We start from the raw sequence: 57,671 nt of genomic DNA, 5'->3' as shown, positions 1-57,671 counted from the left end.
TAGCGACTTGGGAGCAGCCTGCAATGGCTCGACACCTCATCACCAGCGCCCTTCCGTACATCAACGGGATCAAGCACCTGGGCAACATGGTGGGGTCCATGCTCCCTGCGGACGTGTACGCCAGGTACCTCCGCCAGCGCGGCCAGGATGTGCTGTACATCTGCGCGACGGACGAGCACGGCACCCCCGCCGAGCTGGCCGCCAAGGAGGCGGGCCTGCCGGTCGACGCGTTCTGCGCCGAGCAGCACGACGCTCAGAAGGCCGTGTACGACGGCTTCGGGCTGCGCTTCGACTACTTCGGCCGCAGCTCGTCCCCGCAGAACGTCGAGCTGACCCAGCACTTCGCCCGCAAGCTGCACGAGAACGGCTTCATCGAGGAGCGGGCGATCCGCCAGGTCTACTCGAACGCCGACGCGCGCTTCCTGCCGGACCGCTACATCGTCGGTACGTGTCCGCACTGCGGCTACGACAAGGCCCGCGGCGACCAGTGCGAGAACTGCACCCGGGTCCTGGACCCGACCGACCTGATTGACGCCCGCTCGGCGATCAGCGGCAGCAGTGACCTGGAGGTCCGCGAGACCAAGCACCTCTTCCTCCTCCAGTCCAAGCTGCAGCACGAGGTCGAGGGCTTCATCGACGCCGTCGGCGAGGAGTGGCCGCACCTCGCGTCCTCGATCGCCCGCAAGTGGCTGACCGAGGGGCTGCACGACCGCGCGATCACCCGTGACCTGGACTGGGGCGTGCCGGTCCCGGCCGACGTATGGCCGGACCTGGCGGCCGATGGCAAGGTCTTCTACGTATGGTTCGACGCGCCGATCGAGTACATCGGCGCCACGAAGGAGTGGTCCGACCAGGACCCGGCCAGCCGCGACTGGAAGTCCTGGTGGGACGAGAGCGCGGGCGCGGCGGACGTCCGGTACACGGAGTTCATGGCCAAGGACAACGTCCCGTTCCACTCGGTGATGTTCCCGGCGACGCAGCTGGGCACCCGTGAGCCCTGGAAGAAGGTCGACTACCTCAAGGCCTTCAACTGGCTGACGTACTACGGCGGCAAGTTCTCCACGTCGCAGAAGCGCGGCGTCTTCACGGACGCGGCCCTGGAGCTGCTGCCCGCCGACTACTGGCGCTACTTCCTGGTGGCCAACGCCCCCGAGTCGGACGACTCGTCCTTCTCCTGGGAGCACTTCTCGGCCACGGTCAACAAGGACCTCGCCGACACCCTCGGCAACTTCGTCAACCGCGTCCTGTCCTTCTCCCGCAAGCGCTTCGGCGACGACGTACCGGCGGGCAAGGAAGCGGGCGAGGCGGAGCAGAAGCTGGGCACGGAGATCGCGACGCTGCTCGCCGAGTACGAGTCCCACATGGACGCCCTCCAGTTCCGCAAGGCCGCGGCGGCCCTGCGCGCGCTGTGGTCCGCGGGCAACTCGTACCTGGAGGAGAAGGCCCCCTGGCTGGAGATCAAGACCGACCCGGAGGCCGCGGCCCTCACCCTCCGCACGGCGATGAACCTCATCCACCTCTACGCGGTGGTCTCCGAGCCCTTCATCCCGGCCTCGGCCGCGGCGATGCGCTCGGCCTTCGCCCTGACCGACGACACGGCGACCTGGGTCACCCCGGCCGACGCGCGCGCCCTGTCCTCGGTCCCCGCGGGTACGGCCTTCACGGTCCCGCCGGTCCTCTTCGCGAAGATCACGGAAGAGGACCTGGAGTCGTACAAGGAGCGCTTCGGCGGCGAGGAGTAAGGGCGAGGAGTAAGCGCGTCCACCGGACTCCCATATCCGGACTCCCGTATAGGGGCGGTATGGCGGCTGGTTCGACACTCGTGTCGAGTCCGCTGCCTACGCCTACCCATAGGGAACGCACGATGCGCCTTGACCGTCGTACCGATGATCATCCCCATGTCGTGCTGCTGGTAGGTGAGTTCACTCCTGGCACGGTGGACGCGCTCGGGAGCGGTGCCGAGGTCCGGCACTGTGACGGCAGGGACCGTGGTGCGCTGCTGGCCGCGCTCGCCGACGCGGACGCCGTGCTGGTGGGCGACACACCGGTGCTCGACCGGCAGGCCATCGACGCCGCCCCGCGGCTGAAGGTCATCGCGCGGGCCGGTGCCGGTGTGGACCAGCTGGACACCCAAGCCGCGACCGAACGCGGAATCCAGGTGACCGATGCCCCCGAAGCGGAGGCCCTGAGCACCGCGGAGCTGACCGTGGGCATGCTCCTCGCCGTCGCCCGCAACATCCCACAGGCGAACGCGGCGCTGTCGGCGGGCGCCTGGCAGCGCAGCCGCTACTCCGGTGTGGAACTCTCCGGCAAGGTGCTCGGCGTCATCGGTCTCGGCCGGGTCGGCGCCCTGGTGGCGGAGCGCCTGGCGGCGTTCGGCCTGGACGTGGTGGCGTACGACCCGCATGCGGCGCCGGAGCGTGCTGCCGCCCTCGGGGTGCGACTCGTCCCGTGGGACCAGGTACTGGCCGAAGCCGACTTCCTCAGCGTTCATGTGCCCAGGACGGCCGAGACCGCGGGGCTGCTCGGCTTCGACGCCCTGAGCCGGGTCAAGCCCGGGGTACGCATCGTCAGTGTCTCGCACGAAGAGGTCGTCGACGCCGGTGAGCTGTACGCGGCCCTGAAGGAAGGGCGGGTGGCCGCGGCGGCCCTCGACCTCTCCGCGGCCGGGGCGTACGCGGACACTGCACTGACCGAGCTGGACAACGTGGTGGTCACTCCCGGCCTCGCGGCACGCAGTGAAGAGGCCGCGAACAGGGCTGGTGCGGTCGCCGCGGAGTCGGTACGGCTGGCGCTCGCGGGCGAGTACGGCCCGAATGTGGTGAACATGCATGGGCACGCGATCAGTGCCGAGGTCCAGCCGTGGCTGGCACTCGCGGAGCGCCTCGGTGCGGTCCTCACCGCCGCGGGGTCCGTGCCGAAGGTGCTGGAGGTTCAGCTCCGGGGCGATCTCGCTCAGGAGGAGGCCGCCGGGGTACTGGAGCTGGCCGCGCTGAAGGGAGTCCTCAGCGGCCCGTCGGGGCATCCGGTCGGTCTCGTCAACGCTCCGTCGCGGGCCCGTGAGCACGGTATGACGGTCCGGCTCACCCGCGCCGCTGATGCGGGGAGCTACCACAGTGTCCTCAGCCTGCGTGGCATCCACGCGGACGGTGCGGTGACGAGCCTCGCGGGCACTCTCTTGGGCAGGCGCCGACAGCACCGGCTCACCGAGGCGTTCGGGCACGATCTGGAGCTCGCCCTCGACGGCAACCTCGCGGTGTTCCGTTACCCCGACCGGCCGGGTGCGGTGGGTGAGATCGGGGGTGAACTCGCGGACGCCGATGTGGGGATCGAGTCCATGCGGGTGGCCCGCGACGACAGTACCGGCACCGCCGTCGCCGCGCTGGTCACCGAAGTCCCGGTACCGCCGCACACGCTGGCCGCGGCCGCGGCCAGCGTCGGCGCGTTCCACAGCTGCACGGTGCGGGCCGGCCGCGACTGAGCGATGCGCGGCTCCGCGCTCTGGCCGGAGCCGCGCATCGCATCCCGAGCAGTCCTCGCGTCCCGCCGGACGCCCCCTAGAGGCCGGGACGCGGTCTGCGTGGTGCTGGGGCCGTCCAGTCGGCGGGTGCCCGGTACCCGGACGGGTCGGGCCAGTAGGCGGGGCGGGGGGCGGTGCTGGTGGCAGTGGAGTCGGAAGCCGCGCGGGCGGCGCTGAAGTGGGCGAGTACCGCGGTCAGGGCCGCGATCTCGTCAGGTTCGGGGTTCCCGCGCACTACCCGCAGGGGTGCGGCGGTCTGCTCGGCCATGGCGTCTCCTCGGTTCGGTGGGAATGCCGTTACAGCGGGGGAATCCCGTGCTTGCGCTCGGGCAGCGGGGCCCGCTTGGCGCGCAGCATCGCCAGGGAGCGGATCAGTACGGACCTGGTCTCGGCCGGGTCGATGACGTCGTCGACCAGGCCGCGCTCGGCGGCGTAATAGGGGTGCATCAGCTCGGACTTGTACTCTTTGATGCGCTGCGCCCGGGCGGCCTCGGGATCGTCGGCGGCCGCGATCTCGCGGCGGAACACCACATTGGCGGCGCCCTCCGCTCCCATCACGGCGATCTCGTTGGCGGGCCAGGCGAAGGAGAGGTCCGCGCCGATGGAGCGGGAGTCCATCACGATGTACGCGCCGCCGTAGGCCTTGCGCAGGATCAGCTGAACGCGCGGGACCGTGGCGTTGCAGTAGGCGTACAGCAGCTTGGCGCCGTGCCGGATGATCCCACCGTGCTCCTGGTCGCGGCCCGGCAGAAAGCCCGGTACATCGAGCAGGGTGACCAGGGGGATGGAGAACGCGTCGCAGGTCTGCACGAATCGGGCCGCCTTCTCGGATGCGGCGATGTCCAGGACTCCGGCGAGCGCCGTCGGCTGGTTCGCGACGATGCCGACCACCTGTCCGTCAAGGCGGGCCAGGGCGCAGACGATGTTGGGCGCCCAGTCGGCGTGGACCTCCGTCCAGTCCCCGTCGTCGACGATCTCGGCGATGACCTGGGTGACGTCGTAGGCCCGGGTGGGGTCGGCCGGGACCAGGTCGAGAAGGGACGCGGTGCGCCGGTCCGCCGGGTCCGACGTGGGCTCGTGCGGGGGCAGTTCGCGGTTGTTGGACGGCAGCAGGGACAGCAGGTGGCGCACCTCGTCGAGGCAGCTCTCCTCGTCGTCGTGGACGAAGGCCGCGACGCCGGTGGTCGCGCCGTGTACATCCGCGCCGCCCAGTTCGTTCTGGGTGATGCTCTCGCCGGTCACCGCCTGGACCACGTCGGGGCCGGTGATGAACATCTGCGAGGTGCCGCGCACCATGAAGACGAAGTCGGTCAGGGCGGGGGAGTAGGCGGCGCCGCCCGCGCAGGGGCCGAGCATCACGGAGATCTGCGGGATCACCCCGGAGCAGCGGGTGTTGCGGCGGAAGATCCCGCCGTATCCGGCCAGCGCGGTGACCCCTTCCTGGATACGGGCGCCCGCTCCGTCGTTGAGGGAGACCAGGGGGGCGCCCGCCGACTCGGCGAGGTCCATCAGTTTGTGGATCTTCTCGGCGTGCGCTTCGCCCAGCGCGCCGCCGAAGATGCGGAAGTCATGGGCGTACGCGAAGACGGTGCGGCCCTCCACCGTTCCCCAGCCGGTGACGACCCCGTCGGTGTGGGGGCGGCGGTGCTCCAGGCCGAAGCCGGTGGCGCGATGTCTTCGCAGCGGCTCGACCTCGTTGAAGGAGCCGGGGTCGAAGAGCAGGGCGAGGCGTTCCCGGGCGGTCAGCTTTCCCTTGGCGTGCTGGCGCTCGGTGGCCTGCGGTCCTGGGCCCTCGCTGGCAGCTTCCTGCACGGCACGGAGTTCGTCGGTTCTGGAGCGTAGCGACGGCGGCGGAGCCGGGGGAGTGGCGGGCCGGGCGACTGGAGGATCCGAAAGCACGGTCATGGCGGAAAGGCTTAGTTCAGCGGCCTCTAGCGCTTCTACAGCGCCTTGTGAGGCGCCGAGTGACAGGGGAGCACTGTGCTGTCAGTTCCCTGCCAGCGCAGTTCCCTGACAATCCTGATCTGTGGTGAACAGGCTTGTGACCAGGCAGGATTCAGATCAGAAGGACGGCGGGGGAGCCGTCCGGCGGAATAGATCAATCCGCAGAGAATCAACTGCCGAAGGGTCAATTGTTCATGAAGAACAACGCACTGCGCTCCGCATTCGTCGGTCTCACGATGCTCGTCGCCGGTCTCACTGGCGCGGTCACGGCCAGCAGTGCGGTCACTGCGGGTGACGATGTCAACTCCGTTGCGGTGGACCCGATCTGGGATGCTCCGAGGCCGACCGGCAGCGAGCCCGACCCGATCGGGGACCCGATCTGGGACTAGCCGCACCTGGGCCAGGAGAGCTGACGGAACCCGCCCCGCATGAGGGGGGCGGGTTCTCGGCATGTGGACGGCCGATCCTGAATCTTGGCTGAAACCAGTCGTGTTACTTGCTGGTAAATCCGTAGGATCATCACTGCATCGGGCGGGGGGCGCTTTCGGTCAATTGGGGGGCGTGTGCTTGAACCATTGGGTATGGGATCTCAGGCCGCAGAGGTCTACCGAGTGATGTTCCATCACCCGGAATTCCGGGTCGAGGACCTGGCGGAGCACCTTGGCTGGTCACTGGAGCGCGTACATGCGGCACTCGACGAATGCGTCCGACTCGATCTGATCCGGCCAACATGGGACGACCCTGGGTGGATGCGCCCGGTGAACCCGGAAGTCGGCCTGCAGGCGCTGCTCGCCAAACAGGAGGCCGACCTGCTGGTGCGCCAGCAGCGCATCGCCGACAGCCGCGTCGAGGTGGCCAGGCTGGTCGACGAGTACACGACCGTCCGGCAGCGGCAGCGGCGCCTTGAGGTGGAGCGGCTCACCGGAATCGAGGAGATCCAGGCGCGGATCGAGGAACTGACCCAGGGCTGCGAGAGCGAGCTGCTCACCTTCGCCACCGGCGGCGGCCACTCGGAGGCCAGCCGCAAGGCCAGCAAGCCGCTGTGCGACATGCTCTACGAGCGCGGTGTCACGATGCGCAGCATCTACCTGGACAGCGTCTACAACGACCCGTCCACGGTGGAGCATCTGCGCTGGTTGTCCACCCATGGGGACCGGGTGCGCACCACCGCGTCGCTGCCCTCCCGGATGCTGCTCTTCGACCGCACGTACGCGGTGCTGCCGATGGACCCCGATGTCTCGGCCGCGGGGGCGCTGGTGCTGCGCGGACTGGGGGTCATCGCCACCCTCCGTGAACTCTTCGACCGGGTGTGGGAGGACGCCACACCTGTGGAGGACACCCGGCCGCAGCGCCGGGAGTCCGATGAACTCTCCAGCCAGGAGCGGGCGGTGCTGCGGCTGCTGGCGGAGGGGCTGACCGACGAGGTCGTCGCGCGCAAGCTGGGCATCTCCGTGCGCACCAGCCGCCGGATCACCGCGGACCTGATGCACAGCCTCGGCGCACGCAGCCGCTTCCAGGCCGGCACCCGTGCGGTGATGCTCGGTTGGCTGACCCTCGGCGCCCTGTAGGACCCGGCCGCCGGACAGGCCCTGGCCGCCGCGCGGCCCCAGGAGGCCCCGCGGTGCGGGGAGGAGCCGTATAGGGCTCGTATAGCAGGCGAATCCACGCTCGACCCATCGAACGGATGGCGGAGTCAGCAGGCTCCGACCCCGATCCCTCTTGGAGTCGAGATGACCAGCACCAACCTGACGGCCGGACTTGACGCTGCCCAGAAGCAGGAGATCAAGGAGGTCGTCTGCGACATTCTGGAGATCGACGAGGACGAGGTCACCGAGACCAGCCTCTTCAAGGAGGAGCACGACGCGGACTCGCTCCGCGCCATCGAGATCCTCGCCGCCCTGGAGCGCACCCAGAAGGTGACCATCGACCAGGCCGAGCTCAGCCGCATGGTCAACCTCGAGGGCGTCTACGTGGTGGTCGCCGAAGCCGCCCAGCGCTGATCCGGAGCTCCGACCGCCAGATGGGTGAGCTTTCGATGAACACAGACATGCGAGGACAGTCCGGGCGCCGTGTGGTCATCACCGGGCTCGGCGTAGTCACCAGTATCGGCATCGGTGTCGATGCGTTCGCCGCCGGCCTGCGTGCGGGCCGCAGCGGGGTCAAGCCGATCACCGCGTTCGACACGGAAGGGTTCGCCCACGCCAACGGCTGCGAGGTCACCGACTTCGACCCGGCGGACTGGATTCACCGGCAGGACCCGGAGGAGCTGGGCCGCGCCAGTCAGTTCTCGGTGGCCGCGGCCAGGATGGCGGTCTCGGACGCCGGATTCACCGCCGACGACGTACGCGCCCGTCGCTCCCTGGTGTCCGTGGGCACCACGGACGGCGAGTCCAGGGACCTCGACCAACTGGTCGCGGCGGGCCTTGAGCACGGCCCGGAGGAGTACGACCCGGTCGTCGCCCGTCGGGTGCCGGCCGGGCGGCTCTCGGCCGGCATCGTGCGCGAGCTGGAGCTCGAGGACGTGGAGGCGGTCACCATCCCGACCGCCTGCGCGGCGGGCAACTACGCCGTCGGCTACGGCTACGACGCCATCCGCAGCGGCGATGTCGACGTCGCCCTGTGCGGCGGTGCCGACGCCGCCTGCCGTAAGACCTTCACCGGCTTCTACCGCCTGGGCACCATCGCCCCCGAGGTCTGCCGTCCCTTCGACAAGGACCGTGAGGGCATCCTCACCGGCGAGGGCGCGGGCATCCTGTTGATGGAGAGCCTCGACTCGGCGCTCGCCCGGGGGGCCCGGATCTACGCCGAGGTGCTGGGGTACGGACTGGCCTGCGACGCGCTCCACCCGGTCGCCCCCGACCAGGGGAGCATCGCCCGGACGATCAGCATCGCGCACCGCAACTCCGGGGTGAGCCCGGACCAGATCGACTTCGTGTCGGCGCACGGCACCGGCACCAAGGCCAATGACATCACTGAGGCCGGCGCGATCCGCCAGGTCTTCGGCGAGCAGGGCATGCCGCCCACCGTCTCCATCAAGTCGATGATCGGCCACAGCATGGGCGCGGCCAGCGCCGTCTCGGCGGCCGCCTGCGCCCTCGCCCTCACCGAGGGCTTCATCCCACCGACCATCAACCACCGCGAGACCGACCCCGAGTGCGGGGTGGACTGCGTGCCCAACGAGGCGGTGGCGGCCGACCTGGACGTCGTCCAGAACAACGCCCTCGCCTTCGGCGGGAACAACGCCGTGCTCATCCTCGGCAAGGTCCGTGACCGGGTCCGCGAGCCCGCCTTGAGCGGGAGCGTGGCATGAGCTGGATCGTGACCGGTACGGGTGCCGTCGCCTCGGTGGGCGGCAGCGTCGAGGAGATCTTCACCTCCCTCTGCGAGGGCCGCAGCGGGCTGGCCGAACTGCGGGGCTACGACCGCGACAAGTTCCGCGCCCAGGTGGCGTACGAGATCGACGACCGCCCGGCACCCGGCCAGGACGAGCCGCTGCGGGCCACCCGCTGGCTGGAGCAGGCCGTCGCCGCCGCCGCGGCGGACGCCGGGCTCGGCGACGATCTGTCGCAGGTGCCGGTACTGGTCGGCACCACCCTGCGCGAGCTGCGCTCGGTCGAGCTGTCCTGGCGCGACGGTGTCCCGTTCGACCCGCGTGACCTGCACTTCGGCACCATGCTGCGGCGCAGGTTCGGCGCCACGGACACCCACACCGTCGCCAACGCCTGCTCCGCCTCGCTCTACGCCCTCGCACTCGGCACGGACCTGCTCGATCTCGGTGCCGCCGACACCGTCGTGGTGGCGGGCGTCGACACCATCACCGAGTCGACATACGGGCTGCTCGACCGCTGCTACCCCGAGGCGCCGGACCGGGTCCGGCCCTTCGACCGGGCCAGGCGGGGCATGCTGCAGGGCGAGGGCGCGGTAGCCCTCGTGCTGCGGCGCGCCGCGGACGGGCCGGGGGACGCGGCGCGGGTGCACGCCCGGGTGCGTTCCGTCGCCGTCAACTGCGACGCGTACCACCCGTCGGCGCCGGACGCCAAGAGCATCACCTCCGCCGTGCGCGAGGCGCACGACAGAGCCGGTGTGCGGCCCGCCGACATCGATCTGGTGATGCTCCACGGCACCGGCACGCCGCTCAATGACGAGGCGGAGTCGGCCGCGCTCAAGTCGGTGTTCACCGGGCTCGACCCGTCCCCGTACATGACCGCCATCAAGTCGATGACCGGCCATACGGCGGGCGCCTCCGGACTGCACAGCCTGGTCGTGGCCATCGACGCGCTGCGGACCGGGACCGTGCCGCCGACCGTGAACCTCGACGACCCCGTCGACGCGGTGGCCGGATTCCGGCTGGTGCGCGGCACCGCCGAGCGGCCGGCACAGCCGCTGCGGCTGGCCCAGATCGATTCGTTCGGCTTCGGCGGGCTCAACGCGGTCGCCGTGATCGAGCAGCCCGCCGAGGCGTCCACAGAGCCGCCACCGCCAGAAGGAAGGGGACCGGTCCAGTGACCGAACGTACCGTGATCACCGGCCTGGGTACCGCCGTGCGCGGCGTGGCCGGACCAGCGGACCTGCTCGCCCCGCTGCCCGAAGGCCACGAGGACGTCCCGCACCCCGTCACCCGGTTGACCGGCCGCGGCCTGCGCTACAAGGACCGGGCCACCAAGCTCGCCATGGTGGCGGCGCGGGACGCGCTGCACGCGGCCGGCCTGGTCGACGAGCAGGGGGAGCCGCTGCTGCCCGGCGAGTCCACCGGGGTCGTCGTCTCCACCAACTACGGGAATGTGGACACCGTCTGCGAGACCGTGCAGACCATCGCGGATGACACCTATCTGGGCACCAGCCCGATGCTGCTGCCCGCCACCTCCAGCAATGTCGTCGCCTCCTGGCTGGCCATCACCCACGGCCTGCGCGGCGCCAACCTGACGCTGTGCAACGGGCCGGCCTCCGGGATCGACGCCGTCGACTGGGCCAGACTGCTGGTCGCCGCCGGCCGCGTCGAGCGGGTGCTGGTGGTCGGCGTGGAACCCGACAACGCGGCGGTGCGCCATGTCGCCGAGTCGGAGACGCTCTTCGACGGGGCGGCGGCGCTGGTCGTCGAGTCGGCCCGGTCCGCCGCCGGACGCGGTGCGCCCATGCTGGCCGAACTCGGCCCGTACGCACGGCGGGGTGACCACACCGCGGCCGTCGCCTCGGTACGTGACCGCAGCGCCCAGGCCGTGGGCCTGTGGTGTGTGCCGGAGCATCCCGAGGGGATCGAGGCACCCGCCCCGGCGCTCGGAGTGTCGGTCGGTACCGCGCAGATCCAGGACCTCGCCGCCCGGTTCGGTCCGGCCTCCGGAGCTCTCGGAGTCCTGCAGACGGTCGCGGCCACGGCCTGGCTGGCGACGGCGGACGACGGGGCTGCCGCCCTGCTGAGTTCGGGCACCGGTGACGCGGGCGGCGACGACGCGGCCTCCGCCCTGATCCTGGCAGCGGCGTGAGCGCGGCCGCGGGACCCGGCGCCGCCAACACCCTGCGGCGCTTCGGCGAGACGCCGTTGCCCAGCAGAACCCCGCACTCGCCGGCCTCGGGAGCGGACTTCCGCCCGGGGGCGCCGGGCGGCGGGCCGGGGCAGCCGGGCGTCCAGACGGACGCGCCGCACCGCCCCGCCCTCGTCGACGTCACCTTGCGCCGCCCTGCCCGCCCGGGCGCCGCACCGGTCCGCGGGCTGGCCCTGCACGGACTGGCCGGGAGCGCCGCGGTCTGGCGCCCCTACGAGGAGCTCGCCCTGCCCGAAATGGAGTGGTGGGAGGCCGGGTTGCCCTGGGAGGCCGCTGGAGACCCGACCTGGAGCCACCGCCCCGACCCGGCGCGGTGGGTGGACGCGGCGCTGGACGCCATGCCCGGTGGCGTGGACGTCCTGTTCGCCCACTCCTTCGCCGCACCGCTCGCCCTGCAGGCGCTCGCCCGGCGCCCGGCCGCCACGCGCCCCCGTGCCGTGGTGGTGGTCGCGCCCTTCCACCGCAGGCGGCCCGAGCAGTTCTCCTGGGAAACCGCCACCCACTACCTGAACGGCTTCCACCGGATTCTCGAAGAGGGCCTGCGCATCGGGTCGCAGGGCAGGCTTGGCAAGGACCTGCGCCGCGACATGGCGCTGCGGGTCCGCGACCGGGTCGGCCCCTACGGCTGGCTGCGCTTCTTCGAGGCCTATCTGAACAGCCCCTTCCTGGATGTCGCCGCGCTCGGCCTCCCGGTGCTCGTGGTGGCCGGAGCGGACGACTTCTCCGCGCCGCCCGACGACGCCAGGGCGCTGGCCGCCGCGCTGCCCGACGCACGGCTGCGGATCTTCGAGGACTGCGGGCACTTCGCCATGGCGGAGCGCCCCCAGGACTTCGCGGACGCCGTGCACACGTTCGTGCACGCGTGCTTCCCGGCCATCCCTTCCCCCACCATCCCCTCAACACAACGGAGTTGACGTGACCACGAATACCGCTGCTGTCGAGGCCGCAGTCCTCGCCCTCCAGCAGCCGAGCTCCCTGGAGATACGCCCCCGCTACGAGGGCTCCAACATCTGCACCTGGATCGGCTTCAAGCACGTCAACTACCTCGTCGAGGAGGCCGTTCTCAACCATCTGCGCCAGGCGGGCATCGCCCCGGGCACGGTCTACGAGGTGTACGGCCTGTGCACCGACATCGTCGACATCGACACCCGCATCCTGCACGCCTTCCACATCGACGACACCGCGATCGCCGAGGTCAGGCCGCACCGCAAGGCCAAGGACGGCGAGCTGGTCTTCGCCGTCACCCTGCAGGTGCAGCGCGAGACCCTGCTCAAGGCCGTCACGTCGACCGTACGGGTCCAGCTGCGCCTGGACCCGCGCGGTGGCGGCGGGGAGCCGGTGCCGGCCGCGCTGGCGCCTTTCGCGGTGGACAAGCTGGCCGCCGTGCCCGGCTGGAAGCCGGAGCCGGTGGAGGCCGACCTGGCCGCGGACGACCTGCTCAAGGAGCTGACCGCGGGCCGCAACGCGTACGCCTGGAAGTTCCGTATCCCGTACTGGTACTGCCACTTCACCGAGCGCCAGCAGATGTCCGGCTATCTGCGCCTGATGGAGGAGGCCAAGGACCGGCTGGTCGCCGACCGCGGTGTCTCCATCAAGACCCTGCTGGACGAGCAGAACTGGATCCCGGTCGTTCCGCACTCCCGGATCACCGTCCTGGACGAGGCGAGGATGGAGGAGGACCTCTACATCGTCCTCACCGTCGAGAACGTCTTCAAGGGCTTCACCTACGACTCCCGGATGGACACCTATGTCGTACGGGACGGGGAGCTGGTGCAGACCGCGACCGGACGGATCACCCACGGCTACGCGGTGATCGAGAACCGACGCGACTGGAGCCTGGTCTCCTTCGACGACCGGATGAACGCGGCCCTGGAGGGCCGGGTGGCATGAGTTCCCAGGTCGTGGTCACCGGGGTCGGCGCCGTCACCTGCCACGGTGCGGGCGCGGACACACTGTGGCGGGCCATGTCGGCGGCCTCAGTCAGGCCGCCGGACCGGCCGGCGGACCCCGCCGCGAGGATGGAACTGCCGCTGATCAGCCTGGTGCCCGACCTGGAACCCGGTGCCGAGCGGGCGGTCGCCTTCGCCCGCTCGGCCGCCGTCGAGGCGCTCGCGGACGCGGGTCTCGCGGCCGCGTCACTGCCCGTGGGGCGTACGGCCGTGGTGGTCGGCAGCTGCATGGGCGAGCCGGGGCCCAACGAGCGCGGCCGCGGTGGTGCGCCGGGCGGAGCCGACGGCTGGGCGCCGCCGTTCCGGATCGCCGCCGAACTGGCCGGTGAGCTCGGGGTGTTCGGCGAGGCGCAGGACATCGGCAACGCCTGTGCCGCGGGCGGCTACGCACTGGGTCTTGGCGCCGATCTGGTGCGGTCCGGTGAGGCCGACGTGGTGCTGGCCGGCGGCTCGGACGCCTACTCGCGGGTCGCGCTCGGCTGCTTCAACCGGCTCGGCGCCGTCGATCCCGAGCGGTGCCGCCCCTTTGAACTCGACCGGGCCGGCACGGTGTTCTCCGAGGGGGCCGGGATGCTCGTCCTGGAGTCCGCGGAGCACGCGGCGGCCCGGGGCGCGGAGGACGGCGGACTGCGGCTGACCGGCTCCGGATGGAGCTGCGACGCGGGGCACCCGACGGCACCGGAGGAGAACGCCGAGCAGATCGTCCGGGCGATGCGTCGGGCCATCGGCGGGCGGCACGCCGCGCCCCTCGGCTGTGTCGTGCCGCACGGCACCGGCACCCGGATCAATGACGTACTGGAGAGCCGTGCCCTGCACCAGGTGCTCGGCGACGGCGCCGGGCAGGTTCCGCTCTACAGCCTGAAGGCCCTGGTCGGGCACGCGGGTGGAGCTTCCGCCGCGCTCGGTGCGGTGGCGGCGGCGCTGGTGCTGCGGCACGGCGAGATCCCGCCGAACGTGCCGCTCAAGGAGCAGGACCCCGAGTGCGCGGTGTGGCTGCCGCAGGACGCGTCCGTACCGCTTCCCGCCGACGCTCGGCGGGTGCTGGTCAACGCCTATGGATTCGGCGGCAACAACGCATCGATTCTGCTGGAGGCGGTGTGAACGGCGTGAGCGGCATGAACGGCTCGCTGGCGGTCACCGGTATCGGTGTCGTCACCCCCTGGGGAGACAGCCCTCAGGCCGGCGCGGCCGAGCGCGGACGGCCGCGGTCCGGTGCGTGGTTCGACCACCGGGAGCGGCTCGGGCGGCGCGGTTACAAGTACCTGCCGCCCGCGGCGCAGTACGCACTCGCCGCGGCGCGCACGGCGGCGGCCGACGGCGGCGGCAGTGCGCCCGGCGGTGTTCCCGACGACCGGCGCGGTCTGGTGTTCGCCACCAACGGCGGGCTGGCCGGGGTCCTCGACACGATGGACGAGACGGTCGTCGAAGGGCCCGGTGCCCATGGACTGTCTCCGGCTCTCGCCCCCTACTTCGCGGTGAACGTACTCGGCAACCGGGTGGCCGCCGAACTCGGCCTCAAGGGCCTCGCGTTGACGGTTGCCTCACCGGTCACCGCGTCCCTCGACGCGGTGACGACCGGTGCGCGGGCGCTGTCCGCCGACCGGGCGGGCAGCCTGCTGCTGACGGCGGCGGAGGAGCCGCTTCCGTCGGGCGCCGGAGAACAGGGCGCGGTGGCTCTGGCGCTGGAACCCGCCTCGGCCGCCCACGGGCGCGGCGCCCAGGTACATGGCACCCTCCGCTCCCGCTCGGGGTTCATCCCCCCGAAGGCCCTGACCACGGGGCCGGGCCGTGAACGGGCTGCCGCGCTGCTAGCGGGTCTGGTGGCGGAGCTGCTCCCGGAACCGGGCACGGGACCGGGCGCCGCGCCCGGCCCGCAGCCCGCGCCCCAGGTCCGCTTCGTCACTGACGGCTCGGCGGGTGCGCGGGCCGCGGCGGCGATGGTCGCCGATGTGCTCGGGACCGGACACCAGGAGCCCGGAGCGCCGCACGGCGGGACGCTCGCCGCGGCGCTTGAGGTCGCGCACGCCGTGACCGCGCGCCGGGGCCGCACCCTCGTCGTCGCCGCCGGGGCACACGGGCAGGTCGGCCTCGGCCTCGTCTCGTCGCCTGCCCCGCTTGTAGAGCTCGTATAGCTCACAGAACTACAGAAATAACAGAACTCGCAGAGCTCACAGAACTCACAGGAGTCACCGTGCTGAAGTCACTCGAGGGAAGCTGGTGCCTGGTACTCGGGGCGTCCAGTGGGATCGGGCGGGCCATCGCACTCGGACTGGCCCGCGAGGGCGTCAACGTCGTCGGTGTCCACTTCGACACCGCCGCCAGGTCCGAGGAGGTCGCCGGGCTCGTCGAGGAGATACGCGGCCTCGGGGTCGAGGCGCACTTCCACAACGCCAACGCCGCCGCCCGCGCCACCCGCGGCAGCCTGATACCCGAGATCGCCGAACTCACCGGCGCCACCGGCGGGATACGCATCCTGGTCCACTCGCTCGCCTTCGGCTCCCTGGTGCCGTTCCTGAGCCGCGAGGGCTGGGAGAAGCCCATCACCGGGCGGCAGCTGGAGATGACGCTCGACGTCATGGCCCACAGCCTCGTCTACTGGACCCAGGACCTTGTCGCCGCGGGCCTGCTGCGCAGCGGCTCCAAGGTGTACGCCATGACCAGCGCCGGCACGTCCCAGGCGCTGCCCAGCTATGGCGCGGTCTCGGCCGCCAAGAGCGCGCTGGAGTCCCACACCCGCCAGCTGGCCTGCGAGCTGGCGACCCGCGGCATCGCGGTGAACGCCCTGCGGGCCGGGACCACCGTCACCCCCGCGCTGCAGCGCATCCCCGAGCACGCGGGCTATATCGAGCGCGCCGCCGAGAACAACCCGCACGGCCGGCTCACCCGTCCCGACGACGTCGCCGAGGCCGTCGCTCTGCTCTCCCGCACCGACTCGTCGTGGATCAGCGGAAACACGATCGGCGTCGACGGAGCCGAACTGCACGCCGCCGCCGGAGCCTGGGGCCAGTGAGCCCGTACTCCGCTGACTTGGAGGAAGAGATGAATCTCGCCGCACCTTCCCGGGGCACCACGGCCCCTGGATCCCCGGCCGGAAACGAGCTGGTCGTCTCGGGCTGGTCGGTCACCTCGCCGTACGGACTGGGGGCCGGGGCCTTCGCCGACGGCGTACGGGGTGGCCGGGAGGCCGTGCACGTCGCCGAGGACGGGGCGGACCTCGGGCCCTATGAACGCGCGGGCCGTATCCCGGGGTTCGACATCCGTGCCGTGCTCGGCCGCAAGGGCACCCGGGCCATGGACCGGGCCACCGCGATCGCCGTCGCCACCGCCGGGATGCTCCTGGAGGAGGCCGGGCCCGGACTGTCCCAGGACAGCCCGGAGGACATCGGCATGGTGCTCGGCACCGGCCATGGCAGCGTCCAGTCGATCATGGACTTCACCCGGGACTCGCTCACCGGCGAGAAGCCCTTCCATGTCGACCCGGCGGCCTTCCCCAACACGGTGATGAACCGCGCGGCCGGCCAGAGCGCCATCTGGCACACCCTGCGCGGCCCCAACACCACCGTCGCGGGCGGCGCCGTCACCGGCCTGCTCGCCCTCAACTACGCCTCCCGGCTGCTGCGGCAGGGCCACTGCGAGGCCGTGCTGTGCGGCGCCGTCGAGGAGTTCTCGACGGAGCGCGCCTGGCTGGAGTACCGGGCCAGAACCGGTACCGGCAAGGGGCAGCCCGCGGGCCCGCTCGGCGAGGGCTGCGCGCTCTTCCTGCTGGAGCCCGCCCAGCGTGCGGCCGCCCATGGCCGCACGTCACTCGCCACACTTCTTGGCTCCCGCTTCCTGGCCTTCCAGGACCCGGAGAACGCCGATCGTGCCGTGCTGCGGTCCGTCACCGAGGCGCTCAAGGAGGCCGAGGTCGCCCCCGACGGGGTGGGGCTGCTGGTGCCGTCCGACAGCGGCGGCCACCTCGGCGCCCGCGAGGACGCCGCTCTCGCCGAGGTGTTCGGCGAGAGCAGGCCGCCCCGGCTGCGGATGCGCCGGCTCGTCGGCAACGCATCGGCCGCCTCCGCCTCGCTCCAACTGGCCGCCGCGGTCGCCGTGCCAGAGCCCGGCACCCCGGTCCTGGTCACCTCTGTGGACCCGGACGGCCAGGCCGGAGCCATGGTGCTGCGCACCGGCACACCGTGATCGCCGCAGCCCGCCGCAGGACGTACCGGCTGCGCCGCCGCGTCGCCCGCACATACATCGACCGGCTCGCCTCACCACCACCGTCACAGTCACCGTCACCGGAAGGACGTGTTACCACCATGGCCGAGACCACCGCCGTGTCCGTACTCGACAAGGAGCAGCTGCGCGAGCTCCTCGCCGACGTACTCGACCTGGACATCGCCGAGATCACCGACGACGCCCACTTCACCGAGGACCTGGACGTCGACTCTCTGATGGCGCTGGAGATCACCGTGCGCCTGGAGAAGGAGTACGGAGTCCGCCTCGCCGAAACCGAACTCACCATCATCACCACCCTGCAGGGCACCTACCAGCTGCTGGACAGCAAGCTGCGCGAGGTCGCTCGATGAGCGCCGCCTCGCCGCTGGCCGGACTGGAGCGGATGCGCAGCGGCCCTGACGGCACGGTCGTCGCGTTCACCGCCCCGGGCCGCGACGACCGGGTGATCGCCGGGCACTATCCCGGGTTCCCGGTGCTGCCCGGTGTGTATCTGATCGAGGCGGTGGACCGCTCGGTCCGTCAGTGGGCCGATGACGCCCCGGTGGAGCTGTCGGCGATGGACCGCTGCCGCTTCCACAGCCCGGTCTTCCCGGGTGACCGGATCACCGCCGACATCACCGTGCGGCAGGACGCCGAAGGGCTGCTGTGCGACGCGTCCGTCAGCACCGACCGCGGCCGGTCCGCCGACATCCGGCTGCGCTACCGCAAGGGAGAGCAGTGACCAGCACCGGCTACGGCCTCGAGCGCATCAAGAACACCATCCCGCACCGCGGTCCGATCCTGCTCGTGGAGCGGGTCGGCGAGGTGGTGCCGGGCGAGCGCATGACGACGTACAAGGCGATCTCGGCCAATGAGCCCGTGTACGCGGGACTCGGGCAGGACGCCGCGGCGACGGACTACGCCTACCCGACCTCCCTGGTCATCGAGTCCTGGGCGCAGTCCGCTGTGCTGCTCTCGGTCTGGGAGGACCCCAACCCCGACGTACTCGCCGGAAAGGTCGAGCTCGCGGGCGCCATCAACCAGGTGGCGATCGGCGGGCGTGCCTACCCGGGAGACGTACTGGAGCACCGGGTGCGGCTGATCAAGTCCGTGGACGACACGGCGATTCTCGCGGGCGAGACGCTCGTCGGCGGCCGCGAGGTGCTGAGTGTCGGCACCTTCGTGGTGGCGCTGCGCGATGTCACCGAGCTGCTGCCCGCCGCCAGCCCCGCCTCCGACTCCGCCCCCGAACCCGACCGCGTGCCGTCGGCCGTCTGAGGAGCCCCGCAATGACTGAACAGGCAGTGACTGACCAGGTTGTGGAAAACCCCAAGGTCGCGCTGGTGACGGGTGGTTCGCGAGGGATCGGCCGGGCGGTGGTGGCCCGCCTCGCCGAGGCCGGCTACGACATCGGCTTCTGCTACCGCTCGGACGACGCGGCGGCGGCCCTGGCCGAGAAGGACGTCCACGCCCACGGGCGCCGGGTGCTGTCGCGGCGGGTGGACGTCGCCGACCGCGCGCAGGTGCGGGAGTTCGTGGCGGAGGTCGAGGAGCGGCTGGGCCCGGTCTCGGCCGCGGTCACCTCCGCGGGCATCACGCGGGACAAGCCGCTGGTCCTCATGGAGGAGGACGAGTGGGACGCGGTGCTGCGGACCAATCTCGACGGCACCTACGCCGTGTGCCGCTCGGTGATCTTCCCGATGATCAAGCGGCAGGGCGGCTCGGTCGTCACGCTCTCCTCGATCGCGGGTGTCGCGGGCAACGCGGGCCAGACCAACTACTCCGCGTCCAAGGCCGGGATCATCGGCTTCACCCGCTCGCTGGCGAAGGAGGCGGGCCGCTACGGCATCCGTGCCAACACCGTGGCTCCGGGCTTCATCGACACCGACATGACCTCCGAACTGGACGACAAGACGGTCAAACTGATGCGCGGCCGGATTCCGCTCAAGCGGTTCGGCACCCCGCGGGACGTCGCCGACGCGGTGGCGTTCCTGGTCTCGGACGCTGCGGCGTACGTCACCGGGACGGTGCTCCAGGTCGACGGCGGTATCGAGCTGTGAGCGCAGCCAGGCGCCGGACCCGACGGCCGCCGCGCTTCTACTTCTCGCTGCGCAGCCCGTACTCCTGGCTGGCCTGGCGGGATCTGCGGGAGCGGTATCCGGGTGCGGCCGCCGCGGTGGAGTGGGTGCCGTTCTTCGAACCGGACGAGCAGAGCAGAAAACTCCTCGCCGAGGCCGGGGGATCCTTCCCCTACACCCCGATGTCCGCGGCCAAGCACCGCTACATCCTCCAGGATGTGCGCAGGCTCGCCAACGAACGTGGGCTGACCGTCAGTTGGCCGGTGGACCGGAAACCGGTCTGGGAGGTCCCGCACCTCGGCTATCTGGTCGCTGAGCGGTACGGCGAAGGCCCGAGGTACATCGAGCTCGCGGCCAGGGCGCGGTGGACCGAGGGCCTGGACATCTGCGATCCCGCGGTGATCGCCGGTTTCGGTTCTGAACTGGGACTGGACGGCGAGGAGTTGGCGGCCGCGGCCTGGGACGCCGGGATGCGGGCGCGGGGCGTCGAGGTACTCCTCGAGATCGAACGGGACGGGGTGTTCGGTGTCCCGTTCTTCACGGACCACTTCGACAAGTACTGGGGCGTGGACCGGCTGCCAGCGTTCGCGGCGGCGGTTCGGGCACGTACGGATGCGCGGGTCCCGGCCGATGACAGCCGTCCGGCCGACGACGTCCGCACACCCGACGACAGCCGCACGGTCGACGACGGCCATGCGGGCGGCTGCGGCTGAACCGGCCGCGGTTCGGCATATAGGTGCGCGATAGCGGACGCGGACACCGTGTCCAGTGAAAACGCTGGCAGAAGGTGCGGGAGGGTGGGGAGTTCGGGTGTCCGGCTTCGAGAGCTTCGTGGGTGCGCTGCGCCGCAGAGTGGCACAGGACCCCACGCGCAAGGCGATCCGCTACTGGACCGCGGACGGTGTGCGGGAACTGGACTACGCGGATCTCGACCTGGCCGCACGGACGCTCGCCGACCGGCTGCGGACAGGCGGCGCGGCCCCCGGGGACCGGGTGCTGCTCTCCTGCGGCCCCGGTACCACGTTCATCCAGGGCTTCCTGGGCTGTCTGTACGCGGGCACGGTGCCCGTGCCGGTGCCGGCCCCCGGCGGGTTCGGGGCGCAGGAGGCACGTACCACCGCGATCGCCGCGGACACCGGCGCGCAGCTGGTCCTCACCGACGGACCCACCGAGGCTGCGGTGGCCGCCGCGCTGCCGGAACTGGAGCGCCTCACGGTGGAGCGGGCCGGCGCCGAGGGCGACCCGGCGAACTGGTCCGAAATCGCCGTGCACCGCGGCGACCTGTGCTTTCTGCAGTACACCTCGGGATCCACCAGCGACCCGAAGGGCGTGATGGTCCCGCACGGCGCCCTGGTCCACAACCTGGGCCTGATGCGGGACGCACACGGCTGGGACGGGTCCATGACCTGGTGCAGCTGGCTTCCCCCGTACCACGACATGGGGCTCATCGCGATGATGCTCGCCCCGCTGTACCTGGGCGGCAGCGCGGTGCTCATGTCCGCGACCGACTTCCTCAAGCGGCCCGTCTCCTGGCTGCGGCTGATCGACCGGTACGGCGCCGAGGTCAGCTGCGCCCCGAACTTCGCCTACGAGCTGTGCGCCCGCCGGCTCGGCGAGGACCAGACCGCGTCGCTCGACCTCTCCCGGTGGCGGTACGCCTGCAACGGCGCCGAACCCGTGGACGCCGCGACGCTCGCGCGGTTCGCCGACCGCTTCGCGGGCAACGGCTTCAAGCCGCAGGCCCTGCTGCCGGGTTACGGTCTCGCCGAATCCACGCTCTACGTCTCCGGTACCCCGGCCGACGAGCTGCCCGCCGTACTGCTCGCGGACCCGGCGGCGCTGGACCGCGGCGAACTCCTTGAGGCCGCTGCGGGCGGGCCGGTACGGGAGCTGGCCGGCAGCGGGGTCGTACGCGGCCTGGACGTGCGGATCGTGGACCCGGACCAGGGCGTGGAACGGCCGGACGGGCAGGTCGGCGAGATCTGGATCCGCGGCGAGAGCGTGGCGCTGGGCTACTGGAACCGGCCCGATGACACCGCCCGCACATTCGGCGCGCACCTCGCGGACGATACGGACCGTACGGGCGGTACCGGCAGTACAGGCAGTACAGGCAGTACAGGTGACGCGGGCACCACGGGCGGATTCCTGCGGACCGGCGACCTGGGCGCCCTCCTCGACGGTCAGCTCTACGTCACCGGCCGCCTCAAGGAGATGATCATCTCCCACGGCCGTAACCTCTACCCGCACGACATCGAACGCACCGTGCGCGATCTCGAGGAGGCCTTCGACGGTCTGAACACGGCGGTGTTCTCGGTCCGCCCCGGCACCGCGGCGGAGGAGATCGTGGTGGTCCAGGAGGTCCGCGGCCGCGGCCTGACCGACGACGCGCTCGCCGCGCTGGCCCGCCGCACCCGCAGCCGCCTGGCGGCCCGGCTCGGCATCCGGGTCGGCGGCGTTGCCCTGGTCCGGATGGGCCGGGTACGGCGCACGACCAGCGGCAAGATCCGCCGCGCCGAGATGCGCAGACTCTTCGAGGCCGGCGAGCTGGAGCCGCTCTGCGCCGATCTGGCACCGGGACTGGAACCCCGGCCCGCCCGGCTCGGCGTGCCGGCCGGGGGCGACGGCCCTTGGGACCCGTACGCCCTCACCGCCGAGCTGGAGCGGCGGCTCGGCGACCCGCGCGACCCCGCCCGTGCCTTCTCCTTCGCGCGGTGCGCGGAGCTCGACCGGGCCGAGGAGTTCCCGGCCGAGATCTGCCGGGAACTGGACGGACTCGGGCTGCCGGGCTGGTTCGCGCCGGTCGAGCACGGCGGGGAACTCCGGTCCGCGGAGGACCTGTTGCAGATCATCCGGACCCTGGGGCGGCGTGACTTCACCGTGGCACTCGGCCACACCAAGACCTATCTCGGTGCCGTGTCCGCCTGGGTCGCGGGAACCCCGGCTCAGGCCGCCGCGCTCGCCGCCCGGGTCCGCGAGGGAGCCGTCGTCTCGCTCGCGCTCACCGAGCGGGCGCACGGCAGCGATCTACTCGCCGGTGAACTCACCGCCGTACGCACCGCGAACGGGTGGCGTCTTGACGGCGAGAAGTGGCTGATCAACAACGCCACCCGGGCCGACCTCGTCTGCGTCCTGGCCAGGACAGGACCTGAGGGCGGCACCCGCGGCTTCAGCCTGCTGCTGGTCGACAAGGCCCGTCTCACACCCGGTAGCTGGCGCCCACTGCCCGCCGTGTCCACACACGGCGTACGCGGCGCCGACATCAGCGGCATCGCCTTCGACGGCGCCGAGGTCCCGGCCGACGCGCTGATCGGTGCCGAGGGCGAGGGCCTGGAGATCATTCTCAAGGGCTTCCAGATCACCCGTACGCTCTGCTCCGCGATGTCGCTCGGCATGGCGGACCAGGCCCTTCGTACCGCCGTGGAGTTCGCCCGTACCCACCGGCTCTACAACCGGCCGCTCACCGAACTGCCCCATGCCGCCCGCACTCTGGCCGAGTCCTATGCCGATCTGCTCGCCATGGAGGCGGCCGGTCTGCTGGCCACCCGCTCGGTGCACACCCTCACCGAGGAGCAGAGCGCTGTCTCCGCCGTGGTCAAGTATCTGGTGCCGACCCTCGGCGACCAGCTGATCGGGGCGCTGCGCGGCCTGCTCGGGGCACGCGCGATGCTGGTCGACGACCACGCCCACGGCGTCTTCCAGAAGATCGAACGCGACCACCGCATCGTGGGCATCTTCGACGGCAGTACGGCCGTGAACCTGAACTCGCTGATCAACCAGTTCCCGGTGCTGGCGCGCGGCTGGCGCAAGGAGCTCGCCGACCTCGACGGCGTACGGGTGGCGGCCCGGCTGGACGGCCCGGTCCCCGCGCTCGACCACGACCGGCTCACGCTGTACTCCCGCAACGGCGGCAGCGTGGTGCAGTCGCTGCCCGAAGCGGTGCGCCGCCTGAGCGCCGTCGCCCCGCCCGGCCTCGTGGCCCTGGCCGAACGGCTGCTGGTCACCGCGGACGAGCTGCACCGCGAGCTGGCCGCGCAGCGGCCCGCCGCCCGTGCCGTGCCCGCGGCGGCCTTCGCCCTGGCCCGCCGGTACGCGCTGCTGTACGCGGCCGCCGCGATCCTGTGGCTCTGGCTGGAGAACCAGGACGGGCCGGCCGGGCAGGGCGGTCTCATCGCCGACCCCCGTGTGCCGGAAGCGGTCCTGACCAGGCTGCTGCGGCAGTTGTCCGGCGAACCGGACCTGGACGACAACGACGGCCCCGCCCTGGACGCGCTGCTGCCTCTGGTGCACCGGCAGTACGAGCGGGGGCACCTCTTCTCGCTCCTGCAGTGCTCGCTGGCCGACGCCGAGGGCGCGACCGCGGAAACGGAGGAATCGGCATGACGTACCCGGAGCGGATCGAGCGGCTCGAAGCGCTGCTCGGTGACCCACTGGACCCCACCAATCCGCTCGGCCACCAGGCCGTGGTCGCCGCCGACGAGCGCGGCGAGCTGCTCGCCGAAGGGGAGGCGGCACTCGCCTCCTACGGTCTGGGAGCCGAGTTCGTGCCGGTGGCACTCGGCGGCCGCTTCGACCGCGCCGACCACTTCGCCCGCCTGATGCGCTCAGTCTTCCGCCGCGACTGCGCCCTCGGCATCGGCCACGGTGTCACCAGCTTCATCGCGGGGCTGCCCGTCTGGGCGGCGGGCAACGAGGCCCAGCGGCGCAAGGCGGCCGACATCCTGCTCTCCGGCGGCCGGATCGTCGCCGCCTACACCGAACTCGCCCACGGCAGTGACTTCTCCCGTACGGCACTGACCGCACGGCCCGACCCCGGCGCCGCCCCGGGCGGTACCCCGGGTGCCACCCCGGGCGGCTATGTCCTCGACGGCGGGAAACAGCTGATCAACAACATCGGGCGGGCCGAGGCGGCGGTGCTGTTCGCCCGCACCGACGACCGGCCTGGCAGCCGCGGCCACTCCCACCTCCTGGTGGACCTCACCCAGGTGCCGCCCGAGCGCGCGGACCGCTCGGCCCGCTTCGCCACCTCCGGGGTCCGCGGCTGTCTGCTCGGTGGCGTGCGGTTCGACGGCTGCCCGGTGCCTGCCGACGCCCTGCTGGGTGCCGAGGGCGGGGCGATGGAGACCGTGCTGAAGGTCTTCCAGGTCACCCGGAGCGTGCTGCCGTCGATGGTGGTCGGCGTCGGGGACAGTCAGCTGCGCACCGTACTCGGCTTCGCCCGGGAACGTGTCCTGTACGGCGGTCCCGTCGCCGAACTCCCGCTGCCCCGAGCTGAACTGACCGGCGTCTTCGCGGACCTGCTGGCCTGCGACGCGCTCGCCACCACTGGCGCGCGGGCGCTGCATCTGCTGCCCGAGGAGACCAGTGTGCTGTCGGCGGCCGTGAAGTACCTGGTGCCCAAGGTCCTCCAGGACGCCTCCTACCGGCTCGGGGTGCTCCTCGGCGCCCGCGGCTATCTGCGGGAAGGCCCCTACGCCGCGTTCCAGAAGGCGGCCCGCGACCTGCCGGTGGTGGCGCTCGCCCACGCGGGCAGCGCCGTCTGCCAGGCCAGCATCGTGCCGCAGCTGCCCCGCATCGCCGAGCGGTCCTGGCGGCCCGCGCTGAGCGGGGACGTCAGGCGCCCCGTCCCGGCCGGTCTGTTCCGCCCGGACGAGGAGCTGCCGGCCCTGGACTACGACCGCCTCGCGCTGAACGGCCGGGGCGCCGACACCCTCGCCGCCGCACTGCCCGCGCTCGCCGCCCAGACCGAGCAGGAGCCCGAACTCGCCGCGCTGGCCCGGCTGTTCACCGCCGAGCTGGCCGCCCTGGCCGACCGCTGCGCGGCCCTGCCGCCGCGGGACCGCACGGCCGTCGCGGGCCGCCGCGCCTTCCTGCTCGCCGACCGGTACGCCCACCTGCTGGCGGCCACCGCCTGTCTGGGCATCTGGCGCGACGCCGCACCGGGCAGCTTCACCGCGGACCCGCGCTGGGTCACCGGGGCGCTGCACCGGCTCGCCGAGCGGCTCGCGCTGCGGCCCGCACCTCTGTCGGAGCCGGTCACCGCCTTCCTCTACGAGGAGGCCGTCGACCGGCACGACAACGCCCGCACCTTCGATCTGTTCCGCGGACGGCTCGCACAGCGGACCGTCCTCTCCCAGGGAGCCTCCAGATGACCGAGACCACCGTCACCCCCACTGCCGCCGCCCTTTCGGGTGATGTCTCGCCCGAGCAGATACGCGCCTGGCTCGTCGACCGCGTTGCCTACTACCTGGAGCGGCCGGCCGCCGAGATCGACGAGGGCGCCGAACTCGTCGGCATGGGGCTCGACTCGGTGTACGCGCTGACGCTCTGCGGCGACGTCGAGGACCGCTTCGGACTCGCCGTCGAACCGACCATGGCCTGGGACCACCCGTCCGTGGACGCCATCACCGCGTACCTCGCCGGAGAGCTCGCGCAGCGCTGACGCCCCGGCCCCGCGGCACCCCGACCACCCTCTGCCGGGCCGGGGTGCGTCCGATCCCCCCTTCGGACGCACCCCGGCCCCTTTCTCCTGCCTTCTTCCACCTTCTCCTGGTCTTTTCCTGCTTTCCCCGAAATTCCAGCTATAGGTGCGATATAGCAGGTCACACCACGCTCTCGACCATGACCCAGTACACGTTCCCAGGCATTCTGGCGACCGTAGGAAACACACCCCTCGTGGAACTGGAGCGACTGCTGCCGGGATTCGAATCCCGGGTCTTCGGAAAGATCGAGAGATTCAATCCGGGTGGCAGCATCAAGGACCGCTCGGCGCGCGGAATGCTGCTCGACGCCATCAACAGCGGCGCTGTCGTGCCCGGCCGTTCCGTCATCGTCGAGTCCAGCTCCGGCAACCTCGCGGTGGGACTCGCCCAGCTCTGCCGCTATTTCGGACTGCGCTTCATCTGTGTCGTCGACGGCAAGACCACCGAGCAGAACCTGTCCATCCTCGCCGCCTTCGGCGCCGAGGTCGAGGTGGTGACCGAACGGGACGAGCTGACCGGCGAGTTCCTGCCGGTGCGGCTGCGCCGGGTGCGTGAGCTGGTGGCCGCCACTCCGCACGCGTACTGGCCCAACCAGTACGCGAGCCTGCTCAACCCCAAGGCCCATGAGACCACCATGCGGGAGATCGCGGACGCCCTCGACGGCAAGGTCGACTATCTCTTCTGCTCCGTCTCCACCTTCGGCACCCTGCGCGGCTGCGCCGACCACATCCGCGCCGCCGGGCTCGGCACCAAGGTGGTGGCGGTGGACGCGCTGGGCAGCGCCATCTTCGGCCTGGAGTCCACCGCCCGCCTGATCCCCGGGCACGGCGCCTCGGTGGTGCCGCCGCTGATGGACCCGGAGGCCGCCGACGAGGTCGTCCACATCTCCGACCTGGAGTGCGTGGTCGCCTGCCGACGGCTCATCGACCGGGAGGCGATTCTCGCGGGCGGCTCGTCCGGCGCCACCGTGGCCGCACTGCGGAAGATCCAGCACCGGATCCCGGCGGGGTCGAACTGCGTGCTCGTCTTCCCGGACGGCGGCGACCGCTATCTCGACACCATCTACTCCGACGACTGGGTGAGCCGGAACTTCGGTGAAGTCGCCCACCTCTGGAAGGGCTGACCCACCGATGCTGATGTCCACCGGCCAGGAGGGGCTGTGGCTGGCCCACCAGCTCGACCCGGAGAGTCCGGCCTACAACGTGGTGCTCGCGGTACGGCTGCGCGACCCGGTGCGCACGGATGTGCTGCGCCGGGCCCTCGGTCGGCTGGTGGACCGGCACGAACTGCTGCGCTCCCGCTTTCCCGCCGACGGCGGCCGGCCCGTACGCGTCGTCGTCCCGCCCGACGCGGTACGACTCGACGTCCAGGAGGTCCCCGGCACCAGCGACGACGAGCTGTTCGCACTCGCCCGGCAGGCCGGTGACGCGCCCTTCCGGCTCGCGGACAGCGGCGCCTTCCGGGCCGTGCTGCTGCGCCGGGCCGCCGACGACGCGGTCCTGGTCACCGCCACGCACCACATCGTCAGCGACGCCACGTCGCAGTGGCTGCTGATGCGGGACCTGTTCGCCGAGTACGGGGTACTCGCGGCCCAGGAGGACGAGTCCGGAGCACCGGCGACCTCGTTCACCAAGCCCGTCCCCGGCTGGGACGAACAGGTCAGGGCCGAGCGGGACTTCACCGCCTCGCCCCGCGGCCGGCGGGCGGCGGCCTACTGGGAGCGGATGCGCGCCGGACTCTGTGCCGCCGTCCTGCCCGTCGACCGTCCCCGACCGCCCCGGCGCACCCTCAACGGCGCCACCCATGAACTCACCCTGCCGACCCGGACCGCCGAGCGACTGGCCGACGTCGCCGCCGCGCACCGGCTGACCCCCTTCGCCTGGCTGCTCGGCGCCTTCCAGGCCGCCCTGCACCGCTCGGGCGCCGGCGACGCCTTCCTCATCGGCTGCCCGGCCACCACCCGGTTCACCCCGGCCACCCGGGAGGCTGTCGGCTACTACGTCAACGCACTGCCCGTCGCCGCCGCCTTCGGTCCTGACACCACCCCACTGGAGTTGGCCGGGGCCGCCCAGCGCCAGCTGCGCGAGGGCATGGCCCATGCCCGCTACCCGGTCGAACTCCTGGACCCGGCAAGCGACCACGGCCCGCTCTTCAGGATCTCCTGCACCCTGGTCGCCGCGGACCGGCTGCCCGTCCCCGGCCTGTACGAGGGGCCGGTGCTGCTCGGCGGTCTGCGCGCCGAACTCTGCGACGTACCGCAGCAGGAGGGACAGCTGGACCTCACGGTGGAGGTTCTGCAGAGCGCCTCCGGTTGGAAGGCGGTCCTGCGCTACAACACCGATCTCTTCGACTCGGCCACCATCAGCCGGTTCTCCGGCACCTGGCTTCGGCTGCTCGAGGCCTCCCTCGACGCACCTGGCGGGCGGGTCGGCGACGTCGGTCTGGTCGACCAGGACGAGATGGCGCTCCTGCTGGCTATGGGGGCGGGTACCGCATGAGTGACGGCCCCAGACATCTCAGACTCCCGGACGGGCCCACCGTCTGGTGCACCAACGGCCCTGCCGCCGTGGTGATGTGGCGCGAGATGCAGCCGCCCGGCACCTACCACCGGGTGGCCGGGCGGCTGCGGGACGGCGACTGTGTCGTCGACATCGGCGCCAACATCGGGCTGATGTCGGTGATGTGCGCCCTGCGGCGGAAGGGCATCCGGATCATCGCCGCGGAGCCGGCGCCCGAGCTGTACGAGTGCCTGCGCCGCAACCTGGCCGCCCACGCGGGCGACGACGCCCACGCGGAGTGCGTCGCCGTCGCGGCCAAGCAGGGGGAACTCCGCTTCACCTACTATCCGCAGGCGCCCGGGAACTCCGGTCTGTACGCGGACCGTACGGCCGACGACGAGATCACTCTGGCCTATCTGCACAACAGCGGAGTCGACCCCGAGGACGCGTCGGAACTCGTCGAGGGGCTCCATGACGGCGTGGAGTTCACCGTTCCCGCCGTCACCGTCTCCGATCTGCTGCGCCGCCACGACCTTCGGCGGGTCGATCTGCTCAAGGTCGATGTGGAGCGTGCCGAGCTGGAGGTGCTGCTCGGTGTCGAGCCCGGTCACTGGCCGCGTATCGGCGCCGTGGTCGCCGAGGTCCACGACGAGAACGGCCGGCTGGACGCCGTGCGTGAGCTGCTCAGCGGCCATGGCTTCGAGGTCTCGGTGTGCCAGGACCCGCTGCTCAGCGGCACGGCGCTCTACGAAATCGAAGCGGAGCGCCGCGTATAGAAGCGGTATGGCGGGCCGCCGCACGATCGAAGTGACCACAGTCCCCCACCGGTTCAACGGTTCGGCAGTTCAACGCTTCGACTGAGAGGAATTCCCATGCTGGTGCTCCGGCGCGCGGATGTGACGGACGTACTGTCCGGCCGGGAGGCGGAGATCATCGACCTCGTCGCCGACACCTACCGGAGCCACGACGAGGGGAAGACCTCCCTCCCGCACTCCACCTTCCTTCGCTTTCCCGAGGAGCGGCACAGCCGCGACCGGATCATCGGGCTCCCGGCGTACACCGGCGGTGAGCACCCGGTGGCGGGGATGAAGTGGATCGCGTCCTTCCCGGGCAATGTGGCCGCCGGTACCGAGCGGGCCAGCGCCTCGATCCTGCTCAACTCCCTGTCGGACGGCCGCCCGATGGCCCTGGTGGAGGGCGCGGTGATCTCTGCCAAGCGCACCGCCGCGAGTGCCGCGCTCGCTGCCCGTGAGCTGACCCGGCAGTCGCCGACCTCCTCCGTGCTGCTGGTCGGCTGCGGCGTCATCAACCTGGAGATCCTGCGCTTCCTCTCCGTGGCCCTGCCCGACCTGAACGAGGCCGCGCTGTACGACACCGACCCGGCCCGCGCCGAGGCGTTCGCCGAGCGCTGCGCCCGGGAAGTGCCCTCGGTCAAGGCGCACCCCGTCGGCGAACTGGCCGGCGCGCTCGCCGAGCACCGGCTGATCTCGCTGGCCACCACGGCCGCCGAGCCGCACCTGGACCTCTCGGCCTGCGGACCCGACACCACCGTGCTGCATGTCTCGCTGCGCGACCTGACCGCGCAGACCGTGCTCGGCGCGACCAATGTCGTTGACGACACCGACCACGTCTGCCGTGAGCGGACCTCCCTGCACCTGGCCGAAATCGCCACCGGCGGCCGGGAGTTCGTCGACGCGGAGATCGGCGGGCTGCTGCGTGGCACCGCCGCCGTCACGCGGGAGCCCGGACGGCCGGTCGTCTACTCGCCGTTCGGCCTCGGAGTGCTCGATATCGCACTCGCCGAGTACGTGCGCCGGGAGGCGGGCCGCGACGGCCGCGGCATCCGGGTCGACGACTTCCTGCCGTAGTCCGTCCGCTCCCCGCTCGCCTCGCCCCCTCCTTTCCCTTTCTTCTTTCTCAGAGGAGTCAGCATGTCCGCCGAATCCACCTTCCGCGTCGTCCTCAACGACGAGGAGCAGTACTCGATCTGGGCCGCCGAGCGTGAGATCCCCGCCGGCTGGCGTGCCGAGGGAACCGAGGGCACCCGCGAGGAGTGCCTCACCCGCATCAGTGAGGTCTGGACCGACATGCGCCCGCGCTCGCTGCGCGAACGCATGGACGCGACCGCCGCCTGACCCCCTCGCCCACCCCCCGAACTCCCAGGTCTGTGACAGGAGCAATCGTGAACGCCGAACTGCTGTCGGAACGCTTCGCCGAGCAGGCGTTCCGCACTCCGCACGCCCTTGCCGTTCTCGACGGCGAGCACGCCGTGACGTACCAGGAACTGGACCGTGCCGTGCACCGCATGGCCCACTTCCTGCGAGGCCAGGGGGCGGGCCGTGAGTCCCTGGTCGGCGTGGGCCTGGAACGGGGCGTCGACCTGGTGGTCGCGCTGCTGGGCGTATGGCGGGCCGGTGCGGCCTATGTGCCGCTCGACCCGGGCCAGCCGCCGGCCCGGCTCTCCGGCCTGGTCCGCGAGTCCGGCGCCAGGCTGGTGCTCGCGGGCCCCGCGCTGGAGGGCGCGGTACGCGATGCGGGAGCCTGCCGCATCGGGCCCGAGGACGTTCCCGACACCGTGCCCGCCGACCTGCCCGACACCGCACCGTTCGGCCACCCCGGCCCCGACCCCGACGGCGCGGCCTATGCCGTCTTCACCTCCGGCTCCACCGGCAAGCCCAAGGCTGTCGTGGTCACCCACGCCGGTATCACGAACCGTGTCGGTTGGTCTGTCGAGCGCCATGGCCTCGGCCCCGGTGACCGGGTGCTGCAGAAGACCACCATCGGGTTCGACGCGGCGGGCTGGGAGTTCTTCGCGCCGCTGGTCTCCGGCGGCACCGTCGTGCTCGCCCCGGCAGGCGCCGAGCGCGACCCGGCCGAGCTGCTGCGTGCCGTCGCCCACCACGGCGTCACCGCCCTGCAGGTCGTACCGTCCGTGCTGCGGCTGCTCGTCGATGAGGGCGACTGGACGGGTTGCGGCTCGCTGCGGCTGCTCTTCTCCGCGGGCGAGGCGCTGCACGCCGAACTCGTCGCCCGGCTGCGCGAGCGCACTGGCCCCGGCCTGGAGGTGTGGAACACCTACGGCCCGACGGAGTGCTCCATCGACATCACCGCCCACCCCGTCGACCCCGAGCAGACCACGGGACCCGTTCCCATCGGCCGCCCGCTGCCCGGCATGCGGGTCCTGGTGCTGTCCCCGGCCGGTACCCCGGTGCCGGTCGGCGTGCCCGGTGAGCTGTACGCGGGCGGTGTGGGCGTGGCCCGCGGCTATGCCGGGCGCCCGGACCTGACCGCGGAGCGGTTCGTCCCCGACCCGTACGCGACGGAGCCCGGCGCCCGGCTCTACCGCACCGGCGACCAGGTCCGCTGGCGCTCCGACGGCACGCTGGAGTACCTGGGCCGCCTGGACCACCAGGTGAAGGTGAACGGCGTCCGGATCGAGCCCGGCGAGATCGAGGCCGCGCTGGCCGCGCACCCCGCGGTGACCGGCGCCGTCGTCACCCCCTACACCGTCGAGGACGGCGGCAAGCGGCTCGCCGCGCATCTGACGGTGAGCACCCCGGTGGACTCCGGTCAGCTGCGCGCCTTCCTGGCGGGGCGGCTCCCGGACAGCCACGTACCGTCCTTCTTCCATACGCTGGACGACTTTCCGCTCTCCGCCAGCGGCAAGATCGACCGGTCCATGCTGCCGACCCCCGACGAGATCGTCGCCGCCAAGCAGCCCGTCTTCACCGCCCCGCGCGGCGCCGCCGAGGAGCTCGTCGCGGGTGTCTGGGCCGAACTGCTCGGCCTGGAACGAGTCGGCGCGCTCGACGACTTCTTCGCCCTGGGCGGTACGTCGCTGCAGCTCACCCGGCTGGCGGCCCGGCTGCGCGCCACGTCCGGCGAGAAGATCTCGCTGCGCGGCCTGTTCGCGGCGACGACCGTCGAGGCGCAGGCGAAGCTGATCGGCACGCCCACCGGTACCACGGCCGCGCCCGAGGCCGACGAGGACGCGATCCGTCCCGTACCGCGTGACGGCGAGCTCCCGCTCTCCTCAGGCCAGCGGCGCCTGTGGTTCCTGGACCGGATGCACCCGGGCAGCCCCGAGTGGGTCGCCCCGCTCTTCCTCCGGCTGCCCGCCGGCACCGAGCCGGCCACCGTGCGCCACGCCCTGCGCGCGCTCACCGACCGCCATGAGGCACTGCGCACCCGGTACGCCGACACTGGCGGCGAGCCCCGCCAGACCATCGACGCACCTGGCACACCGGACGTGGACCTGCGCGTGGTGGACACCACCCGCCAGGAGCTGCCCGCCCACTTCGGCGAGCAGTTCCGGCGCGGCTTCGACCTGGCGCACGGCCCGCTGTGGCGGGCGCTGCTGGCCCGGATCGAGGGCGAGGACCAGGTCCTGCTGCTCACCTTGCACCACATCACCTGCGACGGCTCCTCCACGGTCATCCTGGAGCGCGAGCTGCGCGAGCTGTGCGCCGCCCAGCAGTCGGGCCGCGCGCCGCGGCTGCCCGAGGTCGCCGTGCAGTACGCGGACTACGCGGCCTGGCAACACGCCCAGCTCACCGACACCGAGATCGAGCGTGAGCTCGCCCACTGGCGCACCGCGCTCGACGGCATCGCCCCGCTGGACCTGCCCGCCGACCGCCCCCGCGGCGCGGAGCGTGACCCGAGCGGTGCCGTGGTGCCCTTCCGGGTGCCGGCGGAACTCTCGGCACGGCTACTCGATCTCGGCCGTGCCCACGGTGCCACCCCGTTCATGACCCTGCTCACCGCATACGCGACGCTGGTCGCCCGGTACAGCGGGCAGTGGGACGTTCCGGTCGGCACACCGGTCGCCGGCCGCGCCCGCCCCGAGGTCGCCAACACCGTCGGGTTCTTCCTCAACTCGCTGGTCGTGCGGTGCGGCCTGGACGCCTCGGTGAGCTTCGCCGACGCGCTGCGGCGGGTAGGCGAAGCGGCCCGGTCCGCCTTCGCCCATCAGGACCTGCCGTTCGAGCACCTGGTGGACGAGCTCCAGCCGGAGCGCGACCTGTCCCGCACTCCGCTCTACCAGGTCGCCTTCGACCTGCACAGCGAGGGCGTGACCAGCGTCGTCACCGAAGAAGAGGACATGGCGGCCTTTACAGCGGCCTGGCAGGTCGCCAAGACCGATCTGTCGCTGTTCATGCGCCAGTTGGCCGACGGCTCCCTGGACGGTGTGCTGGAGTACGCGACCGCGCTGTTCGACCAGGCCACCGTCGAGCGCATGGCCGCGCACTTCCTGACGCTGCTGGAGCGGGCCGCCGAGCGGCCGTCGGCGCCGCTGGGCGCGCTGGAACTGCTCTCGGCGCGGGAGCGCGAGCGCGAGCTGGTGGAGTGGAACGACACGGCGCAGGCGGCCGAGTCCCGCTCGGTGCTCGAGCTGTTCGAGCAGCGGGCGCGGCGCTCGCCCGACGCGACGGCGCTGATGTTCGAGACGGAGTCGCTCGGCTACGCGGAGCTGGACACCCGGGCGAACCGTCTCGCGCACGAGTTGCGTGCGCGGGGCGTCGGCGCGGAGTCGCGGGTGGCGGTGCTGCTCGACCGGGGCCCCGAGCTGCTGACGGCGTTCCTCGCGGTGTGGAAGGCGGGCGGTGCGTATGTGCCGGTCGACCCCTCGTATCCGGCGGAGCGGGTCGCCTCGATCGTGGAGAGCGCCGGTGTGCCGGTGGCGGTGACCTCGTCCTCGTACGAGAACCGGCTCTCCGGTGTGGACGCCGTACTGCTGGACCGGGTGTCCCTGGACGGCCACCCGGAGGGCGCGCCTGAGCGGGCGGACGATCTCGACACCCTGGCGTACGTCGTCTTCACCTCGGGTTCGACCGGCCGCCCCAAGGGCGTCGAGGTCTACCACCGCGGGCTGGTCAACCACGTCGCCTGGGCCGCCCGCGAACTGGCCGGACAGGACTACGGGGGAGCCGCGCTCTTCTCCTCCGTCGCCTTCGACCTGGTCGTGCCGAATCTGTGGGCACCGCTGGTCAGCGGGCAGCGGCTGCTCCTGCTGCCGCAGGACACCGACCTCGCCGAACTCGGCAAGCGGCTCTCGGCAGCGGCGCCCTTCAGCTTCCTCAAGCTGACACCGGGCCATCTGGACATCCTCGCCCACCAGTTGACCCCCGCCCAGGCCGGAGCGCTCGCGCCCGTCCTGGTGGTGGCCGGTGAGCCGTTCACCCGGGCGACGCTGGAGCGCTGGCGTGAACTCTGCGCCGACACCCGGATCGTCAACGAGTACGGCCCGACCGAGGCGTCCGTCGGCACCAGCGTCTTCCCGGTTCCGCAGGACATCGACGCGGATGTGCTGCCCATCGGCCGCCCGCTGCCGAACATGGCCATGTACGTACTCGGCACGGCCCTGGAGCCGGTGCCGGTCGGTGTGACCGGTGAGCTGTACGTCGGCGGTACGGGCGTGGCACGCGGCTACGCGGGCCGCGCGGACCTGACCGCCGAGCGGTTCGTCCCGGACCCGTACGGCCCGGCGGGCGCGCGGCTCTACCGCACCGGCGACCTGGTGCGCCGACTGCCCGACGGGAACGTGGAGTTCGTCGGGCGCGTCGACGACCAGGTCAAGATCCGCGGCTATCGGATCGAGCTGGGCGAGGTGCGGGCCGTGCTGGCCGAGCACCCCGAGGTGCGAGACGCCTTCGTCGCCGTCCACGACGACGAGCTGGCCGCCTATGTCACCCCGGCCGTCCCCGACGGCCTGGCCCAGCACCTGGCGGCCCGGCTTCCGGACTACATGATCCCGGCGACCTTCACGGCCCTGGACGCGCTGCCGCTGAACGCCAACGGCAAGGTCGACCGCAGGGCGCTGCCCGCCCCGGGCGGACCCGCCGGCGCCGACGACGGCCATGTCCCGCCGAGCGGCCCCGTCGAGGAGCGCATCGCCGAGATCTGGACGGAGCTGCTCGGTGTCCAGGCCGGCGCCCACGACAACTTCTTCCATGTCGGCGGCAATTCGATCCTCGCGATTCGGCTGATCTCGCGCATCCAGGAGGAGTTCGAGATCGCGCTCGCGGTCCGCACGGTCTTCGAAGGCCCTACGGTCGCCCGCCTCGCGGCCACCGTCGAGGAGCGCATCCGCGCGGAGATCGCGGCCCTCCCCGACACCGACCTCCTCAACGACGCATCGCTGACCAAGGAGCAGAACGCATGAGCACCGGTGAGATCGATCAGGCCGTGGTGCCCGACGCCGGAGCCGGTACCGGCGTCGACGCCGAGGCGATGCGTGCCGAGCTGCTGCGCCGTCGCCTGGCAGGCCGGGGCGGTGTGGCCCGCCGCACCGGGATCACTCGCGCCGACCGCACCGGGCCGCTGCCGCTGTCGTACGGACAACAGCAGATGTGGTTTCTGAACCGGCTGGAGCCGGAGTCCACCGAATACCTGGTCCCGCTGGTCCTGAGGCTGCGCGGCGCCCTGGACGCGGACGCGCTCGGCGACGCCTGGCAGCGGCTCGTCGACCGGCACGAGATCCTGCGCACCCGGTACGCCCTCGACGGTGAGCAGCCCGTCCAGGTGATCGACGACCCCGCCCCGCATCCGCTGCGGCACACCGACGCCGTCGGCGATGAGCAGGCCCGGGGCCTGATCGAGGCCGACCTCGGGCGCCCCTTCGACCTGGCCCACGACTGGCCGGTACGGGCCCGGCTGATCCGGCTCTCCGACGAGGAGCACATTCTGGCGGTGGTCTTCCACCACATCGCCTGCGACGCCTGGTCCACCGGCATCTTCGGCCAGGAGATCAGCGAGCTGTACGCGAACGGTACGCCCGACCCGCTGCCGGTCCAGTACGCCGACTATGCCGCCTGGCAGCGCACCGAGCTCACCGGCGACGTCATCGACCGCCACCTCGCCTACTGGAAGGAGCAGTTGGCCGACCTCGCCCCGCTGGAGCTGCCCGCCGACCGGCCGCGTCCCGCGGTGCGCGACGGCGCGGGCGACGCCGTGGCGTTCACCGTTCCCGGCGAGCTCGCCGAGCGGCTGCGCACCCTCGCCCACCAGCACGACGCCACGCTCTTCATGACCTTCCTCGCCGCCTGGCAGGGGCTGCTCTCGCGCTACACCGGGCGCAGCGACCTCGCCGTGGGCACCGTGGTCTCCGGCCGAGGCCGACCGGAGCTCCAGCAGCTCATCGGCTACGGCATCAACAGTCTGGTCATCCGCGGCCGCTGGGCCGGCGACCCCACCTTCGCCACCCTGCTGGCCGACACCCGCGCCACCGTGCTGGACGCCTATGACCACCAGGACGTGGCCTTCGCCCGGGTCGTGGAGGAGCTCCAGCCGGAGCGCGACCTGTCCCGCACCCCGCTCTTCCAGGTGGCCTTCACCCTGCACGGTGAGCGCTCGTCGGCCTTCGACCTGCCGGGTGTGCGGGTCACCCCGTACGAGGGCAGCGGCCGGGTCGCCAAGTTCGACCTGGACCTGCAGATCAAGGAGGCCGCGGACGGCACTCTCTCCGGCCACCTGGAGTACGCCACCTCGCTGTTCGACCGCGCCACGGTCGAGCGGATGGCGGGCCATCTGCTGCGGCTGCTGGAAGCCGTCGCCGCCGAGCCCACCGCCCGGCTGTCCCACCTGGAGATCGTCGGGCCGCGGGAGCGCGACCTGTTGCTCGGCTCGGCGGAGCACGCCCCCGTCACCCGCCGGGTCCACGAGGCGTTCGAGGAGCAGGCCGCCCGTACCCCCGACGCGGTGGCGCTCTCCTGCGAGGGCGCGCACCTCTCGTACGCCGAACTCAACGCCCGGGCCAACCGGATCGCCCATCTGCTGCGGTCCCAGGGCGTCGGTCCGGAGACGCTGGTCGGTCTGTGCCTGGACCGGCAGCCCGAGCTGATCCCGGCGCTGATCGGCATCCTCAAGTCGGGTGCGGCGTATCTGCCGCTGGACCCGGCCAACCCGGCCGACCGGCTGGAGTACATCGCGCGGGACGCCGCCGCACCCGTCGTGATCACCACCTCCGCGCAGGCGGGCATCCTGGCCGGCCGCTACGACGGCGAGCTGCTGCTCCTGGACACCGACGCGGACCGGATCGCGGCACAGCCCGACACTGACCCGCAGGTCCCGGGCGACCCGGAGAACCTGATCTACACGATCTACACCTCCGGTTCCACCGGCCGGCCCAAGGGCGTCGCCCTCACCCACGCCAATGTGCTGCGGCTGCTCACCACCGCCCAGCGCCATTACGGCTTCGGTACCGACGACGTCTGGCCGCTCTTCCACAGCTACGCCTTCGACGTCTCCGTCTGGGAGATGTGGGGCGCGCTCCTCAACGGCGGCCGACTGATCGTCGTCCCGTTCGCGGTCACCCGCTCCCCGGAGGAATTCCTCGACCTGCTGGTCGCGGAACGGGTCACCGTGCTCAACCAGACCCCGTCCGCCTTCCGTTCCCTGGTCGCCGCGGCCCGCGACGGCGATTCGCGCGTCGACCGGCTGGCGCTGCGCGCCGTGGTCTTCGCGGGCGAGAAGCTGGAGGTCGCCGAACTGCGGCCGTGGACCGACCGGACCGGCCTGGACCGCACCGCCCTGGTGAACATGTACGGGATCACCGAGACCACCGTGCACACCACCTACCACCGGCTCACCGGGCGCGACCTCGAGCCCGGCGCGGGCAACCCGGTCGGCCACCCGCTGGCCGACCTCACGGTGCGGCTCCTCGACGGGCACGGGCAGCTGGTGCCGGTCGGCGTGCCCGGGGAGATCCATGTCGGCGGTCCTGGCGTGGCCCGCGGCTACCTCGGCCGCCCCGAGCTGACCGCGGAGCGGTTCGTCCCCGACCCGTACGCCGCCGAGCCGGGCGCCCGGCTGTACAAGAGCGGCGACCTGGCCCGGCGGCTGCCGGACGGCAGCCTGGAGTTCCTCGGCCGGATCGACGACCAGGTCAAGATCCGCGGCTTCCGCATCGAACTCGGCGAGATCGAGAACGCGCTGGCGGGCCACCCCGAGGTCCGCGACGCCGTCGTCGTCGTCCGTGAGGACGAGCCGGGCGACAAGCGCCTGGCCGCCTATGTGACCGCCCGCGGCGAGGACGCCCCCGCCCCCGGCGAACTGCGCGCGCTGCTCGCCTCGGGCCTGCCCGAGTACATGGTCCCCTCGGCCTTCGTGGTCCTGGACCGGCTGCCGCTCACCACCAACGGCAAGCTCGACAAGCGAGCCCTGCCCGCGCCGGGACAGGACGCGCTCAGCGCCTCCGCCTATGTCGCCCCCCGCACCGTCACCGAGGAGCGGATCGCCGAGGTCTGGGCCGACGTGCTCGGTCTGGACCGGGTCGGCGTCGAGGACGGCTTCTTCGAGGTCGGCGGCCACTCCATCCGCGCCGTCACCCTGGTCGGCCGGCTCCGTGCGATCGGCTACGACCTCGCGGTGCGGGACGTCTTCGAATACCGCACGGTCGCCCGGATCGCCGAACTGGTCACCGGCCGCCCCGCACCGGCCGCCCCCGCCGCCGCGGTGGAGCCCTTCACCCTGCTTCCCGCCGAGGATCTGGCGCGGCTGCCCGAGGGCCTCGCCGACGCCTACCCGCTGTCGCAGGTGCAGCTCGGCATGGTCGTCGAGATGCTCACCGACGACGGCAAGCACCCGTACCACAACGTCACCTCCTTCCGGATCCGTGACGAGCGGCCGTTCGACCCGGACGCGCTGCGCGCCGCCGCCGCGGTGGTCGTCGCCCGCCACGAGGCGCTGCGCACCTCCATCCACCTCACCGGCTACTCGGTGCCGCTCCAGCTGGTGCACGCCGAGGCCGAGATGCCCGTCGGGTTCCGCGATCTGTCGCATCTCGGCGAGGAAGAACTGATCGCCTCACTGCGCGAGTTCACCGTCGTCGAGCGCGCCTCGCTCTTCGACCTGGCGCAGCCGCCGCTGCTGCGGCTGTACGCGCACGTCGCGGGCGACGGCAGCTGGTGGATCACCAACACCGAGTGCCACGCCATCCTGGACGGCTGGAGCCATCACACCCTGCTGATGGAGATCCTGGACGAGTACGGGCGCATCCGGGACGGCGGCCGGCCGGCCGAGTCCGGCCGCCCCGCCGTCCGCTTCGCCGACTTCATCGCCGCCGAGCTCGACGCACTCGGCTCTCAGGAGTCCCGCGACTACTGGCAGTCCGTCGTGGACGACCACGCCCGGCTCACCGTGCCCGAGCCGTGGCGCGGCGACCCCGACGACCAGGGCGAGCCCTACCGCGTGCCGGTGCCCTTCCACGACCTGGAGGACCAGCTGCGCGCGCTGGCCACCAAGGCCGGTGCCTCGCTGAAGAGCGTGCTGCACACCGCGTATCTGAAGACGCTGAGCCAGCTCACCGAGGAGGAGCGCTTCTTCTCCGGCCTGGTGTGCAACGCCCGCCCCGAGACGCTGGGCGCGGACCGCGTGTACGGCATGCACCTCAACACCCTGCCGTTCGCCTACGACCGCACGGCCGGCACCTGGCGCGAGCTGGTGGCCCAGGTCTTCGGCCGGGAGATCGAGCTGTGGCCGCACCGCACCTATCCCATGCCGGTCATCCAGCGTGAACTCGCCGACGGCGAGCGGCTGATCGACATGCGGTTCAGCTACCACGACTTCGACCAGGTCGACCGCGACCAGGTCGACTACCTGGTGAGCATCGACGACAGCCCCACCGAGTTCCCGCTCGGTGTCTCCGCCCGCGTCGGCCACCTGGTGCTCACCGCCGCCCCGCGCGCGCTGAGCCGCACGGGCACCGACCGGCTCGCGGCGACGCTGCGCCTGGTGCTGGAGGCCATGGCGGCGGACGCGGACGGCGACGCGCAGGCGTCCTATCTGCCCGCTGATGACCGTGAGCGGCAGCTGGTGGAGTGGAACGACACGGCCTACGCGGCCGAGTCCCGCTCGGTCCTCGAGCGGTTCGAGGCGCAGGCCGCCGCCACGCCGGAGGCGTCGGCCGTGGTCCTGGCCGGTGTATCGCTGTCGTACGCGGACCTGGAGGTACGGGCGAACCTCCTGGCCCATGAGCTGCGTGCGCGGGGCGTCGGTGCGGAGTCGCGGGTGGCGGTGCTGCTGGACCGGGGGCCTGAGCTGATCGCCTCGCTGCTCGCGGTGTGGAAGGCGGGCGGTGCGTATGTGCCGGTCGACCCTTCGTACCCGGCGGAGCGGGTCGCCTCGATCGTGGAGTCGGCCGGAGTGTCGGTGGCCGTGACGTCGGCGGCGTACACCGGCCGCTTCGGCGGGGTCGACACGCTGCTGGTGGACCGGGTGTCGCTGGACGGCCATCCGGTGAGCGCGCCGAAGCGGGTGGACGATCTCGACACGCTGGCGTACGTCGTCTTCACCTCGGGGTCGACGGGTCGGCCCAAGGGTGTTGAGGTTCCGCATCGCGGTCTGGTGAACCATGTGGCCTGGGCCTCACGGGAGTTGGCGTCGCAGGGTACGGGCGGTGCGCCGCTGTTCTCCTCGGTGGCCTTCGACCTGGTGGTGCCGAACCTGTGGGCACCGCTGGTCACCGGGCAGGCCGTACACACCATCCCCCAGGACACCGACATGGCCGACCTGGGCTCCCACCTGGTCGCCTCAGGGCCGTACAGCTTCATCAAGCTGACCCCCGGACACCTGGACGTCCTCGCCCACCAGCTCACCGCCGCCGAGGCCACGGACCTGGCCCCGCTGCTCGTGGTGGCAGGCGAGGCCTTCACCTCGGCCACCCTCACGCGCTGGCGCGAACTCGCCCCGCGTACCCGCCTGGTCAACGAGTACGGACCGACCGAGGCGTCCGTGGGCTCCACGGTCTTCCCGGTCCCGGACGACACCGACGCGGAGGTGCTCCCGATCGGCCGTCCGCTGCCGAACATGCGGACGTTTGTGCTGGATGCGGTGTTGCAGCCGGTGCCGGTCGGCGTGACCGGTGAGCTGTATGTCGGTGGTACGGGGGTGGCGCGTGGTTATGCGGGTCGTGCGGATCTGACGGCTGAGCGGTTCGTGCCCGATCCGTACGGTCCCGCGGGCGGGCGTCTGTATCGCACGGGTGACCTGGTGCGGCAGCTCCCGGACGGGAACGTGGAGTTCCTGGGCCGGATCGACGACCAGGTCAAGATCCGGGGCTACCGGATCGAGCTGGGCGAGGTCCAGGCCGTACTCGCCGAACACGCGGGCGTCCGGGACGCGTTCATCGCCGTCCACGAGCCGACCCCGGGTGACCGCAGGCTGGTCGCCTACTGGACGGCGGCCCCGGACGCGGAACCCGCCCCGGACGAGCTCGCCACCCACTGCGCGCTGCGGCTGCCCGAGTACATGGTGCCCTCGGCCTTCGTGGCCCTGGAGGCCATCCCGCTCAACGCGAACGGCAAGGTCGACCGCAAGGCACTGCCCGTTCCCGACCGCGGTGCCCTGCGCACCGGCACCGAGCATGTCGCCCCGCGCACCGGGACCGAGAAGGCGCTGGCAGCGATCTGGTCCGAGGTGCTCGACGTCGAGCAGATCGGTATCCACGACCGCTTCTTCGACCTGGGCGGCCACTCACTGCTGATGATCAAGGTGCTGGCAGCGGCGCGTAAGGCGGGCCTGGCGGTCTCCATCTACCGCATGTACCAGCACGACACCCTGATCGACCTGGCGGCCGCGGTGGACGAGGACACCGCGACGGCCGGCGCCGGAACCGGCGCATCGGCCACGGAGACCGCAGCGGCCGCGGACGCCCCGGCCCCCGTACCGGACGCCGACCTTGGGAGCGGCACGGCCACCGGCACGGTGGAGGTCTCCGCCGAGCTGCTGGCGAGCCTGCTGAAGCAGGCCGCCGACGGCGACCGCGAGCAGCCGACGAGCGGCCCGCTCGCGGAGGCCGCGGCCCTGCTGGCCGCGGCGGGCGGAGGCCGGCAGACTCCGGAGGCGGCGGCGTCCCGCCCCGCGGCCGGCCTCGCACCAGGACTCGCCGACGCCATGGCCGAGCACCAGGTGCCCGGCGTCGCCATCGCCGTGATCCGCGGCGGTGCGCTCGCCGACGTGCGGGGGCACGGGGTGCTCGGCGCCGGAGCCGAGGAGCCGGTCACCGGGCGGACCCTGTTCCAGGTCGGGTCGGTGAGCAAGCACATCACCGCGTTCGCCGTACTGCGACTGGTGGACCAGGGCCTGCTCGACCTCGACGCGGACATCGCCACGTACCTCACCTCCTGGCAGCTGGCGGACGACCCGGCCGCACCCGGGCCGGTCACCGTGCGCCACCTGCTCGGGCACCGGGCCGGACTCGCCCGGCACCGCAGCGTCGGCTTCCGGCCCGGAGAGCAACTGCCCACGCTGCTCGACCTGCTGGAGGGAAGCGGGCCGGTGAGCACCCCCCGGGTGCGCCGTGAGCTGCCCCCCGGAGAGGTCTTCCGTAAGAGCAGCACGCACTACTGGGTCCTTCAGCAGGTGCTTCAGGACGTGACCGGCGAGTCGTTCGAAACGCTGATGCGGCGCCTCGTACTGGACCCGCTCGCCATGGCCGACACCAGCTTCGACCAGACACACCCGGAGACCGCCGGACTGCCCGTGGCACTCGGCCACGACGCGCACGGCACCACCATGAAGGGAGGCTGGCGCAACCGGGCCCACCTCGCGGCGGCCGGACTGTGGACCACGGCGGGAGACACGGCGAAGGCCGTGCTCGCGGTGCGCGACGCGCTGCTCGGCGCCCCGGGCGCGCTCGTCCCGCAGGCCCTGGCCAGGGAGCTGCTGGCGGGCGAGCCCGGCACTTTCTACGGGCTCGGGACCATCGTCGACGAGGCCGGCGACGACCTGGAGTTCGGCCACGGCGGCGAGCCCTCCGGCTACTGGAACATGGCGATCAGCCGTCTCCACTCGGGCACCGGCTTCGTCGCGCTCACCAACGCCGACTCCGGCAAGGGCGTCGTCAAGTACCTGACCGCCGAACTGGGCCGCGAAGACGCCACGTTCGGCACCGGGCGGCTCGCCGCCGAGTGGCAGCGGGCGGGCCAGAGCGACAGCGGCCCTGCGGACGCCCCCGCCGTGCTCGCTCCGGTCGTCACCGACGAGGACCGCGCATGAACCGACGAGGACCGCGCAGGAACCACACCCCCTTGGAGGACACCGTGGACCACCGCCCCGTACGGCATCTCATCTCCATCGACGACCTCGACGACGCCGACCTGCACGCGCTGGTCGCCCGCGGTGCCGCCTTCTCGGCCGGTACCGCGGGCCGCCCGGCCCCCCTCGCCGGTGACGTCGTCGGCATCTACTTCAGCAAGACCTCGACCCGTACCCGTACCGCCTTCTCCAGCGGATCGCTTCGGCTGGGCGCTCAGCTCATCTCCTACGGGCCCGACGACCTCCAGCTCAACACGGGGGAGTCCAGCGAGGACACCGGCCGGGTCATGTCGGGCATGCTCGATGTGCTCGTCGCCCGGACCGCGGGCGACCCCGCCGAGATGCGGTCCTGGGCCGCCCAGGACCGGATGGCGGTCATCAACGCTATGAGCGCAGACGAGCACCCCACCCAGGCGCTCACCGACCTCACCACCCTGCAACGCCGGTTCGGCCGGATCGAAGGCCTGCGGGTGCTGTACCTGGGGGAGGGCAACAACACCGCGTCCGCGCTCGCCCTCGCCCTGACCCGCTTCCCCGGCGTCACCCTCGAACTGCGCACCCCGCCCGGCTACGGCCTCGCCGCGGCGTTCCGGGAGCGGGCCGCCGAGCAGGCCGCACGCTCTGGTGCGACCTTCCACGAGCGGCACGACATGCTGGACGTCCCGGCCGACCAGGACGTCGTCTACACCACCCGCTGGCAGACCACCGGCACCACCAAGCCCGACCCCAACTGGCGGCAGGTCTTCGCGCCGTTCCAGGTCACCACGGCACTCTGGGAGGCCAGCCCCAAGGCGGTCTTCATGCACGACCTGCCCGCCCACCGCGGGGACGAGGTCACCGCCGAGGTACTCGACGGCCCGGCGAGCATCGCCTTCGTCCAGGCCGAGAACAAGATGCACAGCGCCATGGCGGTCCTGGAGTGGTGCCGCCGCGGCCCGGTGCCCGCCGGGGAGCACCTGCCGTGACCATCACCGAGGAGGCCCAGGCCACGGCCGGCGCCCCGGACCGGCCACTGCGCAGGAACCGGGAGTTCCTGCTGCTCTGGTCCGGTGCGGCGATGTCGTTCCTGGCCACCCGGGTCACCACGGTCGCGTACCCGCTGATCGTCCTGTGGCACACCGGCTCGCCGCTGGCGATGTCCGTGGTGTCCATGGCCACCCTGCTGCCACTGCTGCTCGTCCAGCTGCCGGCCGGGGCGCTGGTGGACCGGTGGGACCGGCGTCGGCTGATGTTGTGCTGCGAGGCGGGCCGGCTGGTCGCGATGGGCAGCGTCGTGCTGTCCCTGGCGGCCGGCCGGGTGTCCGTCGCACAGCTGGCGGCCGTGGCGTTCGTCGAGGCGAGCCTGGCGGTCGTCTACCGGCTCGCGGAGCGCGGCGCGGTACGCAACGTGGTCCACCCGGCCCATCTGCCCACCGCGCTCTCGCAGAACGAGGCGCGCGGGCGGGGGGCCGGCCTCCTCGGTCAGCCAGGCGGTGTCCTGCTGTACTCGCTGGGCCGCTGGGCGCCGTTCGGCTTCGCGGCCGTCGGCTACCTCGCGTCCCTCGTCACCCTCCTGCTGATCAAGAAGGACTTCCAGGGCGAACGCCCGGCCGCGGGCGAGCGGGCGAGCCTGCGCAGGGAGGTCGCCGAAGGCATGCGCTGGCTGTGGCGGCAGCGGTTCCTGCGCGCGGCGCTCGGCTTCGTCGCCGGGAGCAACGTCCTGTTCCAGATGCTGGCGCTGGCCCTGATCCTGCGGATCAAGGAGGAGGGGCTGCCGTCCGCGACCCTCGCGATCGTCGTGGGCATCGGCGGAGTCGGCGGACTGCTCGGGGCGCTCGCGGGCGGCTGGTTCCAGCGGCGGCTGCGCCAGCGGACGCTGCTCATCGGGGGCGCCGCCGCCTGGACCGTGCTGATCGGCTCGATGTGCTTCACCGCCCAGCCGGTGCTGCTCGGCGCGCTGTACGCGGGCACCGGCTTCGTCGGCGCCGTCTTCAACGTGGCCGCGGCCGTCTACCAGGTACGCACCACACCCGACGCGCTCCAGGGCCGGGTCGCCGCGACCGCCGGACTGATCGGCTCCGGGACCAACGCGCTCGGTGCGTTCATCGGGGGCCTGCTGCTCGCGGCCTGGGGCGCCGAGCCCACCGTGCGCGCCATCGCTGCCGCCATGGCCGTACTGGCGCTCCTCGCCCTGCTGGCACCGGACCTCAAGAAAGAACGGACAGATGACCGCAACCACTGAAGGGCGCGCGGACAGCCGCTGGCTCAGGCGGTTCGGACCCGACCGCGCACGGCCCGCGCTGCGGCTGGTGTGCTTCCCGCACGCCGGCGGCAACGCTCAGCTCTTCCACGGCTGGTCCGCCCTGCTGCCGCCCGAGGTCGAGCTGCTCGCCGTCCGGTACCCGGGGCGGCAGGAGCGGCTCACGGATCCCTTCGCCGAGTCCATGGCGGACCTCGCCGACGAGGTCACCGCCGCCCTGGTACCCCGTCTCGATGTGCCCGTGGCGCTGTTCGGCCACAGCATGGGCTCATCGGTCGCCTACGAGACGGCACTCCGTCTCGAGGCCCGGCACGGAGTCGTACCCCGCCGGCTGATGGTCTCCGCCCGCTCCGCCCCGCACCGGGCCCGCCCCACCGGGCTGTACCGGCGCGCCGACGACGAGCTGGTGGCGGGCGTACGCCGGCTCGGCGACCTCGGTTCGGAGGCGTACGACATCCCCGAACTGCGGGAGCTACTGCTGCCCGCGCTGCGCGCCGACTACCGGCTCATCGAGAGCTACCGGCCCAAGGCGCCGCCCACCCCGGTGCGCGCGCCGATCACCGCCTACCTCGGCGACAGCGACCCGGGCTGTACCCGCGAAAACCTCGCCGCATGGGACGAGTTGACGACGTCCGGCGCTTTCTCGCTGCGCACCTACCCCGGTGACCACTTCTATCTCGTCCGGCAGGAAGCCGCGCTGGTCGCCGACATCACCAAGGATCTGGAGGCATGAACTCATGACCGACACACAGGCATGGTCCCCGCTGGAGCTCGAGGCCGAGGGGGTCGGCGGCGCCGAGGAGCTCATCGACCGGGTGACCGGCATGGGTGAGGCGTTCGGCAAGCTGCTGGTCGCGGAGAAGGGCCTGGTCTTCCGCGGATTCGACGTCACCCCCGACGCTCTCGACAAGGTGCTGGACGCGCTGCTGCCCAACCGGCTCGCCTATGTGCACGGCAACTCCCCGCGCACCAAGGTCGGCAGCAACGTCTACACCTCCACCGAGTACCCGCAGGAATTCACCATCTCGATGCACAACGAGATGAGCTACGCGCACGCCTGGCCGTCCCGGCTCGCCTTCTACTGCCAGGTGCAGCCCGGCAGCGGCGGTGCCACACCCGTCGTCGACGCGGCCCGGTGGCTGAACTCCCTCGACGACGAGGTGCGCCAGGCCTTCGCGGGCGGGGTGCGCTATGTGCAGAATCTGCACGACGGCTACGGCCTCGGCAAGAGCTGGCAGGACACCTTCGAGACCACCAGCCGCGAGGAGGTGGAGGCCTTCCTCGGTGGAACCGGCGCCACCTGGGAGTGGAAGGCCGACGGCGGCATCCGGGTCTCCTCGGTGCGACCGGCGACCACCCGGCACCCGGAGACCGGCGAGGAGGTCTGGTTCAACCAGGCCGACCAGTGGCACCCGGCCGGCCTCGGCGACGACACCGCGGCCGCCCTCGCGCAGATCCTGCCCGAGGACGAGCTGCCGCAGAACGTCACCTTCGCCGACGGCAGCCCGATCCCCGCCGAGCATGTGGTCCAGATCCGCGACCGCGGCCTGGAGAACGCCGTCAACGTGGACTGGCGCACCGGCGACCTGCTGCTGATCGACAACGTCCTGCTGGCCCACGGCCGGCGTCCGTTCACGGGCGACCGCCGGGTGCTGGTCGCCATGTCGGACTGAACGGGCAGCACCGAACTGATCGGACGGAATCCATGACCGCCGCATACGAGGACCTCAAGGACCATGGCAAGGTCCACATCTGGCGGGGGCGGGCACCCGACGAACTCGACCCGGCCGACGTCGCCCTGCTCTCCGAGGAAGAACTCGAAGTGGTCAGCCGCGGTTCACGCAAGGCCGCTGTCCGCTACACCGCTTCGCACGCCGCGCTGCGCCGGGTACTCGCCGAGTACCTCGGTGTCGCCCCGACGGCCATCGGCTTGGGACGCCGCCCCTGCCCGCGCTGCGAGCACCCGCGGCACGGCCGGCCGCGGGTCGACTGGCCCGTCACCGACCTGGACTTCAACTTCTCCCGGTCGGGGCCGCACTGGCTGCTGGCCGTCGGTGCCAGCGGGCAGCTGGGCGTGGATGTGGAGGACGGCCGCAACCTCGACGTCGAGGGGGCCTCGGCCCTGGTGATGAGCGACGCCGAACTCGCCTACGCACGAAGCAGCTCCGACACCGCCGACCGGCAGAGCACCTTCTTTCGCTGCTGGACGCGGAAGGAGGCCGTGGTCAAGGCGATCGGCGTCGGCATCATCGCCGATCTGAAGGCCATCGACATTCAGCCCGCGCGGTCCGGACCTGTCCTGGTCCGGCACACCGAACCGACTGGCCCCGACAGCTGGTTGGTGATGGACCTGCCGACCGTCGACGGGGCCTTCGCGGCCCTGGCCCGCGAGTCGGGCAGTACCGGACCGGTCGAGCTGCGCCACTACGACGAACTTGCCCTGGCGACCGCTTCCGGAAGCCGCATCGAGCAAGCGAGAGGAGCCCTGGTCGCATGACCGCGATCGAGTACACGGCACCGCCGGGCAGCACGGTGCCCGAGTATCTGGCCGAGAACCGGGACAAGCTGCGGCGCGTCCTCGGCGAGCGCGGCGCGATCCTGCTGCGTGGTTTCGACGTCGGCGGGGTCGACGGCTTCGACGGGGTGGTACGGGCCTTCTCCGGCTCCGAGCCGCTCACCTACGCCGAGCGCTCCTCACCGCGCTCCACCATCAAGGGGCAGGTCTACACCTCGACCGACTACCCGGCGGACGAGGAGATCTTCCTGCACAACGAGAACTCCTACCAAGCGGTCTGGCCGAACACCCTGTACTTCTACTGCATCGAACCCGCCCTCACCCAGGGCGCGACCCCGCTCGCCGACATCCGCGAGGTGTACCGGGCCATCGACCCGGCGGTGCGCGAGGAGTTCGAGCGGCGCGGCGGCTGGCGGGTGGTGCGCAACTTCCACGCGGACTTCGGGGTGCCCTGGCAGGAGGCGTTCGGCACCGAGGACCGGGCCGCGGTCGAGACGTACTGCCGGAGCAAGGGCATCGAGCCCGAGTGGCGGCCGGACGGCGGCCTGCGCACCACCACGGTGCGCGCCGTGGCGCCCACCCACCCCGTCTCCGGAGAGCGCGTCTGGTTCAACCACGCCACGTTCTGGCATGTCACCTCGCTCGCGCCCGAAGTCCAGGAAGGGCTGCGGGAGATCTTCACGGACGAGGACCTGCCCACCAACACGTACTACGGGGACGGCGTGCCCATTCCGGACGAGACCGTGGCCCATCTACGGGCCGCCTACCGGTCGGCTACCACCCGGTTCGACTGGCAGCGCGACGACGTGCTCATCGTCGACAACATGCTGGCCGCGCACGGCCGGGAGCCCTTCACCGGACCACGCAAGATCGCGGTCGCCATGGCCGAACCGTCCGCCTGACCGCTACCGGCCAGGCAAGGGGCCCGCAGCAGACCGCTGCGGGCCCCTGCCGCTCTCCGCGGGCCAACGGCAGATGTGGAAGCTGACCTACGCCGAACTCAAACGAAGCCGGGCCGCTTCCTCCACCTGGAGGAAGCGGCCCGGCCCCCCCCCCCCGGCCCTCGTCATGTCACTCGCGCGTACCCGCCAGCTCGACCGGCCTGCGCCGCAGCGACACCCCGGCCGGGGCCACCGCCGCCAGTACCGCCAGGACCGCACACGCACCGACCGTGAGGCCGAGGGTCTCCCACGGAACCACGATCGGGGTCCACACCTTGAGAAGGCCCAGGGCGCTCCACATCCCGAACAGGTTCAGCCCGGCGACCAGGGCCCCCAGCATCGCGCCGACGGCCACGACCAGCAGGGACTCGGCGGCCACCAGCCGCAGCACCTGCCAGTTGGTGGCACCGGCCAGCCGCAGCACCGCGAGGTCGCGGACCCGGTCGGAGGTCGCCATCACCAGGGTGTTGGCCAGGGCGATGCCGGTGTAGAGCAGAGCGATCCCGAGCACCAGCATGAAGCCGATCCGGGTCGTCCGGTTGGTCGTCGGGTAACTGTCCTGGATCCACTGGTCCTTGGCTACGACCTGCCCGCCGGACTCCTTGACCGCTGCCCGCAGTCCCGCCGCGACCGCGGCCGTGTCGGCACCCTCGGCGACCTTCACCTCGACCCGGTCGACCGTCGCACCCGGCGCGTTGCGCGGGGTGACGTAGACACCGTTGTTGCCGGTTCCGATATGCATCACCGCGGCGATCCGCAGCGACTTCTTGGTGCCGTCACCCAGCCACACGTTCACGGTCTGTCCGACGGAGCCCTTCTCCCACTCCTCGTTGACGATGATCGAGTCGTCGTCGAGATCGGACACCTTCCCGGCCGCCAGGGGCAGTCGGACGGTCTTGGCGAGCGCGTCGGGCTCGGCGGCCCGTGCGTCGGACCTGATCAGCGCGACGCCCTCCTCCAGGACGTAGACGGCGCTCTGCGCACTGGCCGAGACCTGCGCCCCGGGCACCTTCCGCATCCGTTCCATCGCCGCCTTGTCGAAGCCCGCGTCCTCGCTGCCCTGGACCAGGAAGTCGGCCGCGGTCTGCTCGCGCAGCTCGGTGGCCTTCGCCTCGTTCAGCGTCGCCGTCGCCCCCAGCAGGGAGCCCGCGAGGGCCACCGTGACCAGCACCGGGGCGGCCACGGCCGCGGTGCGCCGTACCCCCGCCGCGGCGTTCTCGCGCATCAGCATGCCGACCGCGCCCGGCAGTTGGGCGGGCAGCCAGGCGATCAGCCGGCTCAGCGGACGTACCAGGACCGGCGCGAGCAGCGCGAACGCCACGATCAGCAGCATCGGACGGCTGGTGTACGTCTTGCGGTGCAGCAGCTCGCCCGGCTCGGTCACCAGAGCGAAGACCAGCAGCCCGACCCCGGTCAGTAGCAGCCCGCCGCCGAAGATCCAGCGGCCCCAGGTCATCGCCCGGGTGTCCACGGAGGCCTCCCGCAGTGCCTCGGTCGGGCCGACCCGGCCCGCCCGCCAGGACGCGGCGACCACGCCGCAGAGCGCGACCAGCAGGCCCGTCCAGAAGGCCATGTGGTACGGCCAGGTGTAGTCGCCGATGGTGAACCAGGAGGGTGCCACCTCGCCGTCCACCATCCACTCGGCCAGCTTCGGCGCACCGTACGCGCCCAGTACACAGCCCGCGGCCGAGGCCAGCACACCCAGCAGCATCGCCTCGGCGAAGACCATCCGGCGGATCTGCCGGGGCGTGGCCCCGGCGGTGCGCAACAGGCCGAACTCGCGGCGCCGCTGGGCCACCGCGAACGCGAAGGTCGAGGCGACCACGAAGACCGAGACGAAGCCGGTGACCCCGGCCGCCGTACCGAGCATCGCGTTCACCGTGGTCAGCGCCTCGCTGTCGCGGTCCGGGTCGGCGTCCGCGAACCGGCGGTCGGTGCCGGTCAGGACGTCGACGCCGGCCGAGTCGCCCGCCTTCTCGCGTACCGCGTCGGCGTCCGCGTCCACCACCAGCTGGTCGATCCGCGGCGCCAGCCGTGCCGCGCGGTCGTCGGTGAAGAACACGGCCGTCTCGAAGCCGAGCCCGGGCACGGTGCCGACGACCTTGACGGTCCCCTGGCCGGTACGCAGTGACTGGCCCGGAGCGGCCCAGTCACCGGTGGTGACGACCTCGTCGGCGGCCCGCGGCGCACGGCCGTCGGAGAGCTCGTACGGGGCGAAGGCGGCGGTCGACCACGGGTGGCCGACCAGGTCCTTCGGCCCGCCGTCGGCCCGTACCGCGAACGAACGGTCTTCCACGGTCCGGCCCAGCTCGGCGAGTTCACCCGCCAGCTCGGGTGAGACGGCGCGCGGGTGCTCCAGCTCCTTGACCCGGTCGCCGATCCGGGTCGGCACCCGCAGGGTGTCCGTCCCCTTCACCACCACCGGGGCCGTGGCGAACCGTTCGGGCCCCCGCTCGGGTGCGTCCAGGCTGGACGCCAGGGCGAGCCCCATGGTGGCGATCAGGCCGACGCCGAGTCCCAGCGCCACGAAGCTGCCGACGAAGGTGACCCAGCGGGTGCGCAGGGTGCGCAGTGCGACGCTCAGCACGGCACGGCCTCCAGCTTGGTCATACGCCCGGCGATCTCGTCGGCGGACGGCCGGAGCAGCTCGTCGTTGACCCGGCCGTCGACCAGGAAGACGACGCGGTCGGCGTAGGAGGCCGCCACCGGGTCATGGGTCACCATGATGATCGTCTGGCCCGTCGCGTCGACCATGGTCCGCAGCATGGTCAGCACCTCGCGGCTGGTCTGCGAGTCCAGTGCGCCGGTCGGCTCGTCCCCGAAGAGCACCTCCGGGCGGGTGATCAGCGCGCGGGCCAGGGCGACCCGCTGTTGCTGGCCGCCGGACATCTCGGTGGGCCGGTGCCTGGCCCGCTCGCCGAGCCCCACCTGCGTCAGCACCTCACGCACCTGGGCCTTGGACGGGCGTCGGCCCGCCAGCCGCAGCGGCAGTGCCACATTCTGCTCGGCCGTGAGCGACGGCAGCAGGTTGAACGCTTGGAACACGAAGCCGATCCGGTCGCGGCGCAGCAGGGTCAGCTTGGTCTCGCTGAGCTTGGACAGCTCGGTGTCGCCGACCGTGACCGAGCCTGAGGTGGGCCGGTCGAGGCCCGCCGCGCACTGCAGCAACGTCGACTTGCCCGAGCCGGACGGTCCCATGACGGCGGTGAAGCTGCCCTTGGGGAAGGCGAGCGAGACCTGGTCGAGTGCGGTCACGGCACTGCCTCCCGCCCCATAGGTCCGGCTCACGGAGCGCAACTGGATCGCGTTGTTATTCATAACTCCACTCAATCGATCTCGGCCCTCCCGCACAGCACGGCGGGACAGACTCTTGGGGGTAGGGCTGGGCCTACCCGGCAGGTCGGCTCAGCCCGTACGGGTCGGGCCGCCGGCCGGTGTGGGCGCGGGCTGCGCAGCGGCCACCTGGCGCACCAGGCTGTGCAGCCGGTACTGCGGGCGGCCCGCGTCGTCGATGCCGGGCATGTCCAGGAGGGAGGCGTCCACCAGCCGTTCCAGGAACTCCTCCGCGGCCGCCGGGGGGAGCCCGAGTGCTCTCCCGGCCGTCGCGGGCAGGAAGTCGCGGCCGCCGAGTGCGCTCAACCGGCGCAGCAGCTCCCGCTCGTCGGCGCGCAGCCGCCGCAGCGAGACCAGCACCGCCTCGCCGACGTCGAGGCCGCCGTACACCAACTCCCGTATGCCGTACCCGGGGTTGGCCAGCCGCACCGCCAGGTGCGTCAGCGGACGGCGCGGCCGGGCGGCCAGCCGGGCACCGGCCGCGCGGATGGCGAGTGGCAGGCCGCCGCAGTGGGTGACGATGTCCAGCGCGGCCTCCGGCTCGGCCGCGAGCCTGGCTGAGCCCACCGTCGATGCCAGCAGGTCCAGCGCGGGGCGCCGGCCCAGCGGGTCCAGTTCGATGGTGTACGAGCCGTGCACCGTGGTCAGCCGGGAGCGGCTGGTGACCAGCACGGTGGAGCGGGAGCTGCCCGGCAGCAGCGCGTCCAGCTGGAGTTCGCCGACCGCGTTGTCCAGCAGGATCAGCAGCCGCCGGTTGGCGGTCCGGGTCCGGTAGCGGCGGATCAGCTCGCCCAGCGCGTCAGGCCCGGCGTCCGGCAGGTCCCGCGGCGTGGTGGGCTCGCCCAGCGCCTGCAGCAGCTCCACCAGCACGCTTGACGGGTCCTTCGCCGATCCGTCCGGGCGGCAGAGGTCGGCGTACAGCTGCCCGCCGGGGAAGCCGTCGGCGTGCGCGTGCGCCGTCCGCAGGGCGAGCGCCGTCTTGCCCACCCCGGGCATGCCGGTGATCAGCAGCCGGGTCGGCCGGAACACCCGCTGGTCGCCCTCGGGTGACGTCAGCAGCGAGTGCAGCTCGGCCAGTTGCTCCTCGCGCCCGACGAACCCCTCGGGGGCGGGCGGCAACAGGAGCGGCACGGACGGCAGTTGCTCTGCGGCGGGGGCGCCCGGCTGGGCCGGCACGGACAGCCGCACGGGCTGCGGGGCGAGGGTGAGTTCTCCGGTCAGCGCCTGCTGGTAGGTGCGGGTCAGATCGGGGCCCGGGTCGACGCCCAGCTCGGTGGCGAGCATCTCGCGGCCCTCGTGGAAGACGCGCAGTGCGTCCGACTGGCGCCCCGAGCGGTACAGCGCCGTCATCAGCTGGGCCCGCAGCCGCTCCCGGATGGGGTGCTCGGTGACCAGCCCGGTCAGCTCCTGCACCAGCTGCTGGTGGCGGCCGAGCGCCAGGTCGGCCTCGATCCGGTGCTCCAGCGTGGTCGCCCTGGCCTCCTCGAGGCGAGGCAGTTCCGCCTCGGCCAGCTGCGGGGTGACATTGGCCAGCGCGGGGCCCTGCCACAGGTCCAGCGCGGCGCCCAGCAGTCGACTGGCCTCCTGGGGGCGCCGGGCCGCCAGCTCCTGCCGGCCGACGCGGTCGAGGCGTTCGTACTCCACGAAGTCGACGCGGGCGCCTTCGGCGACCATCTGATAGCCGGGCTGACGGCGGATCAGCTGGACCGAAGGGCCCAGCAGCTTCCGCAGCCGCGAGATGTAGGTGTAGATCTGTGCGTGCATCGTCGCCGGCGGCTCCCACCCCCACAGCAGCATGCTCAGCCGTTCGTCCCCGACCAGCCGGCCACGCGCCAAGAGCAGCGCGGCGAGAACCGTATGTGCCTTGGTGCCCGATGTGGGGATACGGCGTGTGCCGTCTCTCGCCTCCACCGGACCGAGAATGCGGAAATCCATTTCTCCCCCACCTGAGTGCGGCGACCGCCGCGACCATGAATGCCGGAGCGCTTCCGGCCAAACCATTCTTGGCCCGGTGGGGTCGCTGGATCAGGGTGGTGAAATGGCAGGAGGCTGCGGTGGCAGGAGCCTGCGGATCGGTGGTCTGGCGCGGTCACCCCGGTCCGGCAGGCCCCAGGGCGTACCCGATCAGCACAAACGTCGGAGCCCACACCGCTGCGCTGACGACCGACCACCATACGTAGCGGCGCAGCGGCATCCCGGACGCGCCGCACAGCATCGGCACCAGCGTGCGCAGCACCGCCGTGAACCGGCCAACGAACACCGCGCTGCCGCCCCGGCGTTCGATCAGGCCGAGGGCGCGCTCGGTGTACCGGGGACGCAGCAGCCTGGGTGGCAGCCGTTCCAGCAGCCGGGTGTTCCAGCGCCGTCCGACCGCGTATCCGACCAGGTTGCCCAGGACCGCGCCGGCCAGCGCCGTCAACAGGGCTGCCAGAAAGGGGATATGGCCGTGCCAGGCGAGCAGACCGCCCATCACCACCGCGGTCTGCCCCGGGAGCAGCGTCCCCACCAGCGGCAGGGCGGCCTCGAGCGCGGGCAGCAGCAGGACCGTGGCGAGGATGCCGAGACTTCCGTACACCAGGGTGTGCTGAGCCAGCCAAGCCATCATCAGCGCGTCGCCTTTCTCGAACCCGTGCGGGGCGTCCGGACCGGCCCTGACCCCTGCCCCACAGCAAAGCCGTCCGGGTGGGCCATCCGCACGACTCCTGACCCGAGTCCGGGGGTAGGGCAGGCCCTACCCCCGTCCTTCGCCCTGCGGGTATGGGGTGGCCGCCGCCGTGGCTCTACGGTGATCGCATGCGTACTCGGAATGTGTGGCAGGCACTCGCCAGGCCCGGCTTCCTGCTCTCGGCCTGGCCCTGGCGGGCGGCCGGGTATCTGCTGGGCAGCATCCCGGCGGGGATCGCCGTGCTGGTGGCCCTGGTGGTCGGCGCCGCGGTCGGTGGGGCTCTGGCGATCGTCCTGGTCGGGCTTCCGCTGCTGGCCCTGCTGGCGCTCGGCGGAGTACCGGTTGGACGCCTCGAGCGGTGGCGGCTGCGCCTGGTCGACCACGACCCGGCCCCCGACCTGCATCGCGTTCCGGACGAGCCGGGCCTGTGGGTGTGGGCCCGCACCCGGTACCAGGAGCAGCTGACCTGGCGCGAGCTGGGGTACGCCGTGCTGTTCGCCCTGCTGCTGTGGCCGCTGGACGCCCTGGCAGTGGTCTTCGCCCTCTCCGTACCGCTCGGGCTGGTCGCCACGCCTGTACTGATGGCGACCGTGGGTGGAGGCCAGGAGGCCTCGGTCCTGAAGGAGTGGACGGTCACCAGCTGGCCCATGGCGTTCGCGGTCGCCGTCCTGGGCGTCCTGCTGTTCGCCTGCGGCCTGTACGCCACCGGCCTGCTCGCCGGGGCCCGCGCCGAGCTGACCCGGCTGCTGATCGCCCCCCGGGAGGCCGAGCTGGACCGCCAGGTCACCGAACTCACCCGGTCCCGCGTCCGGTTGGTCGACGCCTTCGAGACGGAGCGCCGCCGGATCGAGCGCGACCTCCACGACGGGGCGCAGCAACGGCTGGTCGCGCTGACCATGATGCTCGGGATGGCCCGCCTGGACGCGCCGCCGGACAGCCCGCTCGCCGGGCAGCTCGACGCGGCCCATCGCGAGGTCGGCCAGGCCCTGGAGGAACTACGCGAGCTGATCCGCGGCATCCACCCCAAGGTGCTCACCGACTTCGGCCTTGAGGCCGCGATCGACGACGTGGCCGAACGCTCCCAGGTCCCCGTGGACGTACGCCTCGACCTGTCGTCCGACCGCCTCCCTGACGCGGTGGAGGCCGCCGCGTACTTCGTGGTCAGCGAGGCGCTCGCGAACGTCGCCAAGCACAGTGGCGCGACCCGCGCCGAGGTCGTCGGCGCGCTGGCCGACGACCGGCTGGCCATCGAGATCTCGGACGACGGGCGGGGCGGCGCGGACGCGTCGGCGGGCTCGGGGCTGACCGGACTCGCCGACCGGGTCTCCGTCCTGGATGGCAAACTCTCCCTGTCCAGCCCGCCGGGTGGACCGACCCTGTTGCGGGTGGAGATCCCCCTGGCTCCCTTGGCCATGCCCTTGGAGACTTCTTGCGATCGGACCGCACGTTCCGTGTAGTACTCGCCGAAGACAGCGTCCTGTTGCGCGAGGGCCTGGTCGGCTTGCTCGCACGGTTCGGACACGAGGTGGTCGCGGCCGTCGGGGACGCCGACGCGCTGCTGGCCGCCGTGGCGGAACACCGCCCCGACCTCGTGGTCACGGACGTACGGATGCCACCGGGTTTGACGGACGAGGGCCTGCGGGCGGCGGTGACGCTCCGGAAACAGCGCCCCGACCTGCCGGTCCTGGTCCTCAGCCAGTACGTCCAACGCGCCTACGTCACCGACCTGCTGGACTCTGGGGACGGCACCGGCGTCGGCTATCTGCTCAAGGACCGGGTCGGCCATATCGAGCAGTTCCTGGCGGCGCTCCACGAGATCGCCGACGGCGGCACGGTCGTCGACCCGGAGGTCGTACGGCAGATGCTGCGCCGTCGCCGCGATCCGCTGGAGCGGCTGACCCCGCGGGAGCGCGAGGTGCTGGCGCTGGTGGCCGAGGGCAAGTCCAACGGCGCGATCGCCAGGGAACTGGTGGTCTCCGAGGCCGCGGTGGGCAAGCACATCGGCAACATCCTCACCAAGCTCGACCTTCCACCGGCCGACGAGACCCACCGCAGGGTCCTGGCGGTCCTGGCCTTCCTCCGGGCCTGAGTGGGTTGGCCGGGTCTGACGAGGGCTGAGGCCTCGCCCTCCGTACGGTGCGGGCGTAGGATCGCCTACGTGACTGCCGGGTCGGCCGTAGGCCAAGAGCGAGTGGGGCACCCGGCCTTGGCGTGAGGCCGAGGCGGGCGAGAGGCCCGCCCTCCCTTTTCCATGTACTGCGCGCGAGCCATCCATGGAAGATCACTCTGAGGGAGACGCACTCACAGCATGCCCGACACACCACACGTAGAGCTGAACCACACCGCCGTCCTTGCCACGGACAAGCGCGCGTCGGCCGAGTTCCTCGCCGGGATCCTCGGTCTGGAAGTCGGCGCGCCCTTCGGGCCGTTCCTCCCGGTGGACACCGGGAACGGCGTGACGCTGGACTTCTACCAGGTCGGCGAGGGGGAGGCGGTCGCGTCGCAGCACTACGCGTTCCTCGTCCCCGAGGACCACTTCGACGCCATGATCGGTCGGCTTGAGGCGGCGCGGGTCACGTACTACGCCGACCCGAGCCACACCGAACCCGGCCGGACCAACGACCTGTTCGGCGGTCGTGGTGCGTACTTCGACGACCTGGACGGTCACAACATGGAGATCATGACCCGTCCGTACGTCCGGCCCTGACCCCCTCCCGCTCCTCCTTCCGCTCCCCCTCCC

Annotated in this window: 44 protein-coding genes; 38 read left to right on the top strand and 6 right to left on the bottom strand. The window is 72.0% G+C overall.

Annotated elements, in window-relative coordinates:
* The first annotated feature begins 23 nt into the window (after window positions 1–23).
* Window positions 24–1,742: a methionine--tRNA ligase gene (gene metG, locus U9R90_RS16750; RefSeq protein ID WP_411057250.1), complete on the top strand. Its 1,719-nt coding sequence runs from the start codon at window positions 24–26 to the stop codon at window positions 1,740–1,742.
* A 122-nt stretch (window positions 1,743–1,864) separates the two neighbouring features.
* Entirely contained in the window at window positions 1,865–3,481 is a 1,617-nt protein-coding gene (locus U9R90_RS16745) for an NAD(P)-dependent oxidoreductase (protein ID WP_411057249.1), read from the top strand.
* A 76-nt stretch (window positions 3,482–3,557) separates the two neighbouring features.
* On the opposite strand, the gene U9R90_RS16740 is transcribed toward U9R90_RS16745, so the two are convergent.
* A complete protein-coding gene (locus U9R90_RS16740; RefSeq protein ID WP_411057248.1) occupies window positions 3,558–3,788 on the bottom strand; it encodes an acyl-CoA carboxylase epsilon subunit in 231 nt (76 codons plus the stop codon).
* A gap of 29 nt (window positions 3,789–3,817) precedes the next feature.
* Window positions 3,818–5,425 carry an acyl-CoA carboxylase subunit beta gene (locus U9R90_RS16735; protein ID WP_411057247.1) on the bottom strand — a complete coding sequence of 536 codons (1,608 nt, stop codon included), beginning with the start codon at window positions 5,423–5,425 and terminating at the stop codon, window positions 3,818–3,820.
* Between the two features lie 233 nt (window positions 5,426–5,658).
* Between U9R90_RS16735 and U9R90_RS16730 the strand changes: the two genes are divergently transcribed.
* The 33 genes from U9R90_RS16730 to U9R90_RS16570 all read left to right on the top strand — a co-directional run bounded on the left by U9R90_RS16730 (window position 5,659) and on the right by U9R90_RS16570 (window position 48,894).
* Window positions 5,659–5,853, top strand: a complete 195-nt coding sequence (locus U9R90_RS16730) for a hypothetical protein (RefSeq protein ID WP_411057246.1) — start codon at window positions 5,659–5,661, stop codon at window positions 5,851–5,853.
* Window positions 5,854–6,045: 192 nt separating this feature from the next.
* Window positions 6,046–7,032, top strand: a complete 987-nt coding sequence (locus U9R90_RS16725) for a LuxR C-terminal-related transcriptional regulator (protein ID WP_411057245.1) — start codon at window positions 6,046–6,048, stop codon at window positions 7,030–7,032.
* A gap of 162 nt (window positions 7,033–7,194) precedes the next feature.
* Window positions 7,195–7,464 (top strand): acyl carrier protein, encoded by a 270-nt coding sequence (locus U9R90_RS16720; RefSeq protein ID WP_411057244.1) that lies wholly within the window; start codon window positions 7,195–7,197, stop codon window positions 7,462–7,464.
* 35 nt (window positions 7,465–7,499) lie between these two features.
* Window positions 7,500–8,774: a beta-ketoacyl-[acyl-carrier-protein] synthase family protein gene (locus U9R90_RS16715; protein ID WP_411057243.1), complete on the top strand. Its 1,275-nt coding sequence runs from the start codon at window positions 7,500–7,502 to the stop codon at window positions 8,772–8,774.
* Window positions 8,771–9,970, top strand: a complete 1,200-nt coding sequence (locus U9R90_RS16710) for a beta-ketoacyl synthase N-terminal-like domain-containing protein (RefSeq protein ID WP_411057242.1) — start codon at window positions 8,771–8,773, stop codon at window positions 9,968–9,970. Before U9R90_RS16715 ends, U9R90_RS16710 begins: the two co-directional genes overlap by 4 nt.
* Window positions 9,967–10,944 (top strand): beta-ketoacyl synthase N-terminal-like domain-containing protein, encoded by a 978-nt coding sequence (locus tag U9R90_RS16705; RefSeq protein ID WP_411057241.1) that lies wholly within the window; start codon window positions 9,967–9,969, stop codon window positions 10,942–10,944. The genes U9R90_RS16710 and U9R90_RS16705 overlap by 4 nt, the downstream gene beginning before the upstream one ends.
* Window positions 10,941–11,918, top strand: coding sequence for an alpha/beta fold hydrolase (locus U9R90_RS16700; protein WP_411057240.1), 978 nt, complete (start codon window positions 10,941–10,943; stop codon window positions 11,916–11,918). Before U9R90_RS16705 ends, U9R90_RS16700 begins: the two co-directional genes overlap by 4 nt.
* Before the next feature lies 1 nt (window position 11,919).
* Window positions 11,920–12,894, top strand: coding sequence for an acyl-CoA thioesterase (locus U9R90_RS16695; protein WP_411057239.1), 975 nt, complete (start codon window positions 11,920–11,922; stop codon window positions 12,892–12,894).
* Window positions 12,891–14,054, top strand: a complete 1,164-nt coding sequence (locus U9R90_RS16690) for a beta-ketoacyl-[acyl-carrier-protein] synthase family protein (protein ID WP_411057238.1) — start codon at window positions 12,891–12,893, stop codon at window positions 14,052–14,054. Before U9R90_RS16695 ends, U9R90_RS16690 begins: the two co-directional genes overlap by 4 nt.
* The gene (locus tag U9R90_RS16685) at window positions 14,051–15,085 is read left to right on the top strand and encodes a beta-ketoacyl synthase N-terminal-like domain-containing protein (protein WP_411057237.1); all 1,035 of its coding nucleotides are present in this window, start codon (window positions 14,051–14,053) and stop codon (window positions 15,083–15,085) included. Before U9R90_RS16690 ends, U9R90_RS16685 begins: the two co-directional genes overlap by 4 nt.
* A 59-nt stretch (window positions 15,086–15,144) precedes the next feature.
* Window positions 15,145–15,963, top strand: coding sequence for an SDR family oxidoreductase (locus U9R90_RS16680; protein WP_411057236.1), 819 nt, complete (start codon window positions 15,145–15,147; stop codon window positions 15,961–15,963).
* A gap of 29 nt (window positions 15,964–15,992) precedes the next feature.
* Complete coding sequence (locus U9R90_RS16675; protein ID WP_411057235.1) at window positions 15,993–17,132, top strand: beta-ketoacyl synthase N-terminal-like domain-containing protein; 1,140 nt, start codon at window positions 15,993–15,995, stop codon at window positions 17,130–17,132.
* Window positions 17,133–17,251: 119 nt separating this feature from the next.
* Window positions 17,252–17,521 carry an acyl carrier protein gene (locus U9R90_RS16670; protein ID WP_411057234.1) on the top strand — a complete coding sequence of 90 codons (270 nt, stop codon included), beginning with the start codon at window positions 17,252–17,254 and terminating at the stop codon, window positions 17,519–17,521.
* Window positions 17,518–17,892: a hypothetical protein gene (locus U9R90_RS16665; RefSeq protein ID WP_411057233.1), complete on the top strand. Its 375-nt coding sequence runs from the start codon at window positions 17,518–17,520 to the stop codon at window positions 17,890–17,892. The genes U9R90_RS16670 and U9R90_RS16665 overlap by 4 nt, the downstream gene beginning before the upstream one ends.
* On the top strand, window positions 17,889–18,428 hold the full coding sequence (locus tag U9R90_RS16660) for a 3-hydroxyacyl-ACP dehydratase FabZ family protein (RefSeq protein WP_411057232.1): 540 nt from the start codon (window positions 17,889–17,891) through the stop codon (window positions 18,426–18,428). The genes U9R90_RS16665 and U9R90_RS16660 overlap by 4 nt, the downstream gene beginning before the upstream one ends.
* Before the next feature lie 11 nt (window positions 18,429–18,439).
* Window positions 18,440–19,210 carry a 3-oxoacyl-[acyl-carrier-protein] reductase gene (fabG, locus tag U9R90_RS16655; RefSeq protein ID WP_411057231.1) on the top strand — a complete coding sequence of 257 codons (771 nt, stop codon included), beginning with the start codon at window positions 18,440–18,442 and terminating at the stop codon, window positions 19,208–19,210.
* Window positions 19,207–19,941 carry a 2-hydroxychromene-2-carboxylate isomerase gene (locus U9R90_RS16650; protein WP_411057230.1) on the top strand — a complete coding sequence of 245 codons (735 nt, stop codon included), beginning with the start codon at window positions 19,207–19,209 and terminating at the stop codon, window positions 19,939–19,941. The genes fabG and U9R90_RS16650 overlap by 4 nt, the downstream gene beginning before the upstream one ends.
* 97 nt (window positions 19,942–20,038) lie before the next feature.
* Window positions 20,039–23,608, top strand: coding sequence for an AMP-binding protein (locus U9R90_RS16645; protein WP_411057229.1), 3,570 nt, complete (start codon window positions 20,039–20,041; stop codon window positions 23,606–23,608).
* A complete protein-coding gene (locus U9R90_RS16640) occupies window positions 23,605–25,377 on the top strand; it encodes an acyl-CoA dehydrogenase family protein (protein ID WP_411057228.1) in 1,773 nt (590 codons plus the stop codon). The genes U9R90_RS16645 and U9R90_RS16640 overlap by 4 nt, the downstream gene beginning before the upstream one ends.
* Window positions 25,374–25,667 carry an acyl carrier protein gene (locus U9R90_RS16635; RefSeq protein WP_411057227.1) on the top strand — a complete coding sequence of 98 codons (294 nt, stop codon included), beginning with the start codon at window positions 25,374–25,376 and terminating at the stop codon, window positions 25,665–25,667. The genes U9R90_RS16640 and U9R90_RS16635 overlap by 4 nt, the downstream gene beginning before the upstream one ends.
* A 179-nt stretch (window positions 25,668–25,846) precedes the next feature.
* Complete coding sequence (gene sbnA, locus U9R90_RS16630; protein ID WP_411057226.1) at window positions 25,847–26,830, top strand: 2,3-diaminopropionate biosynthesis protein SbnA; 984 nt, start codon at window positions 25,847–25,849, stop codon at window positions 26,828–26,830.
* A gap of 7 nt (window positions 26,831–26,837) precedes the next feature.
* Window positions 26,838–28,205: a condensation domain-containing protein gene (locus tag U9R90_RS16625; protein WP_411057225.1), complete on the top strand. Its 1,368-nt coding sequence runs from the start codon at window positions 26,838–26,840 to the stop codon at window positions 28,203–28,205.
* A complete protein-coding gene (locus U9R90_RS16620) occupies window positions 28,202–28,981 on the top strand; it encodes an FkbM family methyltransferase (RefSeq protein WP_411057224.1) in 780 nt (259 codons plus the stop codon). The genes U9R90_RS16625 and U9R90_RS16620 overlap by 4 nt, the downstream gene beginning before the upstream one ends.
* 96 nt (window positions 28,982–29,077) lie before the next feature.
* Window positions 29,078–30,073, top strand: coding sequence for a 2,3-diaminopropionate biosynthesis protein SbnB (gene sbnB / locus U9R90_RS16615; protein ID WP_411057223.1), 996 nt, complete (start codon window positions 29,078–29,080; stop codon window positions 30,071–30,073).
* A 63-nt stretch (window positions 30,074–30,136) separates the two neighbouring features.
* On the top strand, window positions 30,137–30,340 hold the full coding sequence (locus U9R90_RS16610) for an MbtH family protein (RefSeq protein WP_411057222.1): 204 nt from the start codon (window positions 30,137–30,139) through the stop codon (window positions 30,338–30,340).
* A 47-nt stretch (window positions 30,341–30,387) separates the two neighbouring features.
* On the top strand, window positions 30,388–35,367 hold the full coding sequence (locus U9R90_RS16605) for an amino acid adenylation domain-containing protein (RefSeq protein ID WP_411057221.1): 4,980 nt from the start codon (window positions 30,388–30,390) through the stop codon (window positions 35,365–35,367).
* Window positions 35,364–43,199 (top strand): amino acid adenylation domain-containing protein, encoded by a 7,836-nt coding sequence (locus U9R90_RS16600; RefSeq protein WP_411057220.1) that lies wholly within the window; start codon window positions 35,364–35,366, stop codon window positions 43,197–43,199. Before U9R90_RS16605 ends, U9R90_RS16600 begins: the two co-directional genes overlap by 4 nt.
* On the top strand, window positions 43,196–44,203 hold the full coding sequence (locus U9R90_RS16595) for an ornithine carbamoyltransferase (RefSeq protein ID WP_411057219.1): 1,008 nt from the start codon (window positions 43,196–43,198) through the stop codon (window positions 44,201–44,203). The genes U9R90_RS16600 and U9R90_RS16595 overlap by 4 nt, the downstream gene beginning before the upstream one ends.
* Window positions 44,200–45,459 (top strand): MFS transporter, encoded by a 1,260-nt coding sequence (locus U9R90_RS16590; RefSeq protein WP_411057218.1) that lies wholly within the window; start codon window positions 44,200–44,202, stop codon window positions 45,457–45,459. Before U9R90_RS16595 ends, U9R90_RS16590 begins: the two co-directional genes overlap by 4 nt.
* Complete coding sequence (locus tag U9R90_RS16585) at window positions 45,443–46,210, top strand: thioesterase II family protein (RefSeq protein ID WP_411057217.1); 768 nt, start codon at window positions 45,443–45,445, stop codon at window positions 46,208–46,210. The genes U9R90_RS16590 and U9R90_RS16585 overlap by 17 nt, the downstream gene beginning before the upstream one ends.
* A 4-nt stretch (window positions 46,211–46,214) precedes the next feature.
* Window positions 46,215–47,150: a TauD/TfdA family dioxygenase gene (locus U9R90_RS16580; RefSeq protein ID WP_411057216.1), complete on the top strand. Its 936-nt coding sequence runs from the start codon at window positions 46,215–46,217 to the stop codon at window positions 47,148–47,150.
* Window positions 47,151–47,182: 32 nt separating this feature from the next.
* Window positions 47,183–47,974 (top strand): 4'-phosphopantetheinyl transferase family protein, encoded by a 792-nt coding sequence (locus U9R90_RS16575; protein ID WP_411057215.1) that lies wholly within the window; start codon window positions 47,183–47,185, stop codon window positions 47,972–47,974.
* Window positions 47,971–48,894 carry a TauD/TfdA family dioxygenase gene (locus U9R90_RS16570; protein ID WP_411057214.1) on the top strand — a complete coding sequence of 308 codons (924 nt, stop codon included), beginning with the start codon at window positions 47,971–47,973 and terminating at the stop codon, window positions 48,892–48,894. Before U9R90_RS16575 ends, U9R90_RS16570 begins: the two co-directional genes overlap by 4 nt.
* A gap of 169 nt (window positions 48,895–49,063) precedes the next feature.
* On the opposite strand, the gene U9R90_RS16565 is transcribed toward U9R90_RS16570, so the two are convergent.
* From U9R90_RS16565 to U9R90_RS16550, 4 genes are all read right to left on the bottom strand, one after another.
* Window positions 49,064–51,520 carry an FtsX-like permease family protein gene (locus U9R90_RS16565; protein ID WP_411057213.1) on the bottom strand — a complete coding sequence of 819 codons (2,457 nt, stop codon included), beginning with the start codon at window positions 51,518–51,520 and terminating at the stop codon, window positions 49,064–49,066.
* Window positions 51,514–52,251: an ABC transporter ATP-binding protein gene (locus tag U9R90_RS16560; protein ID WP_411057212.1), complete on the bottom strand. Its 738-nt coding sequence runs from the start codon at window positions 52,249–52,251 to the stop codon at window positions 51,514–51,516. The genes U9R90_RS16565 and U9R90_RS16560 overlap by 7 nt, the downstream gene beginning before the upstream one ends.
* An 87-nt stretch (window positions 52,252–52,338) precedes the next feature.
* Window positions 52,339–54,201, bottom strand: coding sequence for a BTAD domain-containing putative transcriptional regulator (locus U9R90_RS16555; RefSeq protein WP_411057211.1), 1,863 nt, complete (start codon window positions 54,199–54,201; stop codon window positions 52,339–52,341).
* A gap of 154 nt (window positions 54,202–54,355) precedes the next feature.
* Entirely contained in the window at window positions 54,356–54,871 is a 516-nt protein-coding gene (locus tag U9R90_RS16550) for a DedA family protein (RefSeq protein ID WP_411057210.1), read from the bottom strand.
* A gap of 188 nt (window positions 54,872–55,059) precedes the next feature.
* Between U9R90_RS16550 and U9R90_RS16545 the strand changes: the two genes are divergently transcribed.
* The 3 genes from U9R90_RS16545 (at window position 55,060) to U9R90_RS16535 (ending at window position 57,638) form a co-directional block, all read left to right on the top strand.
* Window positions 55,060–56,388: a sensor histidine kinase gene (locus U9R90_RS16545; protein WP_411057209.1), complete on the top strand. Its 1,329-nt coding sequence runs from the start codon at window positions 55,060–55,062 to the stop codon at window positions 56,386–56,388.
* Window positions 56,361–57,020, top strand: coding sequence for a response regulator (locus U9R90_RS16540; RefSeq protein WP_411057208.1), 660 nt, complete (start codon window positions 56,361–56,363; stop codon window positions 57,018–57,020). The genes U9R90_RS16545 and U9R90_RS16540 overlap by 28 nt, the downstream gene beginning before the upstream one ends.
* A 219-nt stretch (window positions 57,021–57,239) precedes the next feature.
* Window positions 57,240–57,638 carry a VOC family protein gene (locus U9R90_RS16535; RefSeq protein WP_411057207.1) on the top strand — a complete coding sequence of 133 codons (399 nt, stop codon included), beginning with the start codon at window positions 57,240–57,242 and terminating at the stop codon, window positions 57,636–57,638.
* The last annotated feature ends 33 nt before the right edge of the window (window positions 57,639–57,671 follow it).

This window comes from Streptomyces sp. E11-3, from assembly GCF_046540415.1.
Classification (GTDB): Bacteria; Actinomycetota; Actinomycetes; order Streptomycetales; family Streptomycetaceae; genus Streptomyces.
This window is presented reverse-complemented; position numbering and strand designations above follow the sequence as displayed.

Excerpts from the sequence above, each read along its gene's own strand:
- metG (WP_411057250.1), top strand. The coding sequence starts at position 24 with ATGGCTCGACACCTCATCACCAGCGCCCTTCCGTACATCAACGGGATC.
- U9R90_RS16665 (WP_411057233.1), top strand. The coding sequence starts at position 17,518 with ATGAGCGCCGCCTCGCCGCTGGCCGGACTGGAGCGGATGCGCAGCGGC.
- U9R90_RS16745 (WP_411057249.1), top strand. The coding sequence starts at position 1,865 with ATGCGCCTTGACCGTCGTACCGATGATCATCCCCATGTCGTGCTGCTG.
- U9R90_RS16720 (WP_411057244.1), top strand. The coding sequence starts at position 7,195 with ATGACCAGCACCAACCTGACGGCCGGACTTGACGCTGCCCAGAAGCAG.
- U9R90_RS16550 (WP_411057210.1), bottom strand. The coding sequence starts at position 54,871 with ATGATGGCTTGGCTGGCTCAGCACACCCTGGTGTACGGAAGTCTCGGC.
- sbnA (WP_411057226.1), top strand. The coding sequence starts at position 25,847 with ATGACCCAGTACACGTTCCCAGGCATTCTGGCGACCGTAGGAAACACA.
- U9R90_RS16610 (WP_411057222.1), top strand. The coding sequence starts at position 30,137 with ATGTCCGCCGAATCCACCTTCCGCGTCGTCCTCAACGACGAGGAGCAG.
- U9R90_RS16560 (WP_411057212.1), bottom strand. The coding sequence starts at position 52,251 with ATGAATAACAACGCGATCCAGTTGCGCTCCGTGAGCCGGACCTATGGG.
- fabG (WP_411057231.1), top strand. The coding sequence starts at position 18,440 with ATGACTGAACAGGCAGTGACTGACCAGGTTGTGGAAAACCCCAAGGTC.
- U9R90_RS16580 (WP_411057216.1), top strand. The coding sequence starts at position 46,215 with ATGACCGACACACAGGCATGGTCCCCGCTGGAGCTCGAGGCCGAGGGG.
- U9R90_RS16635 (WP_411057227.1), top strand. The coding sequence starts at position 25,374 with ATGACCGAGACCACCGTCACCCCCACTGCCGCCGCCCTTTCGGGTGAT.
- U9R90_RS16725 (WP_411057245.1), top strand. The coding sequence starts at position 6,046 with ATGGGATCTCAGGCCGCAGAGGTCTACCGAGTGATGTTCCATCACCCG.
- U9R90_RS16675 (WP_411057235.1), top strand. The coding sequence starts at position 15,993 with ATGAATCTCGCCGCACCTTCCCGGGGCACCACGGCCCCTGGATCCCCG.
- U9R90_RS16625 (WP_411057225.1), top strand. The coding sequence starts at position 26,838 with ATGCTGATGTCCACCGGCCAGGAGGGGCTGTGGCTGGCCCACCAGCTC.
- U9R90_RS16730 (WP_411057246.1), top strand. The coding sequence starts at position 5,659 with ATGAAGAACAACGCACTGCGCTCCGCATTCGTCGGTCTCACGATGCTC.
- U9R90_RS16640 (WP_411057228.1), top strand. The coding sequence starts at position 23,605 with ATGACGTACCCGGAGCGGATCGAGCGGCTCGAAGCGCTGCTCGGTGAC.
- sbnB (WP_411057223.1), top strand. The coding sequence starts at position 29,078 with ATGCTGGTGCTCCGGCGCGCGGATGTGACGGACGTACTGTCCGGCCGG.
- U9R90_RS16600 (WP_411057220.1), top strand. The coding sequence starts at position 35,364 with ATGAGCACCGGTGAGATCGATCAGGCCGTGGTGCCCGACGCCGGAGCC.
- U9R90_RS16575 (WP_411057215.1), top strand. The coding sequence starts at position 47,183 with ATGACCGCCGCATACGAGGACCTCAAGGACCATGGCAAGGTCCACATC.
- U9R90_RS16595 (WP_411057219.1), top strand. The coding sequence starts at position 43,196 with ATGAACCGACGAGGACCGCGCAGGAACCACACCCCCTTGGAGGACACC.
- U9R90_RS16740 (WP_411057248.1), bottom strand. The coding sequence starts at position 3,788 with ATGGCCGAGCAGACCGCCGCACCCCTGCGGGTAGTGCGCGGGAACCCC.
- U9R90_RS16585 (WP_411057217.1), top strand. The coding sequence starts at position 45,443 with ATGACCGCAACCACTGAAGGGCGCGCGGACAGCCGCTGGCTCAGGCGG.
- U9R90_RS16735 (WP_411057247.1), bottom strand. The coding sequence starts at position 5,425 with ATGACCGTGCTTTCGGATCCTCCAGTCGCCCGGCCCGCCACTCCCCCG.
- U9R90_RS16715 (WP_411057243.1), top strand. The coding sequence starts at position 7,500 with ATGAACACAGACATGCGAGGACAGTCCGGGCGCCGTGTGGTCATCACC.
- U9R90_RS16670 (WP_411057234.1), top strand. The coding sequence starts at position 17,252 with ATGGCCGAGACCACCGCCGTGTCCGTACTCGACAAGGAGCAGCTGCGC.
- U9R90_RS16535 (WP_411057207.1), top strand. The coding sequence starts at position 57,240 with ATGCCCGACACACCACACGTAGAGCTGAACCACACCGCCGTCCTTGCC.
- U9R90_RS16690 (WP_411057238.1), top strand. The coding sequence starts at position 12,891 with ATGAGTTCCCAGGTCGTGGTCACCGGGGTCGGCGCCGTCACCTGCCAC.
- U9R90_RS16545 (WP_411057209.1), top strand. The coding sequence starts at position 55,060 with ATGCGTACTCGGAATGTGTGGCAGGCACTCGCCAGGCCCGGCTTCCTG.
- U9R90_RS16555 (WP_411057211.1), bottom strand. The coding sequence starts at position 54,201 with ATGGATTTCCGCATTCTCGGTCCGGTGGAGGCGAGAGACGGCACACGC.
- U9R90_RS16710 (WP_411057242.1), top strand. The coding sequence starts at position 8,771 with ATGAGCTGGATCGTGACCGGTACGGGTGCCGTCGCCTCGGTGGGCGGC.
- U9R90_RS16570 (WP_411057214.1), top strand. The coding sequence starts at position 47,971 with ATGACCGCGATCGAGTACACGGCACCGCCGGGCAGCACGGTGCCCGAG.
- U9R90_RS16620 (WP_411057224.1), top strand. The coding sequence starts at position 28,202 with ATGAGTGACGGCCCCAGACATCTCAGACTCCCGGACGGGCCCACCGTC.